This is a genomic window from Martinezella sp. CNPSo 3964 (genome assembly GCF_057784375.1).
Genome location: NZ_JBXSOW010000005.1, coordinates 114,836 through 172,506, shown reverse-complemented (window position 1 = coordinate 172,506; position 57,671 = coordinate 114,836). Strand labels below are relative to the sequence as shown.

The 57,671-nt window shown below is 60.1% G+C and carries 44 protein-coding genes and 2 pseudogenes (2 of these 46 running past the window's edge); 29 read left to right on the top strand and 17 right to left on the bottom strand.

Going from position 1 to position 57,671, the window contains the following annotated elements:
* The 3 genes and pseudogenes from AC13Q5_RS17305 to AC13Q5_RS17295 form a co-directional block, all read right to left on the bottom strand.
* On the bottom strand, window positions 1-1,494 hold the 5' end (the start) of the coding sequence (locus AC13Q5_RS17305; RefSeq protein ID WP_488502547.1) for an AAA family ATPase. The gene continues 1,512 nt to the left of window position 1, outside the view; the window shows 1,494 of its 3,006 coding nt (coding positions 1-1,494); its start codon is at window positions 1,492-1,494; its stop codon lies beyond the left edge, outside the window.
* 13 nt (window positions 1,495-1,507) lie between these two features.
* Window positions 1,508-4,183 carry a hypothetical protein gene (locus tag AC13Q5_RS17300; RefSeq protein ID WP_488502765.1) on the bottom strand — a complete coding sequence of 892 codons (2,676 nt, stop codon included), beginning with the start codon at window positions 4,181-4,183 and terminating at the stop codon, window positions 1,508-1,510.
* 84 nt (window positions 4,184-4,267) lie between these two features.
* Window positions 4,268-4,453 (bottom strand): annotated as a pseudogene (locus AC13Q5_RS17295) (FAD-dependent oxidoreductase); the annotation flags it as partial.
* A 559-nt stretch (window positions 4,454-5,012) separates the two neighbouring features.
* Here AC13Q5_RS17295 and AC13Q5_RS17290 point away from each other — a divergent pair.
* A pseudogene (locus tag AC13Q5_RS17290) lies at window positions 5,013-5,078 on the top strand (hypothetical protein); the annotation flags it as partial.
* A 289-nt stretch (window positions 5,079-5,367) separates the two neighbouring features.
* On the opposite strand, the gene AC13Q5_RS17285 reads toward AC13Q5_RS17290, so the two are convergent.
* A complete protein-coding gene (locus AC13Q5_RS17285) occupies window positions 5,368-5,748 on the bottom strand; it encodes a pore-forming ESAT-6 family protein (RefSeq protein ID WP_488502546.1) in 381 nt (126 codons plus the stop codon).
* A 482-nt stretch (window positions 5,749-6,230) separates the two neighbouring features.
* Between AC13Q5_RS17285 and AC13Q5_RS17280 the strand changes: the two genes are divergently transcribed.
* Both AC13Q5_RS17280 and eglC read left to right on the top strand, forming a co-directional pair.
* Window positions 6,231-7,226, top strand: coding sequence for an ABC transporter substrate-binding protein (locus AC13Q5_RS17280; RefSeq protein WP_488502545.1), 996 nt, complete (start codon window positions 6,231-6,233; stop codon window positions 7,224-7,226).
* Window positions 7,227-7,436: 210 nt separating this feature from the next.
* Window positions 7,437-8,873, top strand: coding sequence for an endo-1,3-1,4-beta-glycanase EglC (gene eglC / locus AC13Q5_RS17275; RefSeq protein WP_488502544.1), 1,437 nt, complete (start codon window positions 7,437-7,439; stop codon window positions 8,871-8,873).
* 123 nt (window positions 8,874-8,996) lie between these two features.
* Here the strand turns inward: eglC and AC13Q5_RS17270 are convergent, their stop codons facing one another.
* From AC13Q5_RS17270 to htpG, 6 genes are all read right to left on the bottom strand, one after another.
* A complete protein-coding gene (locus AC13Q5_RS17270; RefSeq protein ID WP_075853972.1) occupies window positions 8,997-9,446 on the bottom strand; it encodes an OsmC family protein in 450 nt (149 codons plus the stop codon).
* A gap of 2 nt (window positions 9,447-9,448) precedes the next feature.
* On the bottom strand, window positions 9,449-10,111 hold the full coding sequence (locus AC13Q5_RS17265) for a GntR family transcriptional regulator (protein WP_488502543.1): 663 nt from the start codon (window positions 10,109-10,111) through the stop codon (window positions 9,449-9,451).
* Window positions 10,112-10,254: 143 nt separating this feature from the next.
* On the bottom strand, window positions 10,255-11,565 hold the full coding sequence (locus tag AC13Q5_RS17260) for an HlyD family type I secretion periplasmic adaptor subunit (protein ID WP_488502542.1): 1,311 nt from the start codon (window positions 11,563-11,565) through the stop codon (window positions 10,255-10,257).
* Complete coding sequence (locus AC13Q5_RS17255) at window positions 11,562-13,301, bottom strand: type I secretion system permease/ATPase (protein ID WP_488502755.1); 1,740 nt, start codon at window positions 13,299-13,301, stop codon at window positions 11,562-11,564. Before AC13Q5_RS17255 ends, AC13Q5_RS17260 begins: the two co-directional genes overlap by 4 nt.
* A 335-nt stretch (window positions 13,302-13,636) precedes the next feature.
* Window positions 13,637-14,410: a siderophore-interacting protein gene (locus AC13Q5_RS17250; RefSeq protein WP_075853969.1), complete on the bottom strand. Its 774-nt coding sequence runs from the start codon at window positions 14,408-14,410 to the stop codon at window positions 13,637-13,639.
* A gap of 264 nt (window positions 14,411-14,674) precedes the next feature.
* Entirely contained in the window at window positions 14,675-16,564 is a 1,890-nt protein-coding gene (gene htpG / locus AC13Q5_RS17245) for a molecular chaperone HtpG (RefSeq protein WP_488502541.1), read from the bottom strand.
* A gap of 285 nt (window positions 16,565-16,849) precedes the next feature.
* On the opposite strand from htpG, the gene AC13Q5_RS17240 reads away from it, so the two are divergent.
* The 16 genes from AC13Q5_RS17240 (at window position 16,850) to AC13Q5_RS17165 (ending at window position 37,332) form a co-directional block, all read left to right on the top strand.
* On the top strand, window positions 16,850-17,734 hold the full coding sequence (locus AC13Q5_RS17240; protein WP_075853966.1) for an AraC family transcriptional regulator: 885 nt from the start codon (window positions 16,850-16,852) through the stop codon (window positions 17,732-17,734).
* Between the two features lie 168 nt (window positions 17,735-17,902).
* Entirely contained in the window at window positions 17,903-20,089 is a 2,187-nt protein-coding gene (locus AC13Q5_RS17235) for a TonB-dependent siderophore receptor (protein WP_457879541.1), read from the top strand.
* 101 nt (window positions 20,090-20,190) lie between these two features.
* On the top strand, window positions 20,191-21,084 hold the full coding sequence (locus AC13Q5_RS17230; RefSeq protein ID WP_488502540.1) for an iron-siderophore ABC transporter substrate-binding protein: 894 nt from the start codon (window positions 20,191-20,193) through the stop codon (window positions 21,082-21,084).
* The gene (gene fhuB / locus AC13Q5_RS17225) at window positions 21,077-23,068 is read left to right on the top strand and encodes a Fe(3+)-hydroxamate ABC transporter permease FhuB (RefSeq protein WP_488502754.1); all 1,992 of its coding nucleotides are present in this window, start codon (window positions 21,077-21,079) and stop codon (window positions 23,066-23,068) included. The genes AC13Q5_RS17230 and fhuB overlap by 8 nt, the downstream gene beginning before the upstream one ends.
* Complete coding sequence (locus AC13Q5_RS17220; protein WP_083961377.1) at window positions 23,065-24,120, top strand: siderophore-interacting protein; 1,056 nt, start codon at window positions 23,065-23,067, stop codon at window positions 24,118-24,120. Before fhuB ends, AC13Q5_RS17220 begins: the two co-directional genes overlap by 4 nt.
* 114 nt (window positions 24,121-24,234) lie before the next feature.
* Window positions 24,235-24,822, top strand: a complete 588-nt coding sequence (locus AC13Q5_RS17215; protein WP_075853961.1) for an ANTAR domain-containing response regulator — start codon at window positions 24,235-24,237, stop codon at window positions 24,820-24,822.
* A 55-nt stretch (window positions 24,823-24,877) separates the two neighbouring features.
* Window positions 24,878-26,176: a CmpA/NrtA family ABC transporter substrate-binding protein gene (locus AC13Q5_RS17210; RefSeq protein WP_457879538.1), complete on the top strand. Its 1,299-nt coding sequence runs from the start codon at window positions 24,878-24,880 to the stop codon at window positions 26,174-26,176.
* Window positions 26,177-26,546: 370 nt separating this feature from the next.
* The gene (locus AC13Q5_RS17205; RefSeq protein ID WP_075853959.1) at window positions 26,547-27,845 is read left to right on the top strand and encodes a CmpA/NrtA family ABC transporter substrate-binding protein; all 1,299 of its coding nucleotides are present in this window, start codon (window positions 26,547-26,549) and stop codon (window positions 27,843-27,845) included.
* 34 nt (window positions 27,846-27,879) lie between these two features.
* Window positions 27,880-28,776, top strand: coding sequence for a nitrate ABC transporter permease (ntrB, locus tag AC13Q5_RS17200; protein WP_488502539.1), 897 nt, complete (start codon window positions 27,880-27,882; stop codon window positions 28,774-28,776).
* 10 nt (window positions 28,777-28,786) lie between these two features.
* Window positions 28,787-29,584 carry an ABC transporter ATP-binding protein gene (locus AC13Q5_RS17195; protein WP_488502538.1) on the top strand — a complete coding sequence of 266 codons (798 nt, stop codon included), beginning with the start codon at window positions 28,787-28,789 and terminating at the stop codon, window positions 29,582-29,584.
* Between the two features lie 4 nt (window positions 29,585-29,588).
* Complete coding sequence (nirB, locus tag AC13Q5_RS17190) at window positions 29,589-32,039, top strand: nitrite reductase large subunit NirB (RefSeq protein ID WP_488502537.1); 2,451 nt, start codon at window positions 29,589-29,591, stop codon at window positions 32,037-32,039.
* 10 nt (window positions 32,040-32,049) lie between these two features.
* The gene (gene nirD, locus AC13Q5_RS17185) at window positions 32,050-32,379 is read left to right on the top strand and encodes a nitrite reductase small subunit NirD (RefSeq protein WP_075853954.1); all 330 of its coding nucleotides are present in this window, start codon (window positions 32,050-32,052) and stop codon (window positions 32,377-32,379) included.
* Between the two features lie 222 nt (window positions 32,380-32,601).
* Window positions 32,602-35,262 (top strand): nitrate reductase, encoded by a 2,661-nt coding sequence (locus tag AC13Q5_RS17180; protein WP_488502536.1) that lies wholly within the window; start codon window positions 32,602-32,604, stop codon window positions 35,260-35,262.
* A gap of 128 nt (window positions 35,263-35,390) precedes the next feature.
* Window positions 35,391-36,422 (top strand): CorA family divalent cation transporter, encoded by a 1,032-nt coding sequence (locus AC13Q5_RS17175; protein ID WP_488502535.1) that lies wholly within the window; start codon window positions 35,391-35,393, stop codon window positions 36,420-36,422.
* A 63-nt stretch (window positions 36,423-36,485) separates the two neighbouring features.
* Window positions 36,486-36,992 carry a hypothetical protein gene (locus tag AC13Q5_RS17170; RefSeq protein WP_075853951.1) on the top strand — a complete coding sequence of 169 codons (507 nt, stop codon included), beginning with the start codon at window positions 36,486-36,488 and terminating at the stop codon, window positions 36,990-36,992.
* A 166-nt stretch (window positions 36,993-37,158) separates the two neighbouring features.
* Entirely contained in the window at window positions 37,159-37,332 is a 174-nt protein-coding gene (locus AC13Q5_RS17165; protein WP_015342656.1) for a hypothetical protein, read from the top strand.
* Window positions 37,333-37,407: 75 nt separating this feature from the next.
* On the opposite strand, the gene AC13Q5_RS17160 is transcribed toward AC13Q5_RS17165, so the two are convergent.
* The 3 genes from AC13Q5_RS17160 to AC13Q5_RS17150 all read right to left on the bottom strand — a co-directional run bounded on the left by AC13Q5_RS17160 (window position 37,408) and on the right by AC13Q5_RS17150 (window position 40,541).
* Window positions 37,408-38,241, bottom strand: coding sequence for an alpha/beta fold hydrolase (locus AC13Q5_RS17160; RefSeq protein ID WP_488502534.1), 834 nt, complete (start codon window positions 38,239-38,241; stop codon window positions 37,408-37,410).
* A 354-nt stretch (window positions 38,242-38,595) separates the two neighbouring features.
* On the bottom strand, window positions 38,596-39,594 hold the full coding sequence (locus AC13Q5_RS17155) for an alpha/beta hydrolase (RefSeq protein WP_488502753.1): 999 nt from the start codon (window positions 39,592-39,594) through the stop codon (window positions 38,596-38,598).
* A 257-nt stretch (window positions 39,595-39,851) separates the two neighbouring features.
* Window positions 39,852-40,541 carry a DJ-1/PfpI family protein gene (locus AC13Q5_RS17150; RefSeq protein ID WP_488502533.1) on the bottom strand — a complete coding sequence of 230 codons (690 nt, stop codon included), beginning with the start codon at window positions 40,539-40,541 and terminating at the stop codon, window positions 39,852-39,854.
* An 85-nt stretch (window positions 40,542-40,626) separates the two neighbouring features.
* On the opposite strand from AC13Q5_RS17150, the gene AC13Q5_RS17145 reads away from it, so the two are divergent.
* The 3 genes from AC13Q5_RS17145 to AC13Q5_RS17135 all read left to right on the top strand — a co-directional run bounded on the left by AC13Q5_RS17145 (window position 40,627) and on the right by AC13Q5_RS17135 (window position 43,772).
* Window positions 40,627-41,577 (top strand): GlxA family transcriptional regulator, encoded by a 951-nt coding sequence (locus tag AC13Q5_RS17145; RefSeq protein WP_488502532.1) that lies wholly within the window; start codon window positions 40,627-40,629, stop codon window positions 41,575-41,577.
* A gap of 124 nt (window positions 41,578-41,701) precedes the next feature.
* Window positions 41,702-42,763, top strand: coding sequence for an alginate lyase family protein (locus AC13Q5_RS17140; RefSeq protein ID WP_488502531.1), 1,062 nt, complete (start codon window positions 41,702-41,704; stop codon window positions 42,761-42,763).
* Between the two features lie 97 nt (window positions 42,764-42,860).
* Window positions 42,861-43,772, top strand: coding sequence for an acetamidase/formamidase family protein (locus AC13Q5_RS17135; RefSeq protein ID WP_488502530.1), 912 nt, complete (start codon window positions 42,861-42,863; stop codon window positions 43,770-43,772).
* A gap of 15 nt (window positions 43,773-43,787) precedes the next feature.
* Here the strand turns inward: AC13Q5_RS17135 and AC13Q5_RS17130 are convergent, their stop codons facing one another.
* Complete coding sequence (locus tag AC13Q5_RS17130) at window positions 43,788-45,530, bottom strand: cation:proton antiporter domain-containing protein (protein WP_488502529.1); 1,743 nt, start codon at window positions 45,528-45,530, stop codon at window positions 43,788-43,790.
* Window positions 45,531-45,699: 169 nt separating this feature from the next.
* Window positions 45,700-46,746 (bottom strand): NAD(P)-dependent alcohol dehydrogenase, encoded by a 1,047-nt coding sequence (locus AC13Q5_RS17125; protein ID WP_488502528.1) that lies wholly within the window; start codon window positions 46,744-46,746, stop codon window positions 45,700-45,702.
* Between the two features lie 258 nt (window positions 46,747-47,004).
* On the opposite strand from AC13Q5_RS17125, the gene AC13Q5_RS17120 reads away from it, so the two are divergent.
* Complete coding sequence (locus tag AC13Q5_RS17120; protein WP_159444792.1) at window positions 47,005-47,145, top strand: hypothetical protein; 141 nt, start codon at window positions 47,005-47,007, stop codon at window positions 47,143-47,145.
* Between the two features lie 21 nt (window positions 47,146-47,166).
* Here the strand turns inward: AC13Q5_RS17120 and AC13Q5_RS17115 are convergent, their stop codons facing one another.
* Entirely contained in the window at window positions 47,167-48,630 is a 1,464-nt protein-coding gene (locus AC13Q5_RS17115) for a DHA2 family efflux MFS transporter permease subunit (RefSeq protein ID WP_488502527.1), read from the bottom strand.
* Window positions 48,631-49,063: 433 nt separating this feature from the next.
* Here AC13Q5_RS17115 and AC13Q5_RS17110 point away from each other — a divergent pair, with 433 nt between their 5' ends.
* Entirely contained in the window at window positions 49,064-49,837 is a 774-nt protein-coding gene (locus AC13Q5_RS17110) for a FadR/GntR family transcriptional regulator (protein WP_488502526.1), read from the top strand.
* A 24-nt stretch (window positions 49,838-49,861) separates the two neighbouring features.
* On the opposite strand, the gene AC13Q5_RS17105 is transcribed toward AC13Q5_RS17110, so the two are convergent.
* Window positions 49,862-51,361, bottom strand: coding sequence for an MDR family MFS transporter (locus tag AC13Q5_RS17105; RefSeq protein WP_488502525.1), 1,500 nt, complete (start codon window positions 51,359-51,361; stop codon window positions 49,862-49,864).
* A gap of 381 nt (window positions 51,362-51,742) precedes the next feature.
* On the opposite strand from AC13Q5_RS17105, the gene AC13Q5_RS17100 reads away from it, so the two are divergent.
* The 5 genes from AC13Q5_RS17100 to AC13Q5_RS17080 all read left to right on the top strand — a co-directional run.
* Window positions 51,743-52,876: an ROK family transcriptional regulator gene (locus AC13Q5_RS17100; protein WP_488502524.1), complete on the top strand. Its 1,134-nt coding sequence runs from the start codon at window positions 51,743-51,745 to the stop codon at window positions 52,874-52,876.
* Between the two features lie 7 nt (window positions 52,877-52,883).
* Window positions 52,884-54,326 (top strand): M81 family metallopeptidase, encoded by a 1,443-nt coding sequence (locus tag AC13Q5_RS17095; RefSeq protein ID WP_488502523.1) that lies wholly within the window; start codon window positions 52,884-52,886, stop codon window positions 54,324-54,326.
* Window positions 54,327-54,516: 190 nt separating this feature from the next.
* On the top strand, window positions 54,517-55,254 hold the full coding sequence (locus AC13Q5_RS17090; RefSeq protein WP_488502522.1) for a FadR/GntR family transcriptional regulator: 738 nt from the start codon (window positions 54,517-54,519) through the stop codon (window positions 55,252-55,254).
* An 84-nt stretch (window positions 55,255-55,338) separates the two neighbouring features.
* A complete protein-coding gene (locus tag AC13Q5_RS17085) occupies window positions 55,339-56,847 on the top strand; it encodes an ABC transporter substrate-binding protein (RefSeq protein ID WP_488502521.1) in 1,509 nt (502 codons plus the stop codon).
* 70 nt (window positions 56,848-56,917) lie between these two features.
* A protein-coding gene (locus AC13Q5_RS17080) for an ABC transporter permease (protein WP_457879516.1) crosses the window boundary here: on the top strand, window positions 56,918-57,671 show its 5' portion. The gene runs 194 nt beyond the window's last position; the window shows 754 of its 948 coding nt (coding positions 1-754); the start codon lies at window positions 56,918-56,920; its stop codon lies beyond the right edge, outside the window.

Sequence of the window (57,671 nt, the reverse complement as noted above, 5' to 3'; positions counted from 1 at the left end):
ATTCAAGTCCTGATGGGAAAGCCCAGAGACCTGGCCCAGCATCACCTCGTCAAAATAGCGCCCAACGACGGAAGCGCATTGCGCGATGCGCCGTGCCGACCCGGTGCTGTCGATCCACGCGACAAGCGCGCCGACGAGCGTTTCAGGAACTGTCTCGCGACCCGATATGCGTCCCTCATTGAGTTCTCGAAGAAGATGTTCGAGAAAAAGCGGAACGCCTTCGGACTTTCCGACGATCTCATCCGCCAGCACGGATGTGATGCTCTCACCGCAGCAGCTGGAAACCGCCTCATGACATTCGGCGGCACTCAGCTCGCCAATGTTCAGCACCAGGCTTTGGAGCTTCACGGGGCTGTCGGCAAATTCGGGCCGGCCGCTCGCAAGCCACTGGATGGGGCAATCTTCCAGATCCGTCAGCAATCTCACAATCAGCTGAAGCGTGCTGGGGTCCAGCCATTGCAGGTCTTCGATGATGATCTGGATTGGGCCTGCCTTTGCAATCCTGCGAAAAGATGCGCAAAGGGCATCAAACGTCCCCTGGCGAATGGCACCAGGCGCCTCTCTTAGATGCAGTCCCATAGCGGTTTCGGGCTGGCAGAGTGCGCGCAGGTAATCAGCATCGTCCGCTCCCAAAGAAACGCGGTCGTCGAGCTTGAGCCACTCGACGACAGGATAAAGAGCCGTATTGCTTTGCCGCTCCGCCGCCTGCAGCACGATGCTCCTCTGTCCAGCAGGGCAACGCAGGCCATGCTCTCGCAATATGCGGCTTTTGCCGATGCCGGGTCGGCCGGAAAGAATGGAAAGCGGACTGGCCTTGCCGGTCTTGAGAATAGCCTCCCATGCCATAGCCAGCTTCGACAATTCCGCGGCTCGCCCGAAGAACGGAAAGCCATCGCCTGCCAATCGTTTCGCATCCTCGATATCCAGGCACCAGACAGGCTCCGGCTTGGAAAAGCCCTTGAGAGCGACATCCCCGACGAAATGAGCCTCCGTTTCCCGCCGCAGGAGCCTACGCGTCAAATCGGAGATGTAGATCGATCCTGGCTCGGCCGATGCCTGCAGGCGAGCGGCAAGAACACCGCTCGCACCGGTAATCTTGGAATTGATGCCATCGAATTCGGCAACCACGAGCCCGGTCGCGATCCCCACCCGCACGGAAAGCCTATAATCCATCCCGCATATCTCGCCAGCTTTCCTGACGATATGCTTGGCCGCTTGAACCGCGCGGTCGGCCGCATCCTGATAGGCAATGGGCACGCCGAAATGAGCGACGATTCCATCGGCCAGGTACTCAGCAACGATACCACCCGACGCCTCGATTTCGTTCTTCGCAAGAGCATAGTATCGCTGGAGGAGCTCCCGCAGATCTTCCGGATCGAAACGCAGGGCAAGGCCTGTGTAATCGACAATATCGGCAAAAAGGACGGTAACCTGGCGACGCTCCGGCAGGTCGTGGTCCATCGGCGGGTGCGGTATCTCCTCCGGCGACAGCATGGCTCTCACTCTCTCATGTTTGCTGCCAATTGAAGTCGAAATATTTTTGAGCAGCGGCAACGGCTTTGACGCGCGCGGAATCAAAGGGATTGCTGAGCGTCCAGTCGGTCCAGCAGCGGAACGCGCCGGGCAAGCCATTTTCTTCAGGCTGCGCTCTGAACGGCGGCGATATGAAGCGCCCTGCGGGCAGGCCGATACCATTGGTCGGGAAAACATCGAGCTGCGTCGCGACGGGAACGGCGAATGCCGAACCGATCAAAAAATCGAATGCCATCGCCTGCCAGCTTCCGTTGCCGCGAGGGGTAAGGATCGGCGTATCCAGCAATGCACGGACAAGGCCGATATTACCGAGTTCGACAAGCCGGGAAATCGGCGCATAGTCGAAATACCGCATCGTCCAGACCGGCGCGTTTTCCTCCGTCGCCGTACTGTATGTCGATCCGACCAGCGTATTCTTCGCCAGCTGCTTGGCAAGTCCGTAGAAGAGCCGGCCCGAATAGGTGGCAAGGCTATTGTCGAGAAACAGGGCGGGCAGAAAGCTGAAAACCGTACCGTCGCCGCCGGCGATCTCCACGCAATTGATGGCGACGATATTCTCAAGATAGGTCTTGAATCCAAGGAATTGCGGCAGGAAGCTCGCACGCACATTGGTCTGCCTGTTGAACAGGAATGTGACCGGATGCGTGGTTGCGGACGTCACCGATTGCCGCGACAGCACCAGCCCCGGTGGAAGCATTTGCTCTACCTGATCGACAGGTAGGGCATGAAAGCTGAAGACGCCTTCCATTGAGCCACGAAGAAAGGCGGGCGTGAGGGGCCAATTCGCATGAGGAGCGGTGATCGAAGACAGCAAGGCCGGTACGGGCAGCGCATCCGGCACGAGATCGAACTCTCCGTAGATCGGCTCCGTCGAGCCGGTGAATACCCTGGCAGCTGCAAGACCGGAGATTGTCGCGGCCTCGACGCAGCCTGCATTGATGCCGCAACGCGTCCAGTCGCCCGCGAGCACGAGATTGGTGAACCCCGATTCATCTGGCGCCAGCCGGTAGTAGACCGAACCCGGCACCGAGAGAACATACCGTTCGGAGCCGTAGAAATTCTGCCGAAAATACTGGTTGGCGAAGCGTTCCGACCCAGATTGCCCCTTCAGGGAGACAAGCAGGTCTTTATCAAACTTGCCTTCAGCGGTTCGGGTATCCGGCCAAATTGCCGTCAGATAGTCATCGGCCCATTGTTCCGCCTGATCCCGCATGGACGGCGCCGTCTCGTCGGCATCTCTCGACGGCGAGCAAAAATAGGCAATCGATTGGGGAGCCGGGCCGGGCCAGGTCTCGCGGATCAGCAAGTGGCTCATGTCGGCCCAGGTGTCGAGCGGTTCGGCGAAGCCGGTCATGACCGTCTGCAATGTAGCCGGATCGAAGGGACTATATTGATTGTGAGCCTTTACCAGACCAGGCCAGCCCGTCTCAGACGTCGCCTTGTTGAGCCAGAATTGCACCGCGCAGGTCGCAACCGTCTCGACCTTCTGGAGCATCAGCTTCCAGCAGGGAGATGCGTCAGCAAGTTCGCCCGTCATGGGAGGAAGGGAGGCGAGCGATGCGCCGAGAATGACGTCATCGAAGTCGACACCTCGATGCAGGCTCTTCGGCGTGCCGATCGCAGCCGTTTTTTCCGATTCAAAATCTATCCCGCTCTCGCGCAGCTTCTCGCCATCGACCAGTTGCAGCCAATCCGGCTCCGAAGGCCAGCAGGGCAGACCCGCGACGTCGAACAGCGGCTCATAGGAGCCCGATATGAAGCGTGCCTGTTCAACAAGGTCGATCCTCGCAACGGTATCGCGTGATGCCGACAGCGCAAGATTGGTGACGGCATTGAAGAAGCAGAACTTCACACCGCGCTGTTTGAGGACTTGATAGTAGGGCGCAAATATCGTGTCGCCCATGCCGGCCTGCATCTTGAAGAACAGGGCCTGCTTGTAGGTGAAGGCCAGGCGCAGGAGCCCGCGCATCGCAGTGCCTGCACCGACGCCACGGTCCGTGCATATGCCGCCCGGATAGCCAAAGACATAGTCATAGCAGCTGCGGAATACCGAGGATGCCACGGCTTGCTCGGATGCATCGTGCTTCAGAAGCCATGCCGAGCATTCCATGCCGTCGATGGAATCGAAGCCGCGCATGAATACCTGATCGGCGACCATGCCCATCGCAAAGGCCGTCCCAAGGTCCAGCATGAAATAGACCCGGCGCGCAGTATCATCATTGATCCACTCTCCTGGCTTGATACCTTCGAGCCAGATCCGGATACCATCCAGAATCTCCTTGAGCTCGTTGCCATTCTGCGCTGTGTGCAGGCGAGCATCGGTGGGCATCGTCTGGGCATATGCTACGAGTTGATGAACCGGCGTCTGATAGCCGCCGACACCCGTCGCCTGCCGCGGCAGCGGTAAGGCATCTCCGACTTTGTCGATCTGGCCGGCCAGGAATTCAGCCACCTTCTTGAAATAGTCAAATGGCTGCGGCAGCACCCCTCCTGAGCCTGGGACCAGATTGTTGGCCGGAAACTCGATATACCATGGCCGCCATTCCTCCCTTGGGTTTCCGACCGCTTCTTCGCTGAGAACGAACGTATTAAGCGGCTTGAGTGCCTTCTCCACGGTTCCGAGCGGATCGTCGGGAGATCTCAGCTTCAAAGCTACAAGTTCATCATAACAAGAGCGGATCAGACGAAAGGCATTGTCATAAAATCCGGCCCAAATGTGCAGACCATGCTCCTCGATCCGATTGGCTATTTCTCGATTGCGTCCGCTGGCGCATTTGCCGCCGAGCCGCCATCCACGCTGGTAGACGGTTATGTCATATTTTTCCTGCCATCCTGGTTGTTCCGTCAATGCATAGGCAGCGGTGATGGAGGCCACGCCGCCTCCGATGATGGCAATTTTTCTTTTTCTCTGCGGCACCATAAATTCAAGCTCCCCTTCAACATTTAAGCGTGATTTGAACAACTTCGACTGCATCCCTTCTCAGAACGAAGACATCGGCAAACGAAGGGTTAATGGTGATTTGACCGACGGAACCACAACCCAGTTCGTGGTTCATTCATTGGCAACAGAGTAGTCTCAGGCAAATTATCGGATGGCTCGAAGGGCTCCGCGAAGAACAACGAGCGTTCATTGATGAGAGGCGCCTTTCGCCCGTGACACGCCTTCTCTTCTTAATTTGAGATAATACAACCTGTAATTGCCGTTACCTTGGCAAGGCATGCGATAAACTTGATATTCACATTATCTACGCACGCATTAGGCTATATGCGGCGCGAGATTGCTAGAAAAATTCGCGAGCATTTATGCTTATATCTGTAAATTTCGGTAGATATAAAAACGAAGGGACAATGATAGAGGCGCGCACTTGCTGCTATGGGGCTAGGTAGTCCGATCCATGTCATCGACTCGAAAAATTCGACAGAATATCGACTCGCCAGGCTGAATTTGCGTGTTCGATGATGGACTTTAAGTCGTATCCGAATTGGGATCGGCGAGAATTCCTTGGTCCGCCATTGCGGAGATCTGGGAAAAGCCGAACTATTAGAAAATATCTGCGGCCTCGAACGAATTCGCGAGGCTGTTTGTCGAGGCAATGCCATCAATCAATCGTGATTTTTGATCCAAAGTATCGTCCGCAGTGCAACGAAACTGATAAATTTCACGCGCATCTGGTTGTCACAAGAGCCGTCGGAAGACGGTCCAGCCGACAAATGTTGGACCAGAATGTCGGCACGCCTCGACCAAGTGGCCATATGATAGCCTCCAAAACGGCTTTGCCAGCCGGATATTCCACCAACAAACTGCGACGGCTCGCGCCGTCGCAGTTTGGCATTTCATTTTGGAAGTTGCGCGCCAGCCTGCTTCACCGCATTTGCAACGGTTTCACAGAACTGCTTTTCAGTCACGTTCTGCGCTTTCGTAACGGCCGCAAGGTCCTGATTCACACCCATGGCAGAGATCTTACCCTTTTCGCCCTCTTGCTCGGCTGCATCGCCCTTCGCCGTATCCGAAGGCGCCGGTATGAGAGCGAGCATTTTTGTCTGGATCTCGACAGCGGCCCCATCGATGTGGCCCGCGTTCTGGCAATATTTCAGCATGCCAAGCTGATTGCGTGCCGAATTATAAGCCAATTCCATTTGGTCGTTTGATACCTGTGCATAGCTTGGCACGGCAAATCCGAATGCCACAATACCGATCAGAATGATCTTCCGCATATGAAACTCCTGATTGCTTCAACATGCTGCGATGTATCCTCGAATGCCTCAAAGGCAATAGCTGCAAAGGCCGGGAAGTATTCTACCCAGGAGGGCATCGTCGTGAGGACCGAAAGAACGCCAGAGCCTTCGAGATCATCATGGTTGCCGACGGAACCTGCCTACCCCACAGCGGTTAGCGCATGGGTCCGCTCGGCAGCAATCACACGGAGTCTCCGGCTCCCGCACCGGGCGCCAGGCGCGATGACGCCAATGGCAACCAGTCATTTCCTGTGGGAAAACTTAAAACTTCATCCGGCCAACACATGGCACCGGGATCGATGTGGCAGTAATCCGGACGCGCCCCGACCGCTTTGACTGTTCGGGTTTGCCCCCGCATGGCCGTCACGCGGCCGGGGCATCGCAAGAGCGAAGGACAAAGGTCGACGGCTTCACCCGCGACATCCTTCGACAACAGCAACATCAGGACCTGGAGGTCTTACATGAAGAAGCATATTGCTGCCGCCATCTTCGCTGCAGCACTTTACACCTTTGCCGGTGCCGCGCATGCCGATTGCGGTTCGGTCTCGATCGCCGAAATGAATTGGGCGTCGGCCGGCGTTGCGGCGAATGTCGACAAGATCATCCTCCAGGAAGGTTATGGCTGCTCCGTCGAACTCTTGACAGGCGACACGCTGCCGACCTTCACCTCGATGAACGAAAAGGGCCAGCCGGACGTTGCACCAGAACTCTGGATCAATGCGGTGCGCACGCCGCTGGACCGGGCGGTTTCCGAAGGCAGGCTGGTCGTGGCGGCCGGCATTCTCTCCGATGGCGGCCAGGACGGCTGGTGGATTCCGAAGTTCCTGGCCGACGCCCATCCCGATATCAAGACCGTCCAGCAGGCGCTGGAACACCCGGAGCTCTTCCCTGCTCCGGACGATCCGAAGAAAGGCGTCATCTACAATTGCCCGCCCGGCTGGCAATGCCAGGCATCGCTCGGCAATCTCTTCCGGGCACTCGATGGCGAGAAAAAGGGGTTCGAGATCGTCGAGACCGGCTCGGCCGCTGCCCTTGACGGCACGATCGCCAATGCCTTCGAAAAGAAAACAGGCTGGCTTGGCTACTATTGGTCGCCGACATCAATCCTCGGCAAGTATCCGATGGTGCGCCTCTCCTTCGGCGTGCCCCATGACAAGACCGAGTGGGATGCCTGCACCTCGGTCATGGATTGCGCCAACCCGAAGGTCAATTCCTACCCCGTCTCCGAAGTCTATACCGTCGTCACCAAGCAGTTTGCGGAAAAGGCCGGCGTTGCGATGGATTATCTGAAGAAGCGGAAATGGTCGAATGATCTGGTGAACGGCATTCTTGCCTGGCAGACGGATAACCAGGGCACCAACGAAGACACGGCCCGATATTTCCTGAAGAACCATGAAGACATCTGGACGACATGGGTAAGCCCGGACGTCGCTGCCAAGGTGAAGGCAGCCCTCTAAAATCCGAATTTGGAGACGCGGCTACTCACCGCGTCTCCAGCCGCATACCTATGCGCGCGAATGCACCAACCGGCGACTTTAGATACCGCAGCGAAAAAACTTGCTGTTGGGGGTGGGCAGAAAAACAATGCACGCTATTTGATGCATATGAGCGGGGAGAAATATTAGCTCGGTGGAGGAGGTCGTCCGGCACGAAGGAAGAGGATTCTCATGCCCAATTCAGTTTTGAATGCCCTTGGACAGCCACTTTACTATAGCGACACGTCGACAGGCTTCTTTTCCGCCACCGGCTCTGGCCCGGTGCTTTACGGCACGGCCGGCAACGATTCCATGTGGGGTGACGCCTCCGTCAACGTGACCATGATGGGCGGCACTGGCGACGATATCTACTATCTCTATTCCAGCATCAACCATGCCTATGAAGCGCCCAATGCTGGCATCGATACCATCAATACCTGGATGGATTATACGCTGCCCGAAAATTTCGAAAATCTGACGGTCACCGGCAACAACCGTCATGCCTATGGCAATGACGCCGATAATATCATCACTGGCGGCAGCGGCAGCCAGACCATCGATGGCGGTGCCGGCAACGATGTGCTGACCGGCGGCGGTGGCGCCGATACCTTCATCATCAGCAAGGGCAACGGCAGCGATCTCATCACCGATTTCAGCGATGATGACAAGGTCAGGCTCAATCAGTATGGCCTGACGTCGTTCGATCAGGTTGTCAGCCATTCCACACAGGAAGGCGCCAACGTCCGGCTCGATCTCGGCAATGGCGAAAGCCTGGTCTTCGCCAACAAGACCATCTCCGACCTGCATGAAGACCAGTTTCAGCTCGGGCTCGACAGATCGTCGCTAACGCAGACCTTTTCGGATGATTTCAACTCGCTCTCGCTGCACGAAGGAACGCAGGGTACCTGGGATGCGAAATACTCCTGGGCGCCGGACAAGGGCAGCAGCCTGAACGACGAGCTGCAATGGTACATCAATCCTTCTTACGCGCCGACCGCATCCGCAAACCCGTTTTCCATCTCCGATGGCATTCTGACGATCACGGCGAAGCAAACACCGGACGCCTTGAAATCGATCGTCGAGAACCATGATTATACGTCGGGCATTCTGACCACCCAATCCACCTTCTCACAGACCTACGGCTATTTCGAAATGCGGGCGGAGATGCCGCATAACCAAGGCGTCTGGCCTGCTTTCTGGCTGTTGCCGGAGGATGGTTCCTGGCCACCGGAACTCGATGTGGTGGAAATGCGCGGGCAAAACCCGACCACCGTCAATGTGACGGTTCATTCGAATGCCACCGGCGAACACACGAAGACGTCTATTCCAGTGGAAGTGCCGAGCACCGATGGCTTCCACAATTACGGCGTGCTCTGGGACAAGGATCAGATCGTCTGGTATTTCGACGATGTTGCCGTTGCCCATGCCGACACACCGACCGATATGCATGGCCCGATGTACATGCTGGTCGATTTAGCCGTCGGCGGCGTGGCGGGCACTCCGACGGACGGCCTCCCCAACGGGTCCGAGATGAAGATCGACTATATCAAGGCCTATTCCCTGGACGATCATAACGCCCAGCTTGCCGCCTCGACACAATCCGCCCACACGACGGACTGGCATATCTGACGGGGATCAAGTTACCCTGAATGTCCGAGCGGCAGGCATTCGGGTTGGGCCGGGCTACCGCTCCACGCCATTGCTGCCGCGCGGCTCCATTCACCGATCAATCGTGGCGGCGAGATGGATTTCTTAAGTCATGACCTGGATTTGCGTCTTGACGGAATTGGCGATGAAGCACTGCTCATGCGCCAAGTGATGCAGTTCCGCCTGCATTGCGGCGTTTGGCGGCTCCCCGGCATAGACGATGGTCGGACTGAGTTCGACACGGCTGACGATCAATTTGCCGTCTATCTTCTCCATCACGCCGGTTACCTTATCGGTATAGCTCTCGACGACGATCCGCTTTGGCGCGGCGAGCGAGAGAAACGTCAACATGTGGCAGCTGGAGATCGCCGCGATATAGGCCTCTTCCGGATCGACGTTGGCTTCCACAGAATAGGGAAGCGGAACGATATGCGGCGAGGCCGACGCCGGCACGACTTGCCCACCATCAAAGCGCCAGATGTGGGCACGGCTGTAGCGCTTGTCGGTAAATACCGCTCCTTCTCGCTCCCAATGAACCTCGACGGTCATTTTCATGATCAATCATCCCTTGTCGGCATGGAAAGAGGTCTTGCAGTCGTTTGAGTAAGATGGTCGCGAAGATGCTCCACAGCGGCGGAGACATCTTGCCGCGCACAAGCGGCAACGATTGCCGCATGCTCCTTGAAAAACTCACTACGCTCCTGGGCACCGTGCTTTTGATGAAGGCATGCGCGACGAGATTCCCGCCGAAGCGCTTCTATGGTTCCAAGCAATCGAGTATTTTTACACCCGCTGTACAAGGTGCGATGGAATTGATGATCGAGCTCTTCAATCCGCAACGGATCGTACTCCGCGAATAGCTCATCATTGAGCCTCTCAGCCTTCCGCAAGAGGGGCGACGTGAGCAACGGGGCCGACTGCTCCAAGGCAGCGACCTCCAGAATAGCCCGAAGTTCGGTAAGTTCAGCAGCCTCCCGCTCCGAGAGAATCGCCACGGCAAGGCTTCTGTCAGGGCGTCGCACGACCAGGCCGCTCCCAAGCAGCTGGTTCAAGGCCTGCCTGACGGGCTGGCGGCTGACGCCGAAACGCTCAGCAATCAATTCCTGCTTGAGGACGGAGCCTGGCGCCAACTGGCCCGACTCGATTTCATCCTGCAGTTCGTTAAAGATAGACTTTGGATCCATGGATCCAAAGTGATATACTCCCTCAAAGCTGGTCAAGTCTCAATCGTCGATGTTCCTGTTCGATCGCGGCTCTTCTCGCCTTTCCGCCTTGGCTGGATAGACGCAGCACTCCGAGCCCACACGCTGCCCGCCCTTCTGGCAACGGCCATTTCACGACAGATCGCAAATGGATCTCCGCCCTAGTCTTCCCTGAACGCCCGCCTGATCTGATCGGTCATCGGCTTTGTCAGGTAGGCCAGGACACTTCGCTGGCCCGTCTGCAGGAAGGCTTCCACCGGCATGCCGGGCAGCGGCGTAAGCTGCCCCAGCCGATCCCATTCCGGCTTTGCCACCTTGGCCCGCACGACATAATAGCTTTGCCCCGAGCGTTGGTCCGTCGCCAGATCCGCCGAAATAGTAGCGACCTGCCCGTTCAATTCCGGCGTGATCCGTTGGTTGAAGGCAGGAAAGCGCAAGGATACCACCTGTCCTACGGTAATCTGATCGATATCCTGCGGCGCAAGTTTCAGCTCCGCCACCAGCGCATCCTTGTCCGGGACGATCTGCAGGATCGCTTCGGCGGGCGAGATGACGGCTCCTTCGGCGTGGATGCTCAGCTGGTCGACGATCCCCGCCTGCGGCGCCTTGATGTCGATCCGCTTGAGATCGTCCTCGGCCGCGATCAGACGCTCGGAAAACTGGCCGCTATCGCTTTCAGCCTGACGCAGTTGCTCGGACACTTCCGAACTGTGATCGGCGTCGATCTGCAGGATCTGCAGTTCGGTCTCCGCGATCTTGCCCTTGGTCTGGGCGATGGACGAGACGAGGTTGCCGAGATCGCCGTTCAGCGAAGCGCTTTCCCGCTGCAGCGAGTAGACCTTCGTCGCGGAAATGATGCCCTGATTGAGCAGGCCTTCAAGGCTGCCGAGCTCCTTGGCGATGAGCGCGATCTCGCGCCGCTTGCCATCCTCCTGCGCGACGAGCCCATCTATCTCCTGCCTGAGCTGCTGAATGCGCTCGTGAAGCTGCGACTTCTGTCCGTCGCGCGACGCCTGGCGATCACGAAAGAGCCGACGCTCCCCGGCCAGAATCGCTGCCACATCAGCATTTGCGGCGGACGAGAGCAGATCGGCCGGAAAGTCGATATCCTCCCGGCCGTCGCGTTCCGCTGCCAGACGCGCCGTGCGGGCGGTAAGTTCGTTGAGCCGTTTGCGGATGATCGAGAGGTTGGCTCTGGTCTGGGTATCGTCAAGCCGGACGAGCACCTGTCCTGCGGCAACATGATCGCCGTTCTTCACCAGGATCGTCCGGGCGATCCCGCCCTTCAGGTGCTTCACCAGCTTCACATAGCTGTCGACGACGAGCGTGCCGGAGGCGACCACCGCACCGGAGATCTTCGTTGCGGCGGCAAGGCCGCCCATGACGCCGAACAGCAGAAGGATCGCCGCGACCACCAGCAGCGACAGGCGGCGGATCGTCCGCTCGGTCGATGGCGAGGCCTTGTCGATCATCCGTGCGTCTCCCCGCCGGCAATGGCCAGATGGGCCGTTCCGAGCTGCTTGGGCGACGGACCAAGGATATCCTTCTTTGACCCGAATGCCTGAACCTGGCCGCCGGCAACGATCATCACCGTATCGGTGGCGGCCAGAGCGCTCGGCCGGTGGGCAATGACGATCGCAATGCCGCCCCTGTCCTTCACCCCTGCAAGGGCGGCTGTCAGCGCCGCCTCGCCTTCCGCATCCAGATTGGAATTCGGCTCGTCGAGGACCACCAGGAAGGGATCGCCGTAAAGCGCCCTCGCCAAGGCGATACGCTGCCTCTGACCGGCCGAAAGGCGCGATCCGCCTTCGCCGATTTTCGTATCGAAGCCATCCGGGAGCTTGACGATCATGTCGTAAACGCCTGCCGCCTTTGCTGCCGCGATGATCGGCTCCGTTCGCAGGTCTTCGGCAAAACGTGAAATATTCTCGGCGATCGAGCCATCGAAGAGGTCTACATCCTGCGGCAGATAGCCGATATGCCGCCCAAATTCATCAGTATCCCACTGCGAAAGTGCGGCACGGTCGAGCCTCACCGTACCAATGGCGACCGGCCAAAGGCCGCAAATCGCACGCGCCAGCGACGACTTGCCCGATGCGCTCGGGCCGATGATGCCAAGCACTGTCCCCGCCGATATCTTGAACGAGACATTGCGCAGGATAAGATCGCGGCCACCCGGAGAGGTAAGGCTGATATTCTCGACGCTGAGCTCTCGCGACGGTGATGGCAAGGCGAATGCCTGCGGCTCGGGCGGCGCGGCATCAAGAAGTTTGGCAAGCCGCGTCCAGCCCTGGCGCGCGGCAACGAAGCCCTTCCATTGGGCAATCGCAAGCTCGACGGGCGCCAGCGCCCGCGTCAACAGGATCGAACTCGCAATGATAATGCCTCCCGTCGCCTCCTGCCGAATGACGAGGATCGCACCGACGGCAAGGACACCAGATTGCAGCATCATGCGCGCTATCTTCGCGGCAATGGTCAACGCGCCGACGACGGTGCTCGCCGTCAGCTGATGCCTGAGATAATCATCATTCATGGCAGCCCACTTATCGGTGAGCCGGCCGGAAAAACCCATGGCGACGGCAACCTCCCAGTTGCGCCGTGCCGCCTGGGCGAAGCCGAGGCGCGCCGCCGAAGACTTGGCCGCCTCCAGGGCCGGTCGGCGCGACAGCATTTCGGCAGCGACGGTAATGACGACGAGCAGCAGAGCACCGCATAAAGCAGTGAAACCGATCCAGAAGTGGAATAGAAAACAAAGGATCAGATAGAACGGCACCCAAGGAAGATCGAACAGCGCCGTCGAACCGCTGCCGGAGAGGAAGGAGCGGATCTGCTCGAGGTCACGGACGGATTGCAGCCCATCGTCCGACGTCTGTTTTTTGCTCGGCAGGAACAGAAGCGCGCCGAAGACCTTCCTGTTCATGCGTTCGTCGAGCGACATGCCGATGCGCACAAGCAGCATGGATCGCAGGAATTCGATTACACCCTGAAACAGGTAAAGGGTCACGACGATGATGACGAGACCGGACAGCGTCGGCAGGCTATGGCTGGGAATGACCCGATCATAGACCTGCAGCATGAAGAAGGAGCCGGTCAATGCCAGCACGTTGATGGCGGCGCTCGCCAGGGCGATGCCGATGAAGGCCTTGCGAAGCGCCGACAGCATCAGCGCAACGAATGTCTGCGGCGGGTCTTTCGGGACGGCAAGCACCTCGCGTCGATCCTCAACATTGGCCGCCGCGTACGGCAGGAATTTACATGACACCCAAAGCACCGCCTCCCGCTCAGCGCCATGGACCTGCAAAGCGATCGCCTATGGCCTCCGCCATCATCCCCGCTTCGCGCCTAACCTTCGACGATCCCACGCAATTTAGGAAGTCGAAATCTACCCAGAATGCAGTTTCGGTGAACCCAACCTTATCGCGGAACGCCTTGTCCACTTACGGGACAATTGCGCCATGAAATGGGGCAGCAGCCTGTTCCGGCAAGATGCCTGATCCATCACATCAGGACGAGCAGGCGGCGTCTTGCCGCCTGCGTCCGCGTTCAATCGAATTTCTCAGCCGTGTCCGCCTTGCCTTTGACCCAATAGCCGGATGCCTTAATCCAGCTTAGCGGATAGCCACGCTCCTCGACGAGGTAGGAACGCAAGGCGCGTGTGACGGAAGCCTCAGCCGCTATCCAGACGAAAGTGCCGGGCTGCAGGTCTACGGACTGAAGAATTTTCATCAACGCGGAGGGATCGGTTGCCTCCGAAAGGGGCCGATACGCCCAGCGCATATCCAGCTGCGCGTCGGTTTGAAAGGTCTGATGTTCAGCAGCGCCGACAACTGCCGCAATGGCCGTTACACGCACACCCGCGCGCGCCTCTTCAATCCGGCGGCCGATCGCAGGCAGTGCCGTTTCGTCGCCGATCAGCAGCCAGTTCTCGATATCGGCGGAGACAACAGCCGAACCGCGCGGGCCGCCGATCTCCAGCCCGTCGCCGACCGAAGCATCGAGCGCCCATTGTGTGGCCGGTCCCGCCTCATGGACGGCGAAATCGATGACGAGTGTGCGTGCATCGGTATCGTATTGGCGAGGCGTATAGTCGCGCCGCTCCATCTCCTCGCCCGCGCCCGGCACTAGAACCTTGATGTGGTCGTCGGGCGCAAGGCTGACGAAATCGCCGAGATCTTCACCGGCCAGCCGGATGCGCAGCATGCCGGGCGTGATCCTCTCGATTGCCGTCACCGTCAGGGAGCGCCGCTTCAGCTCATGGCGCACACGCTCGATCTTCGGTGCAGAGATGGCCGGGTTGGAAGTCTGGGGGGTATCCATTGGTGTCCTTTCGAGGCTCTTCGATCTCGATCCGCAGGACACAGTCGCGCAGACCGAAGCCGCAGAGCCGTTCGATCATACGCGTTGAGTGACGTTAACGCTTACGTGGCCGAACAACGTCCGGCCAATCTGCGTTCTCTATAGAAGAAGAGTTCTCACATCGCAACGAAAAGATGATAATTTAAGACAAGTTTTTCGAGACACCGACAATCTTCGTTGTGGCAGATCGGCGCGACCCTGTGAGCCGCGCCGATTTCCATTGAGTTACTGCAGTGCCTTTTCCATCAAGCGCGCCAGACGCTCGGCAAAGGCGCGTGGATCGGCGGGCTTGTCGCCGTCGAGGACGCGGGCCTGATCGAGCAGCAGGAAGGCGGCATCGTCACGCAGGGACGGCGCATCCGCCTTGGCGGCAATCGCCTTCACGACCGAGTGATCCATGTTGATTTCGAGGATCGGCTTGGCACTGGACTGCAGACGGCCCGCCCCCTGCAGGATCTTTTCAAGCTGGCGGTCATAGCCCTGCTCGGCGGCAACGAGGCAGACTGCACTTTCGACGAGGCGATCCGAAGCGCGCACGTCTGAAACCTCGTCGGCGAGCTTCTGCTTGGCGTATTCGAGGAAGGCCTGCACGTCGGCGGGCGCGCTTTCGTTTTCCGGCTTGTCCTCATCCTGCTTCTTGAACTGGGCGAGATCGGCGGAGCCTTGCGTGATCGACTTGAAGCTCTTGCCTTCGAATTCAGGCGCGTTGGTCACCCAGAAGCTGTCGACGGAATCCGTCAGCAGCAGAACTTCGATGCCACGGGCGCGGAAACCTTCCAGCTGCGGCGACGCCTTTAGTTGCTCCAGGCTGCCGCCAACGAGATAATAGATAGCCTGCTGGCCTTCCTTGGCATCCCTGACGTAGTCGGCAAGCGAGCGATAGCCATCTCCCGAAGTGGTCGTGCGGAAGCGCGACAATGCCAGAAGCTGCGATCGACGCTCGAAATCCTCGTAGATGCCTTCCTTGATGAGGCTGCCGAAATTCTCCCAGATCTTCAGGAAGGCGTCATGATCGCTTTCCGCCTGCTTCTCGATCGCAGTGATGATGCGGTTGGTCACACCCTTGCGGATCGCGGTCAGGATCGGGCTTTCCTGGATCATCTCGCGCGAGACGTTGAGCGGCAGGTCCGACGTGTCGACGAGGCCGCGCACGAAGCGGAGATAGCGCGGCAGCAATTCCGCCTCGTCGGTGATGAAGACGCGCTTCACATAGAGCTTCATGCGGCCTTTGCGATCCGGGTCGAAGAGATCGAAAGGCTGCGAACCCGGCACGAAGGCGAGCGCCGAATATTCATGACGGCCCTCGGCGCGGAAATGCACCGTCAGAGCAGGTTCATCATACTGACCCGACACGCCACGATAGAAATCGGTATATTCTTCCGCCGTGATATCGTTCTTCGACTTGGTCCAGAGCGCGGTGCCGTCGGTGAGCTGCGTTGCCTCCTCGCCCGGCTTTTCGGCGATCTTGATCGGCACCGGCACATGGCCGGACTGTTCCTTGACAATGCGCTCGACGGACCAGCGCGACGCATAGCTCTTCGCATCCTCCATCAGATGCAGCGTGATACGGGTGCCACGAGCCGGCGCTTCGCTCACATCGACGGGGGCAACGCTATAGCCGCCCTTGCCGTCCGAAGACCAGAGCCAGGCGTCTTCGGCACCGGCGCGGCGCGAGACGACATCGACCCGGTCGGCAACCATGAAGCAGGAATAGAAGCCGACGCCGAACTGACCGATCAGCTGCGCGCCCTCGCCTTGCTTGTTGGCTTCGATGCGCTCCATGAAGGCGCGCGTGCCGGAGCGGGCGATCGTGCCGAGCGCCTCGATCATCTCGTCGCGGCTCATGCCGATGCCGTTATCTTCCACGATGAGCTTGCCGCCATCGGCATCGAGCGTCAGAAGGATGCGGCTGTCGGGATCGTTTGCCAGCAGGCCGGGGTGGGCAATCGCCTCATAGCGCAGCTTCTCGCAGGCATCCGCCGCATTCGAGATCAGCTCGCGCAGGAAGACATCCTTGTCCGAATAAACCGAGTGAACCATCATGTGCAGAAGGCGGGCAACGTCAGCCTCGAAAACGTGGCTCTCGGCGGTATTTTCTGCGGTGGTGGTCGTCATAAGCGTCTAGTCTCCTGGGAATAACAAAAGTCGCGCCGCACAGGTGGCGGAAGACGAGCGAAATTTCAAGCGGGCGTTGTCGCTCCGAGCTCAAAACGGGGCAAGAGGATTGCCGTTCGGCAAGTACAATCGTCAATTCGGCGCGTTGTTCCAGGCTTCGGTCGAAAAGGCCGACCGAAGCCGCCTCGTATCGCAAGCTGATGATTGCCATCCTCGCGGCGTTGCTATAATAACTTGAGTTTAATCTGAAGGATTATTGCGCGGGAGCGGCACCGGAAGCAGCAAATGACGTTTCAGCCTAAAATGCAGAACAAGATCGGAGGCTTTTCCGTCATCGGCGGCGTGCATCGCCGCTATTGGAACGGCATGGTGGCCGATATCTGGAACGTCAATTGTGCGGCACAGGCAGGCGGATACTATGTGGCGCGCGATCCGCGCCTGTTCATCCTTCTGGAACAGCGTGGCGCAGGCACGACCGATGTCCGGCCCTCGCCTCGTGCACGGGGCCGGCTGCAGGACTACGATAGCGGACGCATCTCCTATATTCCGGCCGGCATGGAGCTATGGGTCGACATGGCAGGCGTCGAGTTCGTCCGCCACCTCGATATCCATTTCGATGCTGACATCATCAGCCAGCGCCTGATGAAAAATATCGATCCGGCGCAGCTTGAGCGGCCGCAATTGCATTTCAACGACCAGCGCGTGATGACGCTTGCCGAGTTGATCGCTGCTGAGTGCGAAAACCCCGAGCCGCTGCACGATCTGTACGGGGACGGTCTGACACTTTCGTTGCTGATCGATGTGCTGCAGTTGCGTGGAACCCAGCCGCGCAAGCGCAGCGGCCTCGCCACCTGGCAACTACGTCGTGCGGTCGACTATATCGAAGAGCACTGCACGCGAGCCATCCGCCTGGAGGAGCTGGCAGCACTGACCGGCCTCTCGCAATCGCACTTCAGCCATGCCTTCAAGGCATCGACGGGCCTGCCGCCGCATCAATGGCAAACCCAGGCCAGGCTCGAACGGGCCAAGCAGCTTCTTCTGAACAGCGAAATGTCGCTGACAACAGTCGCCGTCGAAACCGGCTTTGCCGATCAGGCACATTTCACCCGCGTCTTCCGCAAGAATGTCGGCACCGCGCCGGCCAGCTGGAAGCGCAGCAGGCTTGCCTGAAAACCACAGTCCGCGAGCAATTGCGCGCCCTGCGGAGAATTGCCCAAAAACATTCAATTTCCCCCGTGACAGACAAGCCGCGTCGGTAAATATGAGTTAACTGCTCATCTTATCGAGGGATCGGCTGTGAGGCCGAACGGGCGCAAGAATTCGGGACAAATAACTAAAATGCAGGGATTGAAGCAGGACGTATCGCGAGCGCGGCTCATGGCGACGGGCGTGGCCATTATCGCGCTGCTGGCGGGCTCTAAGGTCATGGCGCAGGAAACGCCGACCGAGCTGCAGCCTTTGGTCATCCAGGGCTCGCAGCAGAAAAGCGAAGCCAGCGGCACGGCGCCGGTCAAAGGCTATGTCGCCAAGAAGACCACGTCGGGTTCGAAATCCGACACTCCGATCACCGAGGTGCCGCAGTCGGTCTCCGTCATCGGCCAGCAGGAAATGCAGGATCGCGGCATTACCAACAAGGTCGATGAGGCGCTGCGCTATACGCCCGGCGTTACCGCGCAGCCCTTCGGCAACGACGGCGATACCGACTGGTTCTATATTCGCGGCTTCGACGCCACCCAGAGCGGCGTCTTCATGAACGGCCTGACGCTCTACAGCTACGGCTTCGGCGGCTTCCAGATCGATCCGTACATGCTTGAGCGCGTCGAAGTGCTGAAAGGCCCCTCTTCCGTGCTTTACGGCGGCGCCAATCCGGGCGGCCTCGTCAACATGGTCCGCAAGGAGCCGACCGATACACCCCAATATTCGACCGAGATCGGCATCAACAATCTCGGCAATGCCTTCGTCGGCTTCGACTTCTCCGACAAGCTTTCGGCCGACGGCGTCTATCGCTACCGCCTGACAGGCAAAATCGCCGGCGGCGACACCTATAGCGACGGCACCCATGATCTGCGTGGCTTCATCATGCCGCAGGTCACCATCTCGCCCGACGAGTCCACCAAGCTGACCGTCTTCGGGATGCTGAGCGGCCTCGACGAGATCCACAGCGGCAACGGCTTCTTCCCCTATGTCGGTACCGTCGTCGATGCACCTTTCGGCAAGATCAAGCGCGATGCCTTCTATGGCGAACGCAGCATCGACAATCTCAAATATGCCCAGCAGATGCTTGGCTACGAATTCTCGCATGATTTCGACGGCGGCTGGACCGTGTCGCAGAATGCGCGCTACGGCCATCTCTACAAGCGCGAGGAAGGCCCGTATCTGAACGGCTATGTGGATGGAAATCCGCTTAGCCCAGGTTATGACGATCCGAATTATATGCTGAACCGCATCGGCTTTTTCGAGCGTTCGAAGGTCGATACGTTCTCGGTCGATACCCGCGCGGAAAACAAGTTCGACACCGGCCCGATCAGTCATGATTTCCTGATCGGCACCGATTATTCGATCTATCGTCTCGACCAGATTCAGGCCTGCTGCGGCTCCAACCCGATCAGCGCCACCAACCCGGTCTACGGCACCACGCAGGGCACGAACTTCGTCTACCTCAATCAGGTCATGACGCAGCAGCAGCTCGGCATCTACACGCAGGACCAGATGCGCTTCGGCGATGGCTGGCTGGTAACGCTCAACGGCCGTTACGACTTCGTCGATACCAATTCAGACTCGAAGATCGGCACCACCTACAAGTCGAACGAGAACGCGCCGAGCGGACGAGCCGGCCTTGCCTACGAGTTTTCCAATGGCATCACGCCCTATATCAGCGCCGGCACCTTCTTCAATCCGCTGATCGGCACCAGCGTCAGCGGCGGCGGCCTGACGCCGGAGAAAGGCGAGCAATACGAGGCTGGCATCAAGTACGAGCCCGACTTCATCGACGGCCTGTTTACGGCATCCGTCTTCCAGATCGACCGCAAGAACATGGCGCTGACCGATCCGGTCACCTTCCTGCAGCGCCAGGTCGGCGAGGTCCGTTCGCGCGGCGTCGAATTCGAAGGCAAGGTCAATCTGGACGACAACTGGAAGCTGCTCGGCTCCTATTCCTATACCGACCTCGAAGTCACCAAGGATCTGGACTCCTCCATCATCGGCAACTCACCCTATCTGGTGCCGAACTCCACCGCATCCTTGTGGCTCGACTATGCCTTCACGAGCGACGCGCTTGACGGCCTCAGCATCGGCGCCGGCGTACGCTACCAGGGCAAATCCTGGGCGGACCAGGCCAATACTCTGCGCGTACCTTCGGCAACGCTTTTCGACGCCGGCATCCGCTACGAGAAGAAGGGCTGGGGTGCCGCACTCAACGTCTCAAACCTTTTCGACAAGGAGTATGTCTCGGGTTGCGCGGGCGAGAACGTCTGCGGCTATGGCGAAGCGAGAACCATCACCTTCAAGCTCAGCAAGAAGTGGTAAGTTGAGGATAGAAGTATACTTTCGTTCTCGATAATGGCAAAGAGCCGAGGATTGCCACAAGGCAATCCTCCAATTCGTTTGAAATCAAGGATGACGCCGGCATGACGGCAGCAAGCGCTCATAGGCTGTCACGCCGGCAGCTGCTGACCATGGCGGGCGCCGGCGTCCTCACCGGTCTGACGCCGGCGCATGCCGCGACAGGTCTGCGCGTCGCGACGCTCGATTGGGCCATTCTGGAAACACTGCTGGCGATCGGCGCCAATGTGGTCGCTGGCACCGAGCTTCTGCAGTTCAGAGACGTAGCCGTCACCCCTGCCGTCCCCGCCGACGTCGCCGATCTCGGGCTGCGCGGCACGCCGAATTTCGAAGTTCTTTATGCCGCCAAGCCGGATCTGATCTTCAATTCGAATTTCTACGCCTGGGCCGACGATCGCATGCGGCTGATCGCGCCGGTCGAGAGCCATGCCGTCTATCAGCCCGGAGCCAGCCCCTACCATCTTTCCGAAGAGATGACGCTTGCGATCGGAGAACGGCTCGGCTTGCCCGCGGCCCGTGCCCTCGTCGAGGCGACGCGGGAAAAGCTTGAAGTCTATCGCGACAGCTTCGGCAAGGGAGACCATCGTCCGATCCTGCCGATCAATCTGGGTGACTCCAGGCACTTTCGCGTTTTCGGTTCCGACAGCATGTTCGGGGAAGTTCTGACCCGCACTGGCCTCACCAATGCCTGGCCGGACCTGACAAGCTATTCGGCGACCGCCCCCGTCGGCATCGAGCGGCTTGCCGCCATGCCGGACGCATGGATCGTTCTCATCCCGCCGCATCCGGCCGAAGCTTTGGCGGAACTCCGGCAAAGCGCCTTCTGGAACGCCCTTCCCGCCGTGCGGCAGGGTCGTGTCCTGATACTCGGCTCAATCAATCCCTATGGCGCGCTGCCGGCTGCCGAGCGCTTTGCCGATCTGCTGGCGGGAGGGCTCAACCGTGCATGGAATGGTTGATCGGCCCGTGATTGCCAAAGACAAATCGCTGGTACGCAATGGGGCGCTGCTCGGTGCTATCTCCATCCTTGCCTTTGCGGCACTCCTCTTCCAGCGGCCGCAGCTTGCCGCCGATATGCGCGATGCAGCCGCCCTCAACCATATCCTGCTCATCGATAGCCTGCTGCCACGGTCGGCCATCGCGATCATCGCCGGCGCGGCACTCGGCCTTTCCGGCGCCCTGTTGCAAAGGGTGCTGCGCAATCCGATCGCCGATGCCTCGACGCTCGGGATTGCCGCCGGCTCGCAGCTGGCGATGACAATCGCTGTCGGGCTCTTTCCGTTGCTGATCGGCCTGCCGCGCGAAATCTCCGCCTTTGCCGGCGGACTTGCGGCCGTCCTCATCGTTCTCGCCTTGAGCTGGCGCCGTGACCTCGATCCGGTGACGGTGGCGTTGTGCGGCATGATGGTGACGTTGGTCGCCACCTCGCTTAGCGTCACCATCATCCTTGCGCGCGGCGAATATGCCATGTCCGTCTTCATCTGGGGTGCGGGCGCGCTGAACCAGCAGAGCTGGGATGGCGTCATCACGCTTGCGCCGCGTCTGATCATCGGCTTTGCCGCTGCATTGGCATTGGTCCGTCCGCTGACGGTGATGAGCCTGGACGACAGCAGCGCCAAGAACCTCGGCCTTGCATTGCACAGCATGCGCTTTGCCATTCTGACGCTTGCCGTCTGGCTTGCAGCTTCGGTGACGGCACAGGTGGGCATCATCGGCTTTCTTGGGCTGGCAGCACCTCACATCGCCAGATTCTGCGGCGCGCGTCGCACCAGGCAGCTGCTGATCGCCGCACCCATGGCTGGAGCCGGCCTGCTGTTCCTGACGGATTGCCTGGTGCAGCTCCTTTCGCCGGGGTTTACCGACCTTGCCCCGACGGGAGCAGCGACCGCGCTCCTCGGCGGGCCACTCTTGCTTCTGCTTTTGCCGCGCCTGCATTCCGGCAACGCGCTCCGCACCGACGGCACCCCGCGGGCGCGACTGATGATTGCAGCGCCGGGACGAGCGCTTATTTTGCTCGCGATGGGCTTCGTTCTCCTGATCCTCTTTGCTCTGTCACTCGGGCGTAGTTTCGACGGCTGGCACGTAGCGCTCGGCAGCCAGTTCTGGGACCTTCTGCCTTTCCGCCTGCCGCGCACCGTCGTTGCAGCGACCGCTGGCGCGATGCTCGCCGCAGCCGGGTTCATCATGCAGCGCCTCACCGCCAATCCGCTTGCAAGCCCCGAGGTCCTGGGTGTGAGCGCCGGCGGCGGCGCGGGGCTGACCATCGCGCTCTTCCTCTTTGCATTTCCCTCGCCCGCCATCACGATCACGGCGATGACGATCGGCGCGCTGATCGCGTTCCTGGCCATGATGGCATTCAGCGCACGGGGAGGCTTCGGCCCCGAGCGATTGCTGCTTTCGGGCGTTGCCATCGGTGCTCTCTGCATGGCGATCGTCACCGTCGTTCTCTCCCGCGGCGATCTGCGCGCCTATCTCCTGCTGAACTGGCTGTCAGGCTCCACCAACCGGGCCGGCGCCTTCGAAGCCTGGACCGGTATTATTTCGCTTGCGCTTCTCGTTCTGGTCTTGCCGATCCTGCGGCGGTGGTTCGATGTTCTGCCGCTTGGCCGCGACGTCTCGCGCTCCATCGGCCTTTCGGTTGCGGCGAGCCGGCTCGTTTTGGCGATTCTGGCGGCCCTCCTGACCGCGATCCCCTCTTTCCTCGTCGGTCCGCTTAGCCTCACCGGATTGATCGCGCCGCATCTTGGCCGCCTCATCGGCTTCCGTAGCACCGTCAAACAGCTGGCCGCGAGCTTGTTGCTGGGCGCCATGCTGCTCGTGCTGGCCGACTGGTTGTCGCGAATTGTGATCTTTCCCTATGAGGTTCCCGTCGGCCTGTTCGCGGCCTTGATCGGCGGCCCCTATCTCATCTGGTTCCTGACCCGCAAGGAGACAAAGCAATGATGCACGCAAGGGATTTCACCGCTTCCGGCGTGGCGACCCACAGGGATGCCGGTCAGCTGCTGGATCAGTTCTGCGCGCGTTTTGCCGAACACGTCACCATCACGCGGAGCGAGGCCGGGGCGCGCCTCGATACCGTCATCGGCAGTGCCGATATCGCCGTCAGCAATGATCGTCTCGACATCAAGCTGCGTTGCCCGACGGCAGCTATGCTCTTCACGATCCGCAGCATGGTTGCGGAAAACCTGTTTGAACTCTCCACCGGCAATGCGCTCGACCTCAATTGGGCCGATGGGCCGCAACCAACAGCCATACCGAATTTCCGCGAAGTTAGCGTCGTCGACGCCTACGACATTGCCCCGCATATGCGTCGCGTCGTGGTGGCGACCGATGACGCCAGGCATTTCGTCGAGGGCGGCATGCATGTGCGACTGCTCATCCCACCGAAGGGTCGCGAACCGGTCTGGCCGCATACGGAGCCGGACGGCCGCATCCATTGGCCGAAGGGCGATGATGCACTGACCATCCGCGCCTACACGATCCGTAGCATCGATCTGGACCGCGGCGAGATGAACATCGATTTCGTCGTGCATGAAGGTGACAACGTTCCGGGCGCGACCTGGGCGATGACTACGCGTGCCGGTGATCGTGTTGGCCTGATCGGGCCTGGAGGCGGCGGTGTGCCGGCAGCACGCAAGCTCATTCTCGCCGGCGACGAAACCGCATTGCCTGCCATTGCCCGCATCGCGGCCTCCGTGCCCGCCAATGCCGAACTGCGCATCTTTCTGGAGGTCGCGGACAAGCAGGAAGAGCAGCCGCTGACCTCAAGCGCGTCGATGGATCTGACCTGGCTGCATCGCAACGGTGCACCGGCGGGAACGACAGACACCCTTGAGCGCATCATTCGCGATCTCGTGCTCGCAGCCGATCCGGAAACCTATGTCTGGGCCGCCTGCGAGCAGAAACAAGCCCGCGCCATCCGTACTTTCGTCAAGACAGAGATAGCGCGCGATCCTGGCACCTTCAGCATCGCCGCCTATTGGCAGAAGTGCTGAGGAATTAGCCAATAAGCGGCGCAATGTGACTAAAATTTAGGCGATTTAATAATGCGCCTAATATTTCATCGAACGACACTTGCCCGCTTTGCTGCGTTGCGTCATAAAGACGGCATGAGCCGTCTCGATCTGACCATTCTTGTGATCGATGAAAATGCGATCCGCGCCTCTATCATCGAGGAGGGTTTGCGGGAGGCTGGCCATGCGCGGGTGACTGTCATCCATGAAGTGCAGGGCGTCGCACGCACGATCGAGACGTTACGCCCCGACGTCATCATCATCGATCTCGAAAATCCGAACCGCGACATGATGGAGCACCTGTTTCAGCTGACGCGGACGGTGGGGCGGCCGATCGCCATGTTCGTCGATCGCTCCGACACGGCCTCGATCGAGGCGGCCGTCGAGGCCGGTGTATCGGCCTATATCGTCGACGGCCTCAAGAAGGAGCGGGTAAAGCCGATCCTCGATATGGCCGTCAGCCGTTTCAACGCCTTCAGCCGGCTGCAGCGGGAGCTGGCGGAAGCCAAGTCGGCGCTCGAAGAACGCAAGGTCGTCGAGCGCGCCAAGGGCATCTTGATGAAAATGCGCGGCCTTTCGGAGGACGAAGCCTTCGCGCTGCTGCGGCAGACGGCCATGAATGAGAAGAAGAAGATGTCCGAGATCGCGCAAAGCGTCGTGACAGCAGCGGGGTTGCTGATGTGAGTATGCGGAGACCCTTCCTGTCCGCCGCCCTGAGAGGGGAGACATCGGAGTGAATATGAGAGTGCAAGCAGCCCGTTCCGCCAAGGTCCAAAAGGCAGGCAACAGCAATGCTTCGGCGCCTGCCAAGATTACCAGCGAAGGCCCGCGCACATTGCGCGCAGGCTTCATTCCGCTCGTCGATGCGTCAGTCCTGATTGCGGCTGCGGAATTCGGCTTCGCCCGCAAGGAGGGGATCGCACTCGATCTCGTCAAGGACGTCTCCTGGGCCAATGTCCGCGACCGGCTTGCCTTTCGCCAGTTCGACATCGCCCATATGCTCTCGCCGATGCCGGTCGCAGCCATGCTCGGGCTTGGCTCGAACCCCTCGCCGACGATTACGCCATTCTCGCTCGGCTGCGGCGGCAACGCCATCACCCTCTCGACGCGGCTGTTTGACCGCATGTGCGACGAAACAGGTCTTTCCGACCAGGCAAGCGCATTGGAAAATTCGCAGGCGCTTGCGAAAGTGGTCGACACCATGAAGGCGCGCGGAGAGCAGCCGCCGACGCTTGGCATGACCTATCCGTTCTCGTCGCATAATTATGAATTCCGCTATTGGCTGGCCGCCGGCGGCATCGATCCCGATCGCGACGTGAAGCTTGTCGTCGTGCCGCCGCCTCTCACGTCCGATGCGCTTGCAGCAGGGGCCATCGATGGCTTCTGCGTTGGCGCGCCCTGGAACATGGTCGCATCCGAACGAGGCGTCGGCCGCATCGTCGCGGCCAAGCAGGATATCTGGCCATCCGCGCCGGAAAAGGTGATCGGCATGCGCCCGGAATGGGCCGAAAGCCATCCCGAAACCGTTTCGCGCCTCATTGTGGCGCTGGACGCGGCCGCGCGCTGGTGCGACCAAGCGGAAAATCACGACGCCCTTGCCGAAGCGCTCGCCGACCAACGCTATATCGCAGCCCCCGTCCACATCATCCGCCATGTGCTGGCAGGCGAATTCAATCTTGATGCCAGGGGCCACCGCCGCATCATCGACAGATATTTCAGTTTCCATGGCAGCTTTGCCAACTATCCACGCCCGAGCCAGGCGCTTTGGATCTTCAGCCAGATGATACGCTGGGGACAAAGCGCACTTTCCGAGCAGAACATGAAGATGGCAGCCTCGGCCTATCGTTCCGACCTCTATCGGCTGGCGCTCGGCGAGGAGGCGTCACCCGATGATGCCGATATCCGCATCGAAGGCGACAGGGACGGCGATCGCTTCATGGACGGGCATGTTTTCGATCCGGCAGAGATCGCCGCCTACATCGCCGGATTCGCCGTAAAAACGACAAGCGCGACGCGCTCTTCGAGCGACGACATCTAGCCTCCGACCATGCTGCACTGCACAGAATAAGCGCAGGATCGAAAGTCGTAGGAGCGGCATCCGCTCAAAATATTTGCAGAAGCCGCAACTGCCTGCAAAACAAGCCGCCACATCATTTTTCCGAATAATCAAGCAATTACAATGCCATGACATCGCCGCGAAAAACTGGCACGCGGCTTGCTTATTTAGTTTTGCTTCGATCAACGGCGATCGAGGCAGGCAATGCGCGGAAAACGCGCTCGCCAAAGACATCGACGTCGCAAGGTTCTTGCCCCGGGGATTCCTTTCCTGTCCCGGGCCGCATCGACCGAGCGGCGTTTTTTTATGCCCGAAATCCAGGCGTCACGAGCAAAACAAGGGGAAACTGCAAGTGAAAACAATTCTGTCCGGTGGCGTTACGCGCCGAAATCTATTGAAGACGTCCGCCACGGCAGCCCTGATCGGCGCCGTCAGGACAGCCTTCCCCTCCGGCGCTTTTGCAGCGACGGCCGGACCTGAAGTGACAGGGGTAAAACTTGGTTATATCGCGCTGACGGACGCCGCGCCGCTGGTCATTGCCAAGGAAAAGGGCCTGTTCGAAAAGCACGGCCTTCCCGACGCCGATGTCGCCAAACAGGCATCCTGGGGCGCGACGCGCGACAATCTCGTGCTCGGCGGGGCCGCAAACGGTATTGATGGCGCCCACATTCTCTCGCCACTCCCCTACCTCATGCATACCGGCAAGGTGACGCAGAACAACCAGCCCGTGCCGATGGCGATCCTCGCCCGCCTCAACTACGACAGCCAGGGCATTTCGGTCGCAAAGGAATACGCCGACACCGGCGTCCAGCTCGATGCTTCCAAGCTGAAAGCCGCCTTTGACGCGAAAAGAGCCGCAGGCAAGGAGATCAAGGCGGCCATGACCTTCCCTGGCGGCACGCATGATCTGTGGATCCGCTATTGGCTGGCCGCCGGCGGAATCCACCCCGACAAGGACGTCTCGACCATCGTCGTGCCGCCACCGCAGATGGTGGCGAACATGAAGGTCGGCAACATGGACGTCTTCTGTGTCGGCGAACCCTGGAACGAACAGCTCGTCAACCAGGGCATCGGCTTTACCGCCTGTACGACCGGAGAGATCTGGAAGGGCCATCCGGAAAAGGCCCTCGGCATGCGCGCCGACTGGATCGAGAAGAACCCGAAGGCCGCCAAGGCTTTGCTGATGGCGGTCATGGAAGCCCAGCAATGGTGCGACAGCATGGACAACAAGGAGGAGATGGCCACCATCCTCGGCAAGCGGCAATGGTTCAACGTGCCGCCCAAGGACGTGCTTGGCCGCTTGAAGGGCGACATCAACTACGGCAACGGCCGCATCGCCAAGGGTACCGATCTTTACATGAAATTCTGGAAGGGCGGCGTTTCCTATCCCTATCAGAGCCATGATGCCTGGTTCATCATCGAGAACATGCGCTGGGGCAAGTTCGCACCCAACACCGATATCAAGACGCTGGTCGGCCAGGTGAACCGCCAGGATATCTGGCGCGATGCCGCAAAGGATCTCGGCGTTGCCGCATCGGACATTCCGGCATCGACGTCTCGCGGCAAGGAAACCTTCTTCGACGGCAAGGTCTTCGACCCCGAAAACCCCACTGCCTACCTCGAAAGCCTCTCGATCAAGGTGGCGTCGTGAAGCTTGGCACTCTCTTCCAAAAAGGATTCGTTCAATGTCCGTAACCGCCCGCAAACAGGAAGCCGCCGTTGCGCAAGCGCCTGCTCCTGCAAAGAGCCATGTCGTGACATTGGCGGCTCGTCCCACCCGTCGCATTGAGCCCCGCCGCATCGCAGCTTCGGTCTTGCGCAACGTCCTGCCGCCGCTCGTGGTCCTGGTGCTTCTACTCGCTGTCTGGCAGCTGCTCTGTGAGCAGCCGGGCGCCAGCCTGCCGCCGCCATCGCAGGTCTGGCAGGAGAGCTATGACCTCATCGTCTACCCCTTCTTCTACAATGGGCCGCAGGATATCGGGCTTGCCTGGCGCGTGCTCGTCTCCCTGCAGCGCGTCGCCTATGGCTTTGGCCTTGCCGCTGTCGCCGGCGTGCTGATCGGCGCGGTGATCGGGCAATCGGTCTGGGCGATGCGCGGCCTCGACCCGATCTTCCAGGTGCTGCGCACCGTGCCGCCGCTTGCCTGGCTGCCGCTCTCGCTCGCAGCCTTCCAGAATTCCAACCCGTCGGCGATCTTCGTGATCTTCATCACTTCGATCTGGCCCGTCATCATCAACACGGCGGTCGGCGTGCGCAACATTCCGCAGGATTATCGCAACGTCGCCAAGGTATTGCGGCTGAACCAGATCGAATTCTTCTTCCGCATCATGGTGCCGGCGGCAGCCCCCTACATCTTCACCGGACTGCGCATCGGCGCCGGGCTTTCCTGGCTTGCGATCGTTGCCGCCGAAATGCTGACCGGCGGCGTCGGTATCGGCTTCTTCATCTGGGACGCGTGGAACTCCTCACGCCTGCCCGACATCATCGTGGCGCTCGCCTATATCGGCATCACCGGCTTTGTCCTCGATCGTCTGGTCGCAGGCCTCGGCGCCGTCGTGACCCGCGGCATGACGAGCAACTAAGGAGACCCCAATGAGCGCCTACCTGAAGCTTGATCATATTGACAAATATTTCGATCGCGGCGGCCAGCGGGCCGAAGTCCTGAAGGGCATCGAACTCGTCATCGACAAGGGCGAATTCGTCTCGATCATCGGTCATTCCGGCTGCGGCAAGTCGACCCTGCTCAACCTCATCGCCGGCCTGACGCCGGTTTCTGCCGGCGCGGTGCTGCTAGAGAACCGTGAAGTCAACGCGCCCGGCCCGGATCGGGCCGTCGTCTTCCAGAACCATAGTCTGCTGCCTTGGCTGAGCGTCTACGAGAACGTCAATCTCGCTGTCTCGAAAGTGTTTCGCGGCACCAAGACCAAGGCCGAGCGCCATGACTGGGTGATGCGCAATCTCGATCTCGTGCAGATGGCGCATGCCAAGGACAAGCGCCCCTCGGAAATTTCGGGCGGCATGAAACAGCGCGTCGGGATTGCCCGGGCGCTTGCCATGCAGCCGAAGATCCTGCTGCTCGACGAACCCTTCGGGGCGTTGGACGCGCTCACCCGCGCTCATCTGCAGGATGCGGTGATGGAAATTCACGCTCGCCTCGGCAGTACCATGGTGATGATCACCCACGACGTCGACGAAGCGGTGCTACTGTCCGACCGCATCGTCATGATGACCAACGGCCCGGCCGCCCATATCGGCGATATTCTTGAAGTGCCGATCCCGCGTCCGCGCAACCGCATCGAGCTTGCGTCCGACCGAATCTACCTCAAATGCCGCGAAGCTGTGCTGAAGTTCCTCTACGAACGCCACCGCTTCGTCGAAGCCGCGGAGTGATATCATGACCCAGAAACTCGTCATCATCGGCAACGGCATGGCGCCAGGGCGCATGCTGGAGCATCTGCTGGAAAAGGCGCCCGACCTTTATGAAGTCACGATCTTCAACGCCGAACCGCGCGTCAACTACGATCGCATCATGCTGTCGCCGGTGCTATCAGGCGAAAAGGATTTTGAGCAGATCATCATCCACGGCGACGGCTGGTACATCAAGCATGGCATCACCCTCTACAAGGGGCACAAGATCGTCGCCATCGACCGGGTGGCAAAGACGGTCACCTCCGATCATGGCGTGACCGAGAGCTACGACAAGCTCGTCATCGCAACCGGCTCCGTCCCCTTCATCATTCCGGTTCCGGGCAAGGAACTGCGTGGGGTCATCACCTATCGCGACCTCGATGACGTGCAGGCGATGCTGCTTGCCGCCCAATCGCGCGAAAAGGCCGTTGTCATCGGCGGCGGCCTGCTTGGTCTCGAGGCGGCCGCCGGCCTCAGCCTGCGGGGCATGGATGTCACAGTTCTCCATGTGCAGCCGACACTGATGGAGCGCCAGCTCGATCCGGCCGCCGGCTATCTCCTGCAAAAGGCCGTCGAGGAGCGCGGCATCAAGGTCATCACCAAGGCCAACACCAAGGCGATCATCGGTGACGGCAAGGTCGAGGGGATCGAACTCGACGATGGGCGTGTGATTCCCGCCACGCTCGTCGTGATGGCTGTCGGCATCCGCCCCAATATCGGCCTCGCCAAGGAGGCCGGCATCGCCGTCAACCGCGGCATCGTCGTCGATGACGGGATGCAGACCTCGGACGGCAGCATCATGGCGCTTGGAGAATGCGCCGAGGTCGGCGGCATGGTCTATGGCCTCGTCGCGCCACTTTACGAAATGGCGCGGGTCGCTGCCTCGCATCTGGCAGGCGACACGACCGCCGGCTTCGTCCACTCGGACACGCCGACAAAACTCAAAGTCACCGGCATCGATCTGTTTTCGCTCGGCGACTTCGCCGATGGCGACGACCGCGAGGAGATCGTCCTGCGCGACGCGGCAGCCGGGGTCTACAAGCGCCTGGTCTTGAAGGACAACAAGATCATCGGCACCGTGCTCTACGGCGAGACGGCCGACGGCGCCTGGTTCAACGACCTGAAGAAGAAGGCGACCGATATCTCGCAGATGCGCGAGACCCTGATCTTCGGCCAGGCCTATCAGGGAGGGTCGCCGCTGGACCCTATGGCGGCCGTTGCAGCCTTGCCGGATGATGCGGAAATCTGCGGCTGCAACGGCGTCTGCAAGGGCAAGATCACCTCGACCATATCCGCCAAGGGCCTGACCTCGCTCGACGATGTGCGCGCCCACACGAAGGCTTCGGCCTCCTGCGGCTCCTGCACCGGCCTCGTCGAACAGCTGATGTCGATCACGCTTGGCGATGCCTATAATCCCAAAGCCGTGCAGCCGATGTGCACCTGCACCGAACTCGGCCATGACGATGTCAGAAGGCTCATAAAAGCCAAGGGGTTGAAGACCATTCCTGCCGTTATGCAGGAACTTGAATGGAAGACCTCCTGCGGCTGCGCCAAGTGCCGCCCGGCGCTGAACTACTACCTCGTCTGCGACTGGCCGGACGAATATGCCGACGACTACCAGTCGCGTTTCATCAATGAACGCGTGCACGCCAACATCCAGAAGGACGGCACTTATTCGGTCGTGCCGCGCATGTGGGGCGGCGTCACCAGCTCGAACGAGCTGCGCGCCATCGCCGATGTCGTCGACAAATTCGAGATACCCATGGTGAAGGTGACGGGCGGTCAGCGTATCGACCTGCTCGGCGTGCAGAAGGAGGACCTGCCCGCCGTCTGGGCCGACCTCGGCAAGGCCGGCTTCATTTCAGGCCAAGCCTATGCCAAGGGCCTGCGCACGGTGAAGACCTGCGTCGGCTCCGACTGGTGCCGCTTCGGCACGCAGGATTCCACCGGCCTCGGCATCCGCATCGAGAAATTCATGTGGGGCTCCTGGACACCGGCCAAGCTGAAGATGGCCGTTTCCGGCTGTCCGCGAAACTGCGCCGAGGCGACCTGCAAGGATATCGGCGTCATCTGCGTCGATAGCGGCTTCGAAATCCACTTCGCCGGTGCGGCCGGTCTCGACATCAAGGGCACCGAAGTGCTTGGCCTGGTCAAGACGGAAGACGAAGCGCTCGAGCATATCGTGGCGCTGACGCAGATGTATCGCGAGCAGGGTCGCTATCTCGAGCGCATCTACAAATGGGCCAAGCGCATCGGTCTCGACGAGATCCGCCGCCAGATCATGCAGGATCAGAAAAAGCGCGAGGCTTATTACGAGCGCTTCGTTTTCAGCCAGAAGTTCGCGCAGGTCGATCCCTGGTCGGAGCGTGTCTCCGGCAAGGACAAGCATGAATTCCGGCCGATGGCGACGGTTGGCTTCCCGCAGGCCGCCGAGTGAGGAGAGCAACATGAATTGGGTTGAAATCGGCGATATCTCGGACATTCCTCTGCGCGGCGCACGCTGCGTAAAAACCCCGCAGGGCAAGATTGCGGTATTCCGCACCGCCGACAACGAGGTCTTCGCCATCGAGGATCATTGCCCGCACAAAAGCGGGCCGCTTTCCCAGGGGATCGTTCACGGTACGGCCGTGACCTGCCCGCTGCACAATTGGGTGATCTCGCTCGAAACCGGCAAAGCGCTGGGAGCGGACCAGGGCCAAGTGCGGACCATTCCCGTCCGTAACGACGATGGCGCTCTCTTCATCGCGCTCGAAAGCCTGATGATGGCGGCGGAGTGAGGATGTTGGTGCGTGGGAGAATACCCCCCTCTGTCCCTTCGGGACGTCTCCCCCGCAAGGGGGAAGATCATATGGAGCCAGTATCGCCAAATTCTTCGCTTTGGTTTGATGGAGGCCGCCTCTTGCTCCGACCAATCTCCCCCCTTGTGGGGGAGATGTCAGTGAAGCTGACAGAGGGGGGTATCCCACCGCATCTCCTGAGCTGTTTTGCGGAAACCCCCCATGGCCGCTGAAACCAAAACCACCTGTCCCTATTGCGGCGTCGGCTGCGGCGTGATCGCCAGGGTCGACGATGACGGCAAGGTTTCCGTTAAAGGCGATCCCGATCATCCTTCGAACTTCGGACGTCTGTGCTCGAAGGGTTCGGCGCTCGGCGAAACCGTCGATCTCGACGGCCGCCTGCTCTATCCGGAAATTGCCGGCGAGAGGGCAAGCTGGGATGAGGCGCTTGATCTCATGGCAAAACGCTTCGGCGAGACGATTGCCAAGCATGGACCGGACGCAGTTGCCTTCTACGTCTCCGGCCAGCTGCTGACGGAGGATTACTACGTCGCCAACAAGCTGATGAAGGGCTTCATTGGCTCGGGCAATATCGACACGAACTCGCGGCTCTGCATGTCGTCCTCGGTTGCCGGTCACCGCCGCGCCTTCGGCGCAGACACGGTGCCGGGTACCTACGAGGACATCGAGCTTGCCGATCTCGTCATCCTCACCGGCTCCAATCTGGCCTGGTGCCATCCGGTCATCTATCAGCGGCTGGCGGCCGCAAAGGCGGCGCGGCCGGCGATGAAGATCGTCGTCATCGACCCGCGCCGGACCATGACCTGCGATATCGCCGATCTGCATCTGGCGATCCGACCGGATGGAGACGTTGCTCTTTTCCTGGGTCTTTTCGAGCATCTGATCACAAGCAATGCTATCGACCAGAATTACATTGCCGAACACACCAATGGCTTTGCTGAGACTTTCGCCGCCGCCAGTTCGCTGTCGTTCAACCGCATGCTTGAACTGACCGGCCTGCCCGCCATGCAGCTTCGCGAATTCTATCGGCTGTTTGCCCAAACCGACAAGGTCGTCACGTGCTACAGCCAGGGCGTCAATCAATCCTCGTCCGGCACCGATAAGGTCAACGCCATCATCAATTGCCATCTCGCGACCGGCCGCATCGGCCGGCCCGGCATGGGACCATTCTCGCTGACCGGCCAGCCGAACGCCATGGGTGGACGCGAAGTCGGCGGCCTTGCCAACATGCTGGCCGCTCACATGGCTATCGAGAGCGCTGAGGATCGCGACCGGGTGCAACGCTTCTGGCAGTCGCCGCGGATCGCCGTCAGGCCGGGATTGAAAGCGGTCGATATGTTTCGCGCTGTCGCCGATGGCCGCATCAAGGCACTGTGGATCATGGCGACCAACCCGGTCGTCTCGATGCCGGACGCCGATGCCGTCGAGGCGGCCATCAAGGCCTGTCCCTTCGTCGTCGTCTCCGACGTCCTGCGCGAGACGGATACGACGCGCCACGCGCATGTGCTGCTCCCCTCGCTCGGCTGGGGCGAAAAGGACGGCACCGTCACCAATTCAGAACGGCGGATCTCCAGGCAGCGGCAATTTCTGGCAACGCCTGACGAAGCCAGACCAGACTGGTGGCAAATGGCCGAGGTCGGCCGCCGGATGGGATTTTCCGAGGCCTTCTCCTTTCAGGCGAATGCCGAGATCTTCGCCGAACACGCAAGCCTCTCCGGTTTCGAAAACGAGGGCCGCCGCGACTTCGACATCGGCGCTTATGAGGCGATCGCGCTGGAGGAATATGACGCGCTACAGCCTTTCCAATGGCCGCAGCCTGCCGGAACGTCGCCGAAGCTCACGCGCTTTTTTGCAGCTGGCGGGTTCTATCACCTCGATCGCAAGGCGCGCTTTGTCGCCATCGAGCCACCGGCAAGCGATCGAACCGACAGCCGCTTTCCGCTCACCCTCAATACCGGGCGCGTTCGCGATCACTGGCACACGATGACGCGCACAGGCAAGAGCGCCCGCCTGTCTGGCCATATTGCCGAGCCCTTCGCCGAGATCCACCCGCGCGACGCGATCGAGATCGGCATCGCGGAAGCGAGCCTGATCGAGATCGAGAGCCCACATGGCCGGGTGATCGTTCGCGCTCTGGTGACGGAGCGGCAGGCACGCGGCAGCCTGTTTGTGCCGATGCACTGGAACGACAGCTTTGCCGCCAAAGCCCGTATCGACGCCGTGGTCGCCCCGGTCACCGATCCGGTTTCGGGCCAGCCCGCTTCGAAGAATGTCGCAGTTCGCGCGCATCGCTTTCAGGCATCGCATTATTGCTTCGCAGTCTCCGCAGCAAAGCCGCGCAATCTCGACTGCGCCTATTGGGCACTCGCCAAGGCAGACGGCGGCTGGCGGACCGAGCTTGCATTCGATAGGGCGCCGGACGACTGGATCGGCTGGTGCCGCTCGACATTCGATATACCAGCCGATCTCGAGCCGCTCGGCTATGCGGATGAGGCTTCCGGAGATCTGCGCCTCGCCTTCTTCGATGGCGAACAGCTGCTTGCCGCTCTCTTCGTTGCCCGGCAGCCGGTTGCGGTGGCACGAAACTGGGCGATCGCGCAGCTCGCGTCGTCGCATAGCGATCTGAGGAAGAGATTTGCTCTGATCGCAGGCAGGCCAGGAGCCGATACGATCGACGCCGGTGCGACGGTCTGTTCCTGTTTCAGCGTCGGCGTCAATCAGATCGTCGCTGCCATTCGGGGCGGCTGTCACAGCGTCGAAGCCGTCGGCAAGAAGCTTAACGCCGGGACCAATTGCGGTTCCTGTCGAGCCGAGATCCGTACGATCATAGACGGCTGTCTCGCCGCAACGGCGGCGGAGTGAGTGGTTGGTATCATAGGCGATCACTCATCGCAGACTCCGGTTCCACCTCATCGTCCTTGGTGCTAGAACTATTGAAAATAGCTGCATGATTTCGCTTTCCTTTTACACTCGGGGGAGGATGGGAGCGGATGGAGATCGAAGTCCACAAGGTCCAACTCAGCTACGGCGCCGAACCTGGCATACGTTTCGCCGTCCTTCTCGACGGCAATGGCGGATGTCGTGACATCGGCGCGGCCGGCCTGCAGAGCTGGAAGCCCGCGGACGGAATACTCTGGGTTCATCTGGAGCGTGATCATGACGCCGCCGCAGCCTGGGTAACGCGAAATGGCGGTTTCGATCCGCTTGTGGCCGATGCGCTCCTGGAGGATGAGTCGCGGCCGCGCGTCGAGCCGGTCGACGACGGCTTGCTGATCATCCTTCGTGGTGTCTGCGCGGCCCCGCCCGAGGATGCCGAAGAGACAGCCGAAGATCTGGATCTCGTTCCCCTGCATGCCTGGGTAGATGAAAACCGTGTGGTGACGCTGCGTGACAGCGGCCATTACATCACCGCGCTGCGCGACATTCGCCAGGCGCTGGAAAAGGGCAAAGGCCCGAAGCGCACCGGCGAGCTGCTTGCGCTCGTCAGCGATAAACTCGTGAGGGACCTGGAACCCGTTCTTGATCAGATGGATGAGGAAGTTGACGAGCTGGATGAACTGATCTTCCACGGCGAGGCCGCCGAAGTCCGCGAACGCCTGAAGCTGCTTCGCCGGCGTGCCGTGCAGCTACGGCGCTATCTTTCACCGCAACGCGATGCCCTCAACCGCATCGAACACGACGACGCTCCCTGGCTTGCCGAGCGCGACAAGCTTCGCATGCACGAGGTCATCGACAAGCTGATGCGCTGCATCGAGTATCTCGACGCAATCCGCGACCGCACGGGCATCCTGCACGACGACCTGTCGACCGTCATCAGCGAGCGCATCGCGCGCAATTCCAACCGGCTTGCGGCGCTTGCCGCCCTGCTCCTGCCGCCGAGCGTCGTTGCCGGCCTTTTCGGCATGAATGTCGGCGGCATTCCAGGCGTCAACGATACCTGGGCATTCATCATCATCGTCGTGCTGGTCGCCGTCACCTCCATCGTCACCCTCTATATTCTGAAGCGCATCAACTGGCTCTGACTGCAACGGAACCGCGAATATGCCCGCGACGTTCCTATCAAGTCTCGTGAAGGGATTGATGTCATGCGCCGACAAGCATGCCTTCTTGCAGTCCTCGCAGCGATCTGCGCCGCGGTGCCCACTTACGCCGACGAAAGCGGATTTCTAAAGCCGCTGAACGGCAATTGGACGGGAACCGGCAAGGTGCTTCGAAAGATCGGCGGCCCGCCGATCAATGTTTCCTGCAAGTTCAATATCCGCGCACCCGGTACATCCATTTCTATGCAGGGGACCTGCCGCGGCCTTCTCGTTATCAGTCGTGCGATCTCGGCCCAACTCACGGCGAGCGGAAACCGATATTCGGGCACCTATACCGGTCCATCCGGTGCGACGTCGCAGCTATCAGGCGGCAGGCAGGGCAATGTCATCAATCTCGCAGTGCGCTGGACGCGCCTCGTCAATGGCGATCGCGATGCCAGTATGACCATCCGCCGGCAGGGCAGCAGCCAGCTGACGCTCCGGACCATCGACAAGGATCTGAGCTCGGACAAATCGGTCGTAACAAGCGAGATCAATCTTCGGCGTCAATAGCATTCCAAGCTTCGTTTTCGCCGATTGGGGCGATTATCCTCTAGCTCTTTATCTCAACAAGGAACTGCCAATCGAGACATCAAAGGCACCACTCGAGCCGAGGGCCTGGATCGCTTGACTTTTGGGACTCCATATGAGAACATAAAGTGAACATATGGAGATATCCATGACCAAGGCAGAACAAGTCATCGAACGTGCAATGACCTTTGTCGCTGTCTCGAAGGCCCTTCGGGAGCGCGAACAGGAACGGCGCGCCACATGGACGCGCCGGGTTGAAATCAGCCGGCCGCTACCGCCCTTGCCGCGCGCCGTTCAGCTCTCGTTGAAACTCGACAGCTGACTTGGTGGGGATGGTACAGCACCCGGCAGGCTGTGAAGCGCCCGCCTTTTGGCGGGCGCATGACCTTCGAGCTGCTTAGGCCTTGAAGAAGGCAAGCAGATCCGCATTGATGACGTCGGCATGCGTGGTCGCCATCCCATGCGGTAAGCCCTTGTAGACCTTCAGCGTGCCGTTCTTCAGGAGCTTGATGGAAAGCTCGGCCGAGTCTGCGATCGGAACGATCTGGTCGTCGTCGCCATGCATGACGAGCGTCGGGACTTCGATCTTCTTCAAGTCTTCGGTGAAGTCTGTTTCCGAAAAGGCCTTGATGCAATCGTAATGAGCCTTGGTGCCGCCCATCATACCCTGGCGCCACCAATTATCGATAACGCCCTGGGAAACAGCAGCGCCGGGACGATTGAAACCGTAGAACGGTCCGGCCGGAATATCGCGGAAGAACTGAGCGCGGTTGGCAGCCAGTGCCGCGCGGAAACCGTCAAATACTTCCAACGGCAAGCCGCCGGGATTCTTGTCGGACTTGACCATGATCGGTGGCACGGCGCCGATCAGCACGGCTTTGGAAACACGGCCATGGCCGCCATACTGGGCGACATAGCGGGCAACTTCGCCGCCGCCCGTCGAATGGCCGACATGGATCGCGCCCTTCAGGCCAAGATGCTCGGTCAGCGCTGCGACGTCGGCAGCATATGTATCCATCTCATTGCCAGTAGCCGTCTGGCTGGAGCGACCGTGGCCGCGGCGGTCGTGGGCGATGACGCGGTAACCCTGATGAAGGAAAAATAGCATCTGAGCGTCCCAATCATCTGAGCTCAGGGGCCATCCGTGATGGAAGACTATCGGCTGGCCCGTTCCCCAATCCTTGTAGAAGATCTGGGTGCCGTCCTTGGTGGTGATCGTGCTGCTGCTCATTGTGTCCTTACCTTTCGAAGTTGATTGCTTTGTAGAGGCTTGTGCAGGTTGAGCGAAGGGGCTGGCAGCTGCAGCGGCCGCAAGGCCAAGTCCGGCTGTCATGACACCCCGACGGGTAGCTTGAGGGATCGACTGGCTCATTTCAATCTCCACTTAAATTTATCGTGCGATTCATTATCGCGACATCAATACACCTAGCGCCTTTCGCCACTCGTGTCCATATAAAAATTATCAAACAATTATTTATCGCGATAACAAATTGAAGATAGTGAATGGTTTCATAGGCCTACGAAGCTACATTGGTTCATTGAACGAGAGTTTCGAAGGCAGATTCCGCCCAACTGCGCATGGTAATTACTGCATAGGCTTATCAACGAAATGCGCAATCGCGAACTGCGCGACGCGTTCGTTCGACTTCCTCGCGTCGTCGAGCCAGAATGGAAAAATCTGCCATTGATGGATCATCCCCGGCCAGATTTCCAGGCTCACATCGCCGCCCGCCTGACGTACCTTGTCAGCGAACCGCGAGATGTCATCAAGCAGCGCCTCGCGAGCGCCGACCTGAATCAACAGCGGAGGAAACCCGGAGACATTGCCATATAGCGGCGATATGTCGGGATCGACGAGAGGACGGTCACGCGCGACCGCATCGTGGATGAGGGTCAGCTCGGCCTTGTTCATGAAGGGATCGCTGGCGGCGTTGGCGGCCAGGGAGGCCCCTGTTACGGCAAAGTCGGTAATCGGGCTCATCGCAACCACCGCGGCAGGAAGCGCACCACTCAGCCTAAGCTGGTTCAAAACGACCTCGATGGCCAGAGTTGCACCAACCGACTCGCCGACAATAACAATGTTGCCGGCCTTGTATCCTGATGTCAGAAGCCAGCGATAGGCGGCAATGGCATCATCTCTTTGTGCGGGAAAGCGATTTTCCGGAGCAAGGCGATAGTCGATCAACAACACATCAGCCGAGGCCGCCTTGGCGAGCGAACCCGCTATATTGGCGTGCGTCCGAAGGGAGCCGCTATAGAAGCCGCCACCATGCAAATAGAGAATGGCACGCCGCCCGATCGGATGATGCAGCCGTGCGGGCCAGATCAGATCACCATCCACACCGTTGGCGTCGACACGCCGTATCTGCACACGCGCCGGACCTGGCGTCGATGCCATGAGCTTCTCGAAAGCGGAGCGGCGTTGCAACAGATCGGCTCCGGACACGGCACCGCTGTCACGCAAAGTGCCGATCAGCTTCTCGATCTGCTCGCTGGAAGCCTTCGTCTGCGGTGCGATCTCGGAGGTCTCCGCGGCTGCGACCCGCGATATCGACCCGAGGCTTGCGCCCACCAGAACGGTCATTGCCACGAGGAAACAGGATATGCAGCGAAATGATCGGAGCTCGTTCATCAAATGAGCCTTTTCCCCGCAAGGCCGTGGACGATATCGTGAGACCACGGTCGCAGAAAAGCTATTTGTGTCAAGTATGATGGGCGAGGTGTGACCGGAATTCCATTCATCCTCCCGCCCATCATTGCCTCGACACGATCAACCTATGATCACCTGCCTATCGGTGCTCCGTTTCATTGAGGTGACAGTGCCGGTGGACAAGTCGACGTTCATTCAGGCTCATGTCCGGCTGCCGCAAGACGAGCGATGATCGCCTGCCGCGCCATCCTTGAGCCGGCAAGGCGCTCCTTGGTTCTGGCCAATACCTCAAAGCTGGCCTTCTCGGGCAACCCGGAATGAAAGGGCGGCTCTGGCGCGTATTCCAGCGACAACTGGATCGCTTCGGCTTCCTCCCGACCGCGCAAGGCGGCAACAATCGTCAGGCCGAAATCGATACCGGCCGTAACGCCACCCGCGGTGAAGAGATTGCCATCCCGCACGACGCGCCCCGGCGTGACAATGGCTCCGAAGCTCTCGAGGAAATCCAGCGCATTCCAATGGGTCGTGGCCTTCTTGCCCTTGAGTAAACCGGCTGCGCCGAGAACGAGAGAACCGGTACATACCGATGTCACAAAGCGGGCTTGAGCCGCCTGTTCCCGAATAAAGCTCAGGACGGCAGCATCCTCCAGCAACGCATTGACGCCAACGCCGCCGGGCACGCAGATCACATCGAGCGGCGGGCATTCGGCGAACGTCGTTGTCGGCTGCAACACCAGCTTCGTTGCCGAAATGATGGGCGAGGCATCCTTCCAGACGAGATGAACCTCCGCATCATCCATCGAGGCAAATACCTCATAAGGTGCGGTCAGATCGAGTTGCTGGACCTTGGGAAAAGCAAGCAGGCCGAAGCGAATGGTCATGAGATGTCTCCGATGATTGACTTTTCCAAGTCTATGCGACAACGATCTGGCATATTTGCCAAATCACCGTCATTTCTTGCCAATCATGCGCCGCATCGAAATTCTTGCCTTTGACAACGCCCAGCTGCTCGACATCACCGGTCCATTGCAGGTTTTCACCAGCGCCAATGAGGCGGCGCATGAGCCGGACCAGCCGAAACCCTACAAGGCTATCGTGGTTGCGGAAAACACGCAGACCCAAACGAGTTCAGGTCTCTCGCTCATCACTACGCCGCTCACCGATACCGATACTCCGCTCGACACCTTGATCATCGCCGGCGGCTGGGGCGTCAATAAAGCCTGCGAGAACCTCGAGCTAATCGAATGGGTGCGCCGACGAGCCGCGAATGCCCGTCGGATAGCTTCCGTCTGCAGCGGCGCTTTTCTGCTTGCGGAAGCCGGCCTTTTGGACGGGCGCCGGGCAGCGACCCATTGGAACCGTTGCAAGGAATTCACCAAGCGCTTCCCGCAAGTGAAGCTCGAGCCGGATCCGATCTTCGTTCAGGACGGGCGGATCTGGAGTTCTGCGGGCGTGACTGCAGGCATCGATCTTTCCCTCGCACTGGTCGAGGCCGATCTTGGCCGCACGCTGGCGCTTTCGGTTGCGCGCGAGCTTGTGGTTTTCCTGAAGCGGCCGGGCGGCCAGGCGCAATTCAGCACGGCACTGCAACTGCAGGAAGGTGGCCAACGCTTCGACCGCCTGCATGGCTGGATCATGGACAATCTGCGTGCCGACCTCTCCCTGCCGACGCTTGCCGAACAGGCGAAAATGAGCGCACGCAGCTTCTCGCGCCATTATCTGAAGGCGACCGGGCGGACACCTGCCCGCGCCGTGGAAGACATCCGCATCGAAGCGGCCCGCCGCCTTCTGGAAGAAGGCCTGACCGTGCATCAGGCACGCATGCGCTGCGGCTTCAGTTCGGAAGAAACCATGCGTCGCAATTTCATGCGGAAATTCGGGACGACACCACAGGCATTCCGTGACCACTTCGGTTAGGCGGCCGCCACGAGCAGCAGCTTGCGATCGGTTCAATAAACAAGGCCGCGTGCAACGCAAAATCGCCACTAATCGGTCAATAGTGCTCAATGCATGCAACGAGCACTCCCAAGCACGGTGTCCAATGTCTCGCTCTCAAGATCTTTTCAAGAAGTCCGTTTTTCTCGCCACACTTCTGATGATCGCAAATGCAACCCAGGGACAGGCAGCTCCTACGTTGCACGGTCCATGGGATGCACCGGTTTCAGCCGGCAAGACGCAGACGGCATTCCGTTGCCCGATGGCACCGCAGTTGCCCTCTACCCTCAAGGTCTCGGACTATTATACGGACGCTGCGCACTCGATCATCGATCCCGTTCGCAAGCGGGCCTACGATCAGGCTACTCGCAGTCTCCGTTCGACGGCGCGCTCGGTTGTCGACATGGCCGATCACTATCGAAGTGATGGCAACGAGGCGGAGGCGGCTTGCGTCGCAAGCTTCCTCGACGGCTTTGCCACCCACAAGGCTCTTTCGGACAGTGCCGCAACGAACCAGGCGGTCTATGTTCAAGGATGGATGCTCGGTTCCTTTGCCGTCGCCTGGCTCAAAATCCGTGCAGACGACACCATCCCCGACGACGAACGATCGCGGATAACCGGTTGGCTTGCCGATGTGGCCTCGCGCAACATCGCCTATTACCAGCCCCGAAGCGACAAGAGCGACGGCCGCAACAATCATCGTTACTGGGCAGGGTTCACGGCAATGGCCGCCGGAATTGCCGCCAACCGCAAAGACCTGTTCGATTGGGGCATGGACAGCTTCAAGATCGGCGCGAGCCAGATCCAATCGGATGGAACCCTGCCCCTGGAGATGGCCCGGCGTTCGCGGGCGCTTCACTACCATATCTTCGCCACCGCTCCCCTCGTCACTCTGGCGGAGATGGCCTCCGTCAACGGGGTCGACCTCTACGCGGTCAATGACAATGCCCTGTCTCGCCTCATGCAAAGCGTCGTCACCGGCATCGATGACCCGTCCTTCTTCGCTGAAAAGGCGGGTGTAAAGCAGGAGACGACGCCACTTCACGCCGATGACATCGCATGGGCAACACCGTTCGAGCGCCGTTTTCCAAATCCCGCACTTGCCGCACTGCTGAAGAAACTGACGTCACGCAGCGTCATCTATCTCGGCGGTCTCCCGGCAAGCTGAATGAAGGCTGCCAACCAGAGGCTACTGCTGTCTTTTCGCCGGCATGAGAGCCGCTTAAGCTTGGGCGACTCAACATGCGCGGAAAGCGGAGAAGACAATGACGACACATCGTTTCGTTCCGAACACCTACCACAATGTCATCGGCTCGCTGCCGCCGGCCCTGCATGTCTCCGACGGCGATACCGTGGTTACCGAAACGCTCGATGCCGCCGGCTATGACAAGCACGATATTCGCCAGATCTCCGGCCCAAATCCGATGAACGGGCCGATCTTCGTCGAGGGCGCTGAGCCGGGCGATTCCCTCAAGGTCGAGATCCTCGCGATGGCGCCGACGCGCGATACGGGCTTCACGCGCAGCGTGGTCGCCGCCAATGTCGTCGATCCGCAGGACATCCGCATGCTGCCAGCAGGCGAAAAGGCGATCTGGCAGATCGACCGTCAGAGCCTGACGGCACGGCTCGCCGAACCCGTGGCAGGTCTCGAAACCCTTACCCTGCCGCTCGCTCCGATGATCGGTTGCTTCGGAGTCGCGCCATCGCTCGGTCAGGCGATATCGACCGCGACCAGCGGCGAATTCGGCGGCAACATGGACTATCGATTGCTCGGGCCGGGCACGACCATCTGGTTTCCTGTATCGGCGCCCGGCGCGCTCTTCTTCCTCGGCGATTGCCATGCGGTACAAGGCGACGGAGAGATCGTCGGCACCGGCATCGAGACCACCTTCGAGGTGACGGTACGCCTCAGCGTCGAAAAGAAGAAGGCAATCGTCTGGCCGCGGGGCGAGACCACTGAGGATATTTTCACCATCGGCAATGCCCGGCCTCTCGACCAGGCGCTACAGCACGCCACCAGTGAAATGCTGCGCTGGCTCGGCTCCGATTATGGCCTTGACAGGACTGCCGCCAGCCATCTTCTCGGTCAGGTCGTACGCTACGATGTCGGCAACGTCTTTGATCCTGCCTACACCATGGCCTGCCGTGTCTCGAAATCTTGGCTGAAGCGCCGATAAAACATCAGCCTGGTATCAGCCTGCATCCTGCGAAAGGTCGCGCCGCTGGCGCGACACATTGCTCTCCTGCCGCTCCCGCGCCATGCGGCTGACGGCGGCACGCAATTGTGGGTGTCGCGACATGAACAGATTGAAGTCGCGGCGATCAAGCACGAAGAGCTGACAGAAATCGATGGCAACGACGTCGGCTGTGCGGCGTGCGCCCGTCAGCAGTGCCATCTCACCGAAGAAGGCACCGGCGGCGAGCGGGATTTCGTCGTCTTCCAGCTGCACTTCGACGGCGCCCGAAGCAATGAAGAACATGCTGTCACCGCGATCGCCGGTTCTAATCACCCGATCGCCCGGCGAGGCCGATCTCGGGCGGAAGAGCAGCAGAAGCTCTTCGTGCTCGTTATCATCAAGCTCGGCAAACATCGGGAAAGTTTCGATGAGCTGCTCGATCTCGAGATGATGCTGGCGATCGCGTTCCTCGCGCTGTTTGTTGATCGCGGTCAACTGTCGGCGCAGGCCTTCCTGCTTGGCCATGCCGTATTTGTTCGCCAGGAACGGCCAGCGGGCGAACGCCCAGTGCTCCAGCTTTTCGGTGGCGTAAAAGGCGAGCGGATTGAGCGTGATCGAGAGGATCGCGCCGGCCAAGATGAGATCCTGTCCTTCCCGCGTCAACAGCCCGAGCGAAACGCCGAGCCCTGCGAGAATGAAAGAGAATTCGCCGATCTGCGCCAGCCCCGCTGCGACAGCAAAGCCGATGCTGGCGGGATAGCGCAGCAGCAGCACAACGCCAAAGGCGATCAGTGCCTTGCCGAGCATGATCAGCGCCAGCACGCCGATGATCATCAACGGTTCGCGGATCAGAACCGTCGGATCGAAGAGCATGCCGACAGACACGAAAAACAGGACCGAAAAGGCATTCTGCAACGGCAGGGAGTCGGCCGCCGCCCTGTGGCTGAGATGGGATTCACTCATCACGAGGCCGGCAAAGAAGGCGCCGAGCGCAAAAGACACGCCGAAGATTTCCGCCGCACCAAAGGCGATGCCAAGGGCGATCGCCAGAACCGACAGCGTGAACAATTCGCGCGAACCCGTGCGCGCAACCGAGGTCAGAAGCCACGGTACAACACGCGGGCCGATGAAGATCGCGACGGCCGCAAAGGCTGCGACCTTGAGGAGCGTCATGGCAATCGTCAGCCAGATCGAACCGGAAGCGGCATGTCCACTGGCATCCCCGTGCCCACCCAGAACGCCGGCAAAGGCTGGCAGGAGCACGAGTGCCAGCACCATCGCCAAATCCTCGACGATCAGCCAGCCGACGGCGACGCGGCCATTGGTCGAACTCACGAGATTGCGCTCTTCCAGCGCCTTCAAAAGCACGACGGTGCTGGCAACGGCAAGGCTGAGGCCGAAGACCACGCCGGCGCCGACACTCCAGCCCCATAGTGAGGTTAAGCCCACACCGAGCAGCGTCGCGATCGCAATCTGACCGATGGCACCGGGAATGGCGACACCTCGTACCGCCAGCAAATCCGCAGCAGAAAAATGCAGGCCAACTCCGAACATCAGCAGGATGACGCCAATCTCCGCCAGCTGCGATGCCAGAGAAACATCAGCGACGAAGCCCGGCGTGGACGAGCCTATGATGACACCGGCCACCAGATAGCCGACCAGCGGCGGGAGATGCAGCCTGTCGGCCAGATAGCCGAAAATGGCCGCGAACACGAAGCCCGCGGCAATCAGTGCGATCAATGCAACGTCGTGCGGCACGGCAGTCCTTTCCGTTTCACGGCGTCAAAGCCTGTTTCCCTGAAAGGCTACCTAGCATCGCTTTTGCCGGGCCGTCTACGGGTTGATGTGAAACCTTAGGGAAAACATCGCCTTGCCAATACGTGACGCCAATAAAGGGCTTGAGGCAAGGCGATGTGACAGCGAACGGCTATTGGTCGAGAATGATCTGCAACTTGACGTCTGTCGGGCGTGCTTCGACGGCGCGATCGAAGGCCTTGATGGAATCCTCGAAATCGAAAGTTTCGGAGATCAGGGGCTTGAGATCGACACGGCCGGAAGCAATCAGCGCGATGGAACGCTCGTACTGATGCGCGTAGCGGAAAACCGTCTCGATGCGAATCTCTTTGGTCGATGCGGTCGAGACGTCAAGTCCAACCGGATTGACCGGCAGGCCGACGGCGACGATCACGCCGCCCGGTCGCGGCAGCGCCATGACTGTTTCCCAGGCCTTCGGCGAGCCCGAGCATTCGAACACGACGTCGGCGCCCCAGCCTTCGGTCAGACGGTCGACTTCCTCGACGAGGTTCTTCTCGCGAATATTGACGGGAATGACGCCCTGATACTGCGCGGCGATATCGAGCTTCGGCTGGGCGAGATCGGCAACGATCGCCCGCGCACAGCCGCCGGCAAGCGCTGCGACCGCCACCATGATGCCGATCGGGCCGGCACCAAGCACGACGGCCGTGTCGCCTGGCGTAATGCGTGCCTTGGTTGCCGCCTGCATGCCGACGGCAAAGGGCTCGACCATCGCTCCTTCCGCAAAGCTAACATTATCAGGCAGCTTGAAAGTATAATTGGCCGGATGCACGACGAAGGGTGTCAGCACGCCGTGGATCGGCGGCGTCGCCCAGAAGGTGACGGCGGGATCGACATTGTACATGCCGAGGCGGCTGGCCTTGGAATTGGCATCGGGAATGCCGGGCTCCATGCAGACGCGGTCTCCGACCTTCAGATGCATCACGCCTGCGCCGACTTCGACGACGGTCCCCGCCGCCTCGTGCCCCAGCACCATCGGCTCGTTGACGATGAAGGGGCCGATCTTGCCGTGCGTGTAGTAATGCACATCCGACCCGCAAACGCCGACCGTATGGATCTTGATCTTCACCTGACCCGGCCCGACCTCCTGCGGCAGATCGATATCGCGGATCGCCAGTTCATGTTGACGCTCCAAAACCAGGGCGCGCATCTTGCTCATTGCCTTTTCCTCTTTTCCAAAGCAGCCCGCGTCCCGCTGACACAGGGACGAAATCCTTGTCCGTTATACCGTGTGGGCCAAGATCACAAAACGCTCTTTAGGCCCCGCAGATGAAGTTCCTCGGCCCTCCCAGGTCAGCAAAACGTCCTTCATTCGCGATATATTAGAATATACTTATTATTTAGCTCGCTATTGCCGATATTGACTGACGTTCCATTTCTTGCCTTTCTAATAATCAAGGAGAAGGAGGGGCTCATTATGGCAGTATACGATTGGACCGGTCAGCGCGCCCGCCGGATGAAGATGGTGCGCGCGGCAAGCGTCGCAATGCTTCTGATCATCCTGATGGCGATACCCGCGATATTGCTGCACTACAATCTCATCCAATATCCGTACTGACCGCTTCGGAAAGAGACATTGTTACGCCGCCTTCCTCGTGCCCTGCTTCGGTTTGCGCGACACGTTGTCGCCTGCCTTGCGGTCAAGCGGCAAGCAATCCAGCACGGCGAGTAGTGCGATGATGCCGAGCAGCACGAAGGCCAGGCGGAACTCGATGGCGACGATGCCCCCTGCTCCGAGTGGTTCGCTGATTGCCTGCCCGATGCGGATGCCGATGGCGCCAACTGCAATGCCCATGCCCATTGTCAACTGAAAGACGGTGCTGAACAGCGTGTTGGCACCCGTCATCTGCTGCGGCGGGATATCGGCGAACGCAATCGTATTGAGTGCCGTAAAATGCATCGAGCGGCACATGCCGCCGATGAACAGCACCGGCACGATGAACCAGAGCGGCGTGTCGGGCGAAAACATTGCACAGGCGGCGATGAAAACAGCATTCAGAAGACCGTTGACGATCAGCACAGGCTTGAAACCAAAGCGGCGCAGAATGGGCGTCGTTGCCGGCTTCATCGCCAGATTGCCAGCAAAAACGGCGAGCGTCAGCATACCGGCATGAAAGGCGCTGAGCCCGAATCCGACCTGAAACATCAACGGCAGCAGGAAGGGCACGGCACCGATGGCAGTGCGAAACAGCGATCCGCCGGAGATGGTAATAGCGAACGTCGGCAGTTTCAGCCCCGAGAGATCGATGAGCGGATGCTTGGTGCGGAGAAAATGAAGGACGGCGACGGCCAGCAGGACAAAACCGACGATCACATAGGTCCAGGCTTCCAACCAGATTGGATCGGGGCGCCCGATCAGTTCCAGCCCATACATCAGGCTTGCAAGCCCTATGCCGCTGACGACGAAGCCGATCCAGTCGAAAGGCGGGCGTGCCGTGCTCTTCGTTTCCGGAATGAGCATGAGCGCGAAGACGAATGCCAGAATGCCGAGTGGCAGGTTGAGGAAGAAGATCCAGCGCCAGCTCGCATGGTCTGTGATGAAGCCGCCGAGCGGCGGCCCAAGGATCGGCGCCACCAGCGCCGGCCAGGTGATCGTCGCAATGGCCGAGATCAACTTGTCCTTCGGCGTATTGTTCAAGACCACAAGACGGCCCACCGGTACCATCATCGCCCCGCCAATGCCCTGCAGGATACGCATCGAGACGAAGGAACCGACGCCATTGGCGAAACCACAGAGGACGGAGGCGAGCGTGAAGATGACGACGGCAGTCGTAAAGACCAGGCGCGCGCCGAAACGATCGCTGATCCAGCCGCTGATCGGAATGAAGACACCGAGGGTCAGAAGATAGGCACTCATGCCGATATTGAGGTCAACCGGGCGGGCACCGAAGGACAAGGCCATTTGCGGCAATGCGGTCGCGATGACCGTGCCGTCCAGATTTTCCATGAAGAAGGCACCTGCCACAAGCAATGCAATCAACAGCGAACGAGAGCCCGCTTCCTGCACATCCTCCCTCTGCCCACGCGTGGACATGTCGTTCATCGATCAGCTACTCCGAATCCGCCTCGCATCCCGAATGCATTTAACCGGTTCGGTAACGTTTACGATAGGCCGAAATCGCTTCGGCAATCGATTGAGCGATCACGTTTCGCTTGGCAGTCGGGACACAATTTGATTGTCGGGCGTGCTTCTTTCGATGCCCCAGGTAAAGCGACATCTCTGTGAGTTCACAGCCGCAAATTGCTCTCTCGATCCATGCCAGTAGGCACGGACGCGCAAGACATGCTAGGGTTTCGCCGCGACATGCCGCAAAAAGGACGACAGGATCAGCACCGGAACACTATGGAACAGCCTCAAACAAGCCGAGACACCAGCGTGAAGCTCTCCCCAACCGAACTTCAGCCGACGATTGTTCTCACAACGGCGCACCAATAAGGAACGAGAGCCCCGCATAATGAAACATGGCCAGGACGCAATGACCTCTAGGGCTACCCCGGAGTCGAAACTGATCGTAACGCAGTCGCCTTTCGATGCCTTTGTGCGAAAATACGGCACGATCCCGCGACGCGGCGTCTTCGGCTATTTCGTCCACGAACTCGGCCGCCGCATCGTCAGCGGAGACTATCCGGTTGGCGCGACATTACCGAACGAACCCGATCTGGTCGAACAATTCGGCATCAGCCGCACCGTCATCCGCGAAGCGATGAAATGCCTTGCCGGCAAGGGATTGGTGGAAATCAAGACCCGCGTCGGCACCCGCGTCAAGGAACGCTCCAATTGGCATCATCTCGATACGGATGTCATGGTCTGGTATTACGAGACCGGCCCATCGGTCGAAATCATGCGATCGATCAAGGACCTGCGACTGGCGCTCGAGCCGGAGGCAACCGCGCGCGCGGCGCTCCGCCGCACCGAGAGCGATATTGCCGCAATCACCTCCGCCTACGAGGAAATGGCGTCCACCATCGGCGACGTCAACAGCAACGCCGATGCCGACCTGCGCTTTCATACGGCGATCTTCGCCGCCACGCATAACATGATCTATTCGCAATTGATCGATCTGATCGCCGTCGGGATCTACGCCAACCGCACGCTTTCGGGCCATGAAGACATAGCCGAGGGGCAAAAACGCTCCCTGCCCCTTCACAAGGCCATCCTCGACGCGATCATCGCTCAGGACGCGGACGCCGCCATCAAGGCATCCAGAAACCTGCTCGATGCGTGGCTTGCCCGCGATTATGGCTTCTGACGCGCCGCATCTTGCCCCTCCGGGTTAGTGCGTCATCGCATCCTGGGCATCCGCCTTGGGCATTGACGATCCGCGACCGGCATCACGCGTCACTGGGATGAGCCAGATGGTCGCGCAGGTCGTCAAGGCAACGATGACAACGCCCCAGAAGCTCCAGTGCAGCGCGGAATCGAAGACGCCACGGATCGCGGGATCGCCGACGAGGTCGGAAAGGCCGGTCGGCTGGTTGAGGATGTCGTGAAGCCTTGCCGCCAGTTCTCCGCTGCCGTAATGGGCGATGCCAACATTCATGATCGCGCCGAGCGCGGTGGCGCCAAGCGTATTGCCGAGGCTGCGCGAGAAGATGATCGACGCAGTGGCACTGCCGCGCATCGACCACTCCACACTTTCCTGCACCAACACGACACTGGTGAGGCTGATGAGGCCCATGCCGAAGCCCATCAGGAACGAGCCGATCCCCGCGATCACCGGGCTGCTCTCCGGCGTCATAAACAGCAGGAAGAATGAACCGAAGGGAAACATCAGGCTGCCGGCGCGCAAGGTTGTGCGGATGCCGAAGGTGCGGAAGAAGCGGCTTGCGAGCATGACGGCGAGCGGCCAACCGACGATCAGCATGGTGAGCGTGAAGCCGGCCTCCAGCGGCGAGCGGCCGAGTACGCCCTGCACATAAATCGGCAGGACCGTGGTCAGGCCGATCAGGGCCATGCCGGCGAGCAGTGTCGCGGCGTTGCTGGTCGCGATCAGCCGCTGACTCCAGAGCGCGATCGAAATAATCGGCTCCGGCGCTCGCCGCTCCTGCCACAGGAACAGGACACCGGTGACGAGGAAGACGATTGCCAGGGGACAGAGAACGGCAAAGCCGGCATCGGTCTCCGTCAGGATAACAAGCAGCGACACGATCGAAATCGAAAACAGGATCGTGCCGAGATAGTCGATCTTCGCCTCGCGAGGCGTGATGGATTCATGCAGAAAGACCATGAAGCCAGCAATGGCAAGCACGCCAAGCGGCAGGTTGATCCAGAAAATCCAGGCCCAGGAGAGATTATCGACGATGATGCCGCCGGCAAGCGGGCCGATGACGGCGGAGATCGCCCAGACACTGGCGAGCGCGCCTTGCACCTTGGCACGCTCTTCCAGTTTGTAGAGATCGCCGACGACGGTCATCGTGACCGGCTGGATGGCGCCGGCACCGAGACCCTGCAGCAGCCTGAAGACGATGAGCGAGGCCATCGACCAGGCGAAACCGGCCAGCGTCGAGCCCACGAGAAAAATGATGATGCCGCCGATCAGCATGGGCTTGCGACCGAAAATATCGGAAAGCTTGCCATAGATGACCGTGGTGGTGGACTGCGCCAGCAGAAAGGCGGAAAAGACCCAGCTATAATAGGTGAAGCCGCCGAGTTGGCCGACGATGCGCGGCATGGCGGTTGCGACGATGGTCGCTTCGATGGCGACCATGAAGGTTGCCAGCATGATCGAGACGATGACCAACGGGCGTCTCGAACGATCGACCGTGCTGGACATGGCATTCCTTTCTGACTGCTGCACCCGAGGCCGAAAATGCAGGAGGCCACCATAATGGCTATGGTCGAGCGCTTAGCTGGTGGGATCAAGTCTAGGGACAAGACGATTGGAGCGCGACTGCCGGCTGAATCGTTATGATAAGCTTTGCATATTGATGTAGGTCGATGTCAACCATTTAAACGCGAGCATATTCTGCCAAGTCGCCCGCAGGCAGCACTTGGATATCGCCTGTCACGAAACAGGCCAAGGAATCGGTATTCTCCTCAAATTCATTGTCAGCTCAGCTCAATTAGATTCTCAATGAAACTAATTACGATTGCTTTGTTCATTTTCTGAACTTATTGTTGGCGAAACGAGCAAGGATCCAGACGGAACGTCGAATTGCTAACATCCTCTCAGCAGCAGCTTTTGCGGGTCATCAGCCAATCAGGCCCTTCCAGCCGCACGGTCCTGGCGGCCTCAATGGGGCTGAGCAAGGCTGCGATGAGCGGGATTGCCCGTGATCTGATTTCCCGCGGCGTATTGCGGGAGACGGAAACGATCTACGGACAGGGCCGCCCGTCGATCCTGCTGGACCTGCATCCGGAAGGTGCCTTCTTCGGTGGAATTTCGCTGCTGGAAGACCCGGCACCGCTGGTGCTCAGCGACTTCAATGGCAATATCGTCGCTCGCCAGACCATGCCGCTATCGCGCGATCCTGATGTCATTGCCGAAATGATCGCCGACACGCTGCCGAAATTGCTTGCCGAATGCAAAGATGCCCGTCGCAAGCTCTCAGGCCTCGGCATCGCTCTTTCCGGCTTCGTCGACGAAAAACAGGCAAGCTGTGTCAAATCCACCCTGCTTGGCTGGCAGGACGTGCCGCTTGCCGGCATCATCAGGCAGAAGACCGGCATCGCCACCTTCATAGAAAACGACGCCAAGGCGGTCGCGGTCAGCGAGAAGCTGTTCGGCAACGCCCGTGACGTACAGAATTTCAGCGTAGTGTCCTTCGACGACGGCATCGGTTGCGCCCATTTTATCGGCGGCAAGCTCTATCGCGGCAATCATGGCGGCGCCGGCGAGATTGCCCACTGTACGATCGAGCCCAATGGTTCGCCCTGCCGCTGCGGCAAGCGCGGATGTCTCGATACCATAGCCTCGCTGAAGGCAATCAAGGAAACGGCCAAAGCCGAGGGCCTCAGTTGCCAATCCCTCGACGAACTGGAGACGGAGGCATCGCTCGGCAACGCCGCAGCGATCCGCGTCCTGCATCGCGCCGGCAGTGCTCTTGGGCTGGCGATCGCGCACCTCATCCAGTTCAACGATCCCGGCCTGATCCTGATTACGCACGTCGAAGGGCGTTTCGATGGCCTTTTCGGCACAGTCATGCAGCAAGCTGTCGAGGCAAACGTATTGCCGCGCTATGCCGGCCAGACGCCGATCCGCACGCAGCGCGTCGATGGTGATGTCTGGGCGCGGGGCGCTGCCAGCATTGCCGCTCATAATTTTCTGATTGGTCCCAACCCCTATTGAGGTTCCCATGCGCATCGCCGTCGGAGGCATTCATATCGAATGCAGCACCTACAATCCCGTCCTGAACGAAGAGAAGGACTTTCGCGTCCTGCGCGGCGCAGAGCTGACCGCCTCGCCCTATTTCGCCTTCCTGAGGGATTATGACGGCGAATTCCTGCCGACCATCCATGCCAGAGCAATCGCCGGCGGCCCCGTCGCGCGCCATACCTACGAGGCCTTCAAGGCAGAGTTCCTCGAAGGGCTGAAGGCCTTGCTGCCACTCGACGGGCTCTATCTCGCCATGCATGGCGCCATGTATGTCGAGGGCATGGAAGATGCCGAAGGCGACTGGATCAGCGCCGCCCGCGCCGTCGTCGGTGACGATTGCATGGTCTCGGCAAGTTACGACCTGCATGGCAATGTCACCCAGCGCATCATCGATGCGCTCGACATGTACTCGACCTATCGCACCGCCCCGCATATCGATGTCGAGGAGACCATGCGCCGCGCGGTCAAGATGCTGACGGAAAGCCTGAAGACCGGCGTGAAGCCGATCCTCCTATGGGCGCCGATCCCGGTCGTGCTGCCGGGCGAGCGCACCAGTACGGTCGATGAGCCTGCCAAGAGCCTCTACGACATGTTGCCCGGAATGGATGCCATCGACGGCGTCTGGGATGCGTCTTTGATGGTCGGCTATGTCTGGGCCGATGAGCCCCGCGCCACGGCGGCCGCCATCATGACCGGCACGGACCGCGCCGTGCTTGAGCGGGAAGCCAAACGCCTGGCACAGGCCTATTGGGATGCGCGCCAGCATTTCGTTTTCGGCTGCGAGACCGGCTCGATCGAGGAATGCGTCGCCAAGGCAATCGTCAGCACGACCGCGCCCGTTGTTCTGGCTGAGTCCGGCGACAATCCGACGGGCGGTGGCGTCGGTGACCGCGCCGATGTGTTGGCCGAACTGATTGCCAAGGGCGCACAAGGCGTCATCTTTGCCGGCATCGCCGACAAGGCCGCGACGGAAGCCTGCTATGCCGCCGGCCTCGGTGCCACCCTCGATGTCTCCGTCGGCGCGTCGCTCGACACCAAGGGAAGCAAACCGGTAAAAGGCAACTTCACCGTCAAGCACCTGCTGGAGACTAAAGAAGCGAGCGACATGCAGGCCGTCGTCTCCATCGGCGGCATCGACCTCGTCCTTTCAGCCAAGCGCCGTCCCTACCACAACATCGCCGATTTTACCCGCCTCGGCCTTGATCCGCACAAGGCAAAGATCATCGTCGTCAAATCGGGCTATCTTTCTCCGGAACTGGCACCCATCGCCAATCCGAACCTGATGGCACTGTCGCCCGGCGTCGTCGACCAATTCGTCGAGCGCCTGCCGCGCCTGCGCAAGACGAAGCCGACCTACCCCTTCGACAAGGATTTCGACTTCACGCCCGAGACAGCCATTTCGGCGCGCGCTATCAGTCGATAAGGCTCCGCCCGAGAGCCGTAAGGGCGGACGCCATCATCCCACCGTCTGAAAAGGCGACCCGTTTTTGCGGGTCGCCTTTTCGCATTGAGCACAAAAATTGCGCATTGCAAAAATTGCACACAAAAGCGCTTGACGATGTGATCGAGTTGAATTTCTATTGAACCAATCTGAAATTGGTTCACCCTTCGTCATGGCAACCAGCAGCCTTCCGGAAAATTCGGTGCATGCCCTGGAAAGGCTCCGAGGGCTCTTGAATTCCGCCGATCTGCCGACCGATGGAAAGCTGCCGACGGAGCGGGCTCTTTCGGAAACGCTCGGCGTCAGCCGGCGTGCGATCCGGCGGGCGTTAGAGGTGCTGGAAGCGGAAGGCCGCGTCTGGCGGCGGCAGGGCTCGGGAACCTATGTCGGACAACGACCGGACGACTGGAGCCAGCATGTCAGCACGCTTGTCGCCGGCACCGACCTCATGGAAGTGATGGAGGTCCGGCTGCGCATCGAGCCGCAACTCGCCCAGCTCGCCGCCATGCGCGCCAAGCCTGACGACATCGACCGCATGTATGAGCTGGCCAAGAAGATCACCGCGAGCGACGATGCCGACAGCCGCGAACTCTGGGATGGCGCCTTGCATCGGTTGATCGCGCAAAGCACCGGCAATCAGTTCTTCCTGACCATTTTCGACGTGATCAATCATGTCCGCCAGGACGAAGCCTGGCAAACCATTCGCGAATTGGCCCGCAGCATCAACAGGACGCGCCCGGTCTCCTATGCACAGCATCGGGCAATCATCGACGCCATTGCGGCGCGCAACCCGATGAAGGCGGCTGAGGCCATGCGCGAACATCTTCTGATGCTTCAGGAAAGCCTGATCCGCATCACTTCGCTGGATGCGCGGCAAGCGGAGGAGCCGCTGACCGAGGAGGTGGGCTGACCAAAAGTCTCGCCCACACCAGACCATGGCTGGAGAGGAAACCGGCCAAGACTGCAAAACGAAAACTATAAACAGGAGAACGAAATGAAGATTGCCAAATTCATGGCATCGCTTGCCGCCGGCGCCCTGATCGCGCTGCCGTCCCTAGCCGCCGAGCTCAAGATCGGCCTGCAGGACGATGCCGACGCGCTCGACCCTGCTCAGTCTCGCACCTTTGTCGGCCGCATCGTCTATACCGCGCTCTGCGACAAGCTTGTCGACGTGACGCCGGACCTGAAATTCGTACCGCAGCTTGCCACCTCCTGGAAATGGTCCGATGATGGCAAGCAGCTCGTCATGGAGCTGCGCCAGGGCGTGAAATTCCAGGATGAGACGCCATTTAACGCGCAAGCCGTCGTCGACAATATCCAGCGCTATCAGACATTGCCGGAGTCGCGCCGCAAGAGCGAACTTTCCTCCGTCGCCAAGGTCGATGCGACAGGCGAGTACGAAGTCACCTTCACCTTGAAGGCGCCCGACGTCACGCTGCTTGCCCAGCTCTCCGACCGTTCCGGCATGATGGTGTCACCGACGGCCGCCAAGGCCACGGGCGCCAAATTCGGCGATCATCCCGTCTGCTCCGGCCCGTTCAAATTCGTCGAACGCGTGCAGCAGGACCGCATCGTGCTCGAGAAATTCCAGGACTACTGGAACAAGGACAATATCTTCATCGACAAGGTGACCTACCTGCCGATCCCCGACACGACGGTGCGCCTCGCTAACCTGCGTTCCGGCGATCTCGACATGATCGAGCGCGTGGCCGCCTCTGATGTCGCCACGGTCAAGGGCGATCCCAATCTCGTCTATGCCGACGCGATCGGCACCGGCTGGCTCGGTGTCTATGCGAATGTCGGCAACGGCGCGCGCGCCGACAATCCGATGGGCAAGGACAAGCGCCTGCGCCAAGCCTTCTCGCTGGCGATCGACCGCGAAGCTGCCATGCAGATCGTCTTCGACGGCACGGGTCTTGCTGGCAATCAGCCATTTGCGCCGAACAGCCCCTGGTTCGACAAGGATGTTCCGGTACCTGCCCGCGACGTCGACAAGGCAAAGGCGCTGGTCAAGGAAGCCGGTTTCGACCGCATCCCGGTCGAGCTCGCCGTCGCCAACAATCCCGTCTCGATGCAGATGATGCAGATCATCCAGTCGATGGTCGCCGAAGCCGGCTTCGACGTGACGCTGAAGACAACCGAATTTGCGACCTTGCTCGACGCACAATCGAGCGGCAACTACCAGCTCAGCCGCTCCGACTGGTCCGGCCGCTCCGACCCCGACGGCAACATTCAGCAGTTCGTCACGACAGGCGCCGGCCTCAACGATTCCAAATACAGCAATCCGGAGGTCGACAAGCTGCTGCTGGAGGCGCGCCAGTCGCAGGATAACGCCGTGCGCAAGCAGAAATACGATGCGGCCGAGGCAATCCTGAACCAGGACCTGCCGATCATCTTCCTCGGGCATCAGGCATGGATCTGGGCCTACAACAAGAAGGTATCCGGCTTCGTGCCCTCCCCGGACGGCATGATCCGCCTCGTGGGCGTGAAGAAGGGCAGCTGAACGACCAAAGCCATGCGGGCTCCTTCCCGCATGGCGCTTTCACATTCGACATCGCGGCAAGGATCTGCCCATGTATAGCTATATCGGAAAGAGGCTGCTCGTCGCCATCCCGACGCTGCTGATCATTTCGATCTTCGTCTTCTCGCTACAGAAGCTGCTGCCTGGCGATCCGGTGCTCGCCATGGCCGGCGAAGAGCGCGATCCGCAGGTGCTGGAGCTGCTTCGCGAGAAATATCGGCTGAACGATCCGGTCATCTACCAATATGGTTATTGGCTGCAGGGTGTCGCCAGGGGCGATCTCGGCGTCTCGCTGCGCACCAATCAACCGGTCCTGACGCTCGTTGCCGAAAAGCTGCCGGTAACGATCCAGCTTGCCGTCATGTCGATGATCTTCGCTTTCGCGATCGGTATTCCCATGGGCATATTGGCGGCGGTGAAGAAGAACACCTTCATCGACTTCCTCGCCAATATCGTCGCCCTGTGCGGGCTGTCGGTGCCGAACTTCTGGCTCGGCATCATGCTGATCCTGCTGGTCTCGGTGAAGCTGCACTGGCTTCCTGCTTCCGGTTATCAACCCTTCTTCCAAGATCCGTGGCGCTCGATCCAGACGATGCTGATGCCGTCCTTCGTGCTCGGCAATGCACTGGCGGCGACGTTGATGCGCCACACCCGCTCCTCGATGCTGAGCGTGCTCAGCGCTGACTATATCCGGACAGCCCGTGCGAAGGGCCTGCCGGAAACCGCCGTCGTCCTTCAGCACAGCTTCCGCAACGCCATTCTACCCGTCGTCACCGTCAGCGCCCTGCTGTTCGGAGAACTGCTGG

Coding starts and splice junctions, on each gene's coding strand:
- AC13Q5_RS17285 (WP_488502546.1), bottom strand. CDS start 5,748: ATGCGGAAGATCATTCTGATCGGTATTGTGGCATTCGGATTTGCCGTG.
- AC13Q5_RS17280 (WP_488502545.1), top strand. CDS start 6,231: ATGAAGAAGCATATTGCTGCCGCCATCTTCGCTGCAGCACTTTACACC.
- eglC (WP_488502544.1), top strand. CDS start 7,437: ATGCCCAATTCAGTTTTGAATGCCCTTGGACAGCCACTTTACTATAGC.
- AC13Q5_RS17270 (WP_075853972.1), bottom strand. CDS start 9,446: ATGAAAATGACCGTCGAGGTTCATTGGGAGCGAGAAGGAGCGGTATTT.
- AC13Q5_RS17260 (WP_488502542.1), bottom strand. CDS start 11,565: ATGATCGACAAGGCCTCGCCATCGACCGAGCGGACGATCCGCCGCCTG.
- AC13Q5_RS17250 (WP_075853969.1), bottom strand. CDS start 14,410: ATGGATACCCCCCAGACTTCCAACCCGGCCATCTCTGCACCGAAGATC.
- htpG (WP_488502541.1), bottom strand. CDS start 16,564: ATGACGACCACCACCGCAGAAAATACCGCCGAGAGCCACGTTTTCGAG.
- AC13Q5_RS17240 (WP_075853966.1), top strand. CDS start 16,850: ATGACGTTTCAGCCTAAAATGCAGAACAAGATCGGAGGCTTTTCCGTC.
- AC13Q5_RS17235 (WP_457879541.1), top strand. CDS start 17,903: ATGCAGGGATTGAAGCAGGACGTATCGCGAGCGCGGCTCATGGCGACG.
- AC13Q5_RS17230 (WP_488502540.1), top strand. CDS start 20,191: ATGACGGCAGCAAGCGCTCATAGGCTGTCACGCCGGCAGCTGCTGACC.
- fhuB (WP_488502754.1), top strand. CDS start 21,077: ATGGTTGATCGGCCCGTGATTGCCAAAGACAAATCGCTGGTACGCAAT.
- AC13Q5_RS17220 (WP_083961377.1), top strand. CDS start 23,065: ATGATGCACGCAAGGGATTTCACCGCTTCCGGCGTGGCGACCCACAGG.
- AC13Q5_RS17215 (WP_075853961.1), top strand. CDS start 24,235: ATGAGCCGTCTCGATCTGACCATTCTTGTGATCGATGAAAATGCGATC.
- AC13Q5_RS17210 (WP_457879538.1), top strand. CDS start 24,878: ATGAGAGTGCAAGCAGCCCGTTCCGCCAAGGTCCAAAAGGCAGGCAAC.
- ntrB (WP_488502539.1), top strand. CDS start 27,880: ATGTCCGTAACCGCCCGCAAACAGGAAGCCGCCGTTGCGCAAGCGCCT.
- AC13Q5_RS17195 (WP_488502538.1), top strand. CDS start 28,787: ATGAGCGCCTACCTGAAGCTTGATCATATTGACAAATATTTCGATCGC.
- nirB (WP_488502537.1), top strand. CDS start 29,589: ATGACCCAGAAACTCGTCATCATCGGCAACGGCATGGCGCCAGGGCGC.
- nirD (WP_075853954.1), top strand. CDS start 32,050: ATGAATTGGGTTGAAATCGGCGATATCTCGGACATTCCTCTGCGCGGC.
- AC13Q5_RS17180 (WP_488502536.1), top strand. CDS start 32,602: ATGGCCGCTGAAACCAAAACCACCTGTCCCTATTGCGGCGTCGGCTGC.
- AC13Q5_RS17175 (WP_488502535.1), top strand. CDS start 35,391: ATGGAGATCGAAGTCCACAAGGTCCAACTCAGCTACGGCGCCGAACCT.
- AC13Q5_RS17170 (WP_075853951.1), top strand. CDS start 36,486: ATGCGCCGACAAGCATGCCTTCTTGCAGTCCTCGCAGCGATCTGCGCC.
- AC13Q5_RS17165 (WP_015342656.1), top strand. CDS start 37,159: ATGACCAAGGCAGAACAAGTCATCGAACGTGCAATGACCTTTGTCGCT.
- AC13Q5_RS17160 (WP_488502534.1), bottom strand. CDS start 38,241: ATGAGCAGCAGCACGATCACCACCAAGGACGGCACCCAGATCTTCTAC.
- AC13Q5_RS17155 (WP_488502753.1), bottom strand. CDS start 39,594: ATGACCGTTCTGGTGGGCGCAAGCCTCGGGTCGATATCGCGGGTCGCA.
- AC13Q5_RS17150 (WP_488502533.1), bottom strand. CDS start 40,541: ATGACCATTCGCTTCGGCCTGCTTGCTTTTCCCAAGGTCCAGCAACTC.
- AC13Q5_RS17145 (WP_488502532.1), top strand. CDS start 40,627: ATGCGCCGCATCGAAATTCTTGCCTTTGACAACGCCCAGCTGCTCGAC.
- AC13Q5_RS17140 (WP_488502531.1), top strand. CDS start 41,702: ATGTCTCGCTCTCAAGATCTTTTCAAGAAGTCCGTTTTTCTCGCCACA.
- AC13Q5_RS17135 (WP_488502530.1), top strand. CDS start 42,861: ATGACGACACATCGTTTCGTTCCGAACACCTACCACAATGTCATCGGC.
- AC13Q5_RS17125 (WP_488502528.1), bottom strand. CDS start 46,746: ATGAGCAAGATGCGCGCCCTGGTTTTGGAGCGTCAACATGAACTGGCG.
- AC13Q5_RS17120 (WP_159444792.1), top strand. CDS start 47,005: ATGGCAGTATACGATTGGACCGGTCAGCGCGCCCGCCGGATGAAGATG.
- AC13Q5_RS17115 (WP_488502527.1), bottom strand. CDS start 48,630: ATGAACGACATGTCCACGCGTGGGCAGAGGGAGGATGTGCAGGAAGCG.
- AC13Q5_RS17110 (WP_488502526.1), top strand. CDS start 49,064: ATGACCTCTAGGGCTACCCCGGAGTCGAAACTGATCGTAACGCAGTCG.
- AC13Q5_RS17105 (WP_488502525.1), bottom strand. CDS start 51,361: ATGTCCAGCACGGTCGATCGTTCGAGACGCCCGTTGGTCATCGTCTCG.
- AC13Q5_RS17095 (WP_488502523.1), top strand. CDS start 52,884: ATGCGCATCGCCGTCGGAGGCATTCATATCGAATGCAGCACCTACAAT.
- AC13Q5_RS17090 (WP_488502522.1), top strand. CDS start 54,517: ATGGCAACCAGCAGCCTTCCGGAAAATTCGGTGCATGCCCTGGAAAGG.
- AC13Q5_RS17085 (WP_488502521.1), top strand. CDS start 55,339: ATGAAGATTGCCAAATTCATGGCATCGCTTGCCGCCGGCGCCCTGATC.